This window comes from Mesorhizobium argentiipisi (SeqCode) (genome assembly GCF_037179585.1).
GTDB lineage: Bacteria > Pseudomonadota > Alphaproteobacteria > Rhizobiales > Rhizobiaceae > Mesorhizobium > Mesorhizobium argentiipisi.
Window position 1 is genome coordinate 1 of record NZ_JAPYKO010000005.1, and the last position, 56,500, is coordinate 56,500.

Annotated in this window: 50 protein-coding genes and 11 pseudogenes (1 of these 61 cut by a window edge); 16 read left to right on the plus strand and 45 right to left on the minus strand. The window is 58.6% G+C overall.

The annotated features are described in order from the left end of the window. Positions 1-206: 206 nt before the first annotated feature. Positions 207-965, minus strand: a pseudogene (locus tag O7A05_RS09775) (enoyl-CoA hydratase/isomerase family protein). Between the two features lie 91 nt (positions 966-1,056). Next, positions 1,057-1,680: pseudogene (locus tag O7A05_RS09780) on the minus strand (Tn3 family transposase); the annotation flags it as partial. A 106-nt stretch (positions 1,681-1,786) separates the two neighbouring features. On the opposite strand from O7A05_RS09780, the gene O7A05_RS09785 reads away from it, so the two are divergent. Both O7A05_RS09785 and wrbA read left to right on the plus strand, forming a co-directional pair. After that, positions 1,787-2,482: a fumarylacetoacetate hydrolase family protein gene (locus O7A05_RS09785; protein WP_337092810.1), complete on the plus strand. Its 696-nt coding sequence runs from the start codon at positions 1,787-1,789 to the stop codon at positions 2,480-2,482. Between the two features lie 74 nt (positions 2,483-2,556). Further along, positions 2,557-3,163, plus strand: a pseudogene (gene wrbA, locus O7A05_RS09790) (NAD(P)H:quinone oxidoreductase). 318 nt (positions 3,164-3,481) lie between these two features. Here the strand turns inward: wrbA and O7A05_RS09795 are convergent. The 5 genes from O7A05_RS09795 to O7A05_RS09815 form a co-directional block, all read right to left on the minus strand. Further along, on the minus strand, positions 3,482-4,276 hold the full coding sequence (locus O7A05_RS09795) for an enoyl-CoA hydratase/isomerase family protein (protein ID WP_337092812.1): 795 nt from the start codon (positions 4,274-4,276) through the stop codon (positions 3,482-3,484). Positions 4,277-4,391: 115 nt separating this feature from the next. Next, the gene (locus O7A05_RS09800) at positions 4,392-6,044 is read right to left on the minus strand and encodes an FAD-dependent oxidoreductase (protein ID WP_337092813.1); all 1,653 of its coding nucleotides are present in this window, start codon (positions 6,042-6,044) and stop codon (positions 4,392-4,394) included. Between the two features lie 76 nt (positions 6,045-6,120). Then, a complete protein-coding gene (locus O7A05_RS09805; RefSeq protein WP_337092814.1) occupies positions 6,121-6,891 on the minus strand; it encodes an alpha/beta fold hydrolase in 771 nt (256 codons plus the stop codon). Between the two features lie 50 nt (positions 6,892-6,941). Beyond that, positions 6,942-8,138 (minus strand): CaiB/BaiF CoA transferase family protein, encoded by a 1,197-nt coding sequence (locus O7A05_RS09810; protein ID WP_337092815.1) that lies wholly within the window; start codon positions 8,136-8,138, stop codon positions 6,942-6,944. A 42-nt stretch (positions 8,139-8,180) separates the two neighbouring features. Further along, a complete protein-coding gene (locus O7A05_RS09815) occupies positions 8,181-9,158 on the minus strand; it encodes a cupin domain-containing protein (RefSeq protein WP_337092816.1) in 978 nt (325 codons plus the stop codon). 334 nt (positions 9,159-9,492) lie between these two features. Here O7A05_RS09815 and O7A05_RS09820 point away from each other — a divergent pair, with 334 nt between their 5' ends. Then, positions 9,493-9,834: a hypothetical protein gene (locus tag O7A05_RS09820; protein ID WP_337092817.1), complete on the plus strand. Its 342-nt coding sequence runs from the start codon at positions 9,493-9,495 to the stop codon at positions 9,832-9,834. Between the two features lie 214 nt (positions 9,835-10,048). Here the strand turns inward: O7A05_RS09820 and O7A05_RS09825 are convergent, their stop codons facing one another. Continuing rightward, entirely contained in the window at positions 10,049-11,668 is a 1,620-nt protein-coding gene (locus O7A05_RS09825) for a GMC family oxidoreductase (protein ID WP_337092818.1), read from the minus strand. Positions 11,669-11,859: 191 nt separating this feature from the next. Between O7A05_RS09825 and O7A05_RS09830 the strand changes: the two genes are divergently transcribed. After that, positions 11,860-12,210 carry a hypothetical protein gene (locus tag O7A05_RS09830; protein ID WP_337092819.1) on the plus strand — a complete coding sequence of 117 codons (351 nt, stop codon included), beginning with the start codon at positions 11,860-11,862 and terminating at the stop codon, positions 12,208-12,210. A gap of 574 nt (positions 12,211-12,784) precedes the next feature. On the opposite strand, the gene pobA is transcribed toward O7A05_RS09830, so the two are convergent. From pobA to pcaD, 6 genes are read right to left on the minus strand one after another with little or no spacing between them, the layout of a single operon-like run. Then, positions 12,785-13,957 (minus strand): 4-hydroxybenzoate 3-monooxygenase, encoded by a 1,173-nt coding sequence (gene pobA, locus O7A05_RS09835; protein WP_337092820.1) that lies wholly within the window; start codon positions 13,955-13,957, stop codon positions 12,785-12,787. Next, entirely contained in the window at positions 13,957-15,009 is a 1,053-nt protein-coding gene (locus O7A05_RS09840) for a 3-carboxy-cis,cis-muconate cycloisomerase (RefSeq protein WP_337092822.1), read from the minus strand. The genes pobA and O7A05_RS09840 overlap by 1 nt, the downstream gene beginning before the upstream one ends. Before the next feature lie 9 nt (positions 15,010-15,018). Next, positions 15,019-15,633: a protocatechuate 3,4-dioxygenase subunit alpha gene (pcaG, locus tag O7A05_RS09845; protein WP_337092823.1), complete on the minus strand. Its 615-nt coding sequence runs from the start codon at positions 15,631-15,633 to the stop codon at positions 15,019-15,021. Next, positions 15,633-16,388 (minus strand): protocatechuate 3,4-dioxygenase subunit beta, encoded by a 756-nt coding sequence (gene pcaH, locus O7A05_RS09850; protein ID WP_337093079.1) that lies wholly within the window; start codon positions 16,386-16,388, stop codon positions 15,633-15,635. Before pcaH ends, pcaG begins: the two co-directional genes overlap by 1 nt. Next, positions 16,378-16,791 carry a 4-carboxymuconolactone decarboxylase gene (pcaC, locus tag O7A05_RS09855; protein ID WP_337092824.1) on the minus strand — a complete coding sequence of 138 codons (414 nt, stop codon included), beginning with the start codon at positions 16,789-16,791 and terminating at the stop codon, positions 16,378-16,380. Before pcaC ends, pcaH begins: the two co-directional genes overlap by 11 nt. Continuing rightward, positions 16,784-17,593, minus strand: coding sequence for a 3-oxoadipate enol-lactonase (gene pcaD, locus O7A05_RS09860; protein ID WP_337092825.1), 810 nt, complete (start codon positions 17,591-17,593; stop codon positions 16,784-16,786). Before pcaD ends, pcaC begins: the two co-directional genes overlap by 8 nt. 302 nt (positions 17,594-17,895) lie before the next feature. Between pcaD and O7A05_RS09865 the strand changes: the two genes are divergently transcribed. Beyond that, positions 17,896-18,906 carry a helix-turn-helix domain-containing protein gene (locus tag O7A05_RS09865; protein WP_337092826.1) on the plus strand — a complete coding sequence of 337 codons (1,011 nt, stop codon included), beginning with the start codon at positions 17,896-17,898 and terminating at the stop codon, positions 18,904-18,906. A 238-nt stretch (positions 18,907-19,144) separates the two neighbouring features. Here O7A05_RS09865 and O7A05_RS09870 read toward each other — a convergent pair. From O7A05_RS09870 to O7A05_RS34380, 12 genes and pseudogenes are all read right to left on the minus strand, one after another. Then, positions 19,145-20,083: pseudogene (locus O7A05_RS09870) on the minus strand (electron transfer flavoprotein subunit alpha/FixB family protein). A 23-nt stretch (positions 20,084-20,106) separates the two neighbouring features. Further along, positions 20,107-20,856: an electron transfer flavoprotein subunit beta/FixA family protein gene (locus tag O7A05_RS09875; protein ID WP_337092827.1), complete on the minus strand. Its 750-nt coding sequence runs from the start codon at positions 20,854-20,856 to the stop codon at positions 20,107-20,109. A 79-nt stretch (positions 20,857-20,935) separates the two neighbouring features. Next, on the minus strand, positions 20,936-21,745 hold the full coding sequence (locus tag O7A05_RS09880) for an aspartate dehydrogenase (protein ID WP_337092828.1): 810 nt from the start codon (positions 21,743-21,745) through the stop codon (positions 20,936-20,938). Between the two features lie 18 nt (positions 21,746-21,763). Beyond that, positions 21,764-23,269, minus strand: a complete 1,506-nt coding sequence (locus O7A05_RS09885) for an aldehyde dehydrogenase family protein (RefSeq protein ID WP_337092830.1) — start codon at positions 23,267-23,269, stop codon at positions 21,764-21,766. Between the two features lie 108 nt (positions 23,270-23,377). Next, the gene (locus tag O7A05_RS09890) at positions 23,378-24,442 is read right to left on the minus strand and encodes an ABC transporter ATP-binding protein (RefSeq protein ID WP_337092831.1); all 1,065 of its coding nucleotides are present in this window, start codon (positions 24,440-24,442) and stop codon (positions 23,378-23,380) included. An 11-nt stretch (positions 24,443-24,453) separates the two neighbouring features. Continuing rightward, the gene (locus O7A05_RS09895; RefSeq protein ID WP_337092832.1) at positions 24,454-25,296 is read right to left on the minus strand and encodes a carbohydrate ABC transporter permease; all 843 of its coding nucleotides are present in this window, start codon (positions 25,294-25,296) and stop codon (positions 24,454-24,456) included. 9 nt (positions 25,297-25,305) lie between these two features. After that, on the minus strand, positions 25,306-26,241 hold the full coding sequence (locus O7A05_RS09900) for a carbohydrate ABC transporter permease (RefSeq protein ID WP_337093080.1): 936 nt from the start codon (positions 26,239-26,241) through the stop codon (positions 25,306-25,308). 71 nt (positions 26,242-26,312) lie between these two features. Continuing rightward, on the minus strand, positions 26,313-27,614 hold the full coding sequence (locus O7A05_RS09905; RefSeq protein ID WP_337092833.1) for an ABC transporter substrate-binding protein: 1,302 nt from the start codon (positions 27,612-27,614) through the stop codon (positions 26,313-26,315). A 720-nt stretch (positions 27,615-28,334) separates the two neighbouring features. Further along, positions 28,335-29,657: an NAD(P)/FAD-dependent oxidoreductase gene (locus tag O7A05_RS09910; protein ID WP_337092834.1), complete on the minus strand. Its 1,323-nt coding sequence runs from the start codon at positions 29,655-29,657 to the stop codon at positions 28,335-28,337. Between the two features lie 112 nt (positions 29,658-29,769). Further along, complete coding sequence (locus tag O7A05_RS09915) at positions 29,770-30,264, minus strand: hypothetical protein (protein ID WP_337092836.1); 495 nt, start codon at positions 30,262-30,264, stop codon at positions 29,770-29,772. A gap of 2 nt (positions 30,265-30,266) precedes the next feature. Further along, positions 30,267-31,883 carry a GMC family oxidoreductase gene (locus O7A05_RS09920; protein ID WP_337092837.1) on the minus strand — a complete coding sequence of 539 codons (1,617 nt, stop codon included), beginning with the start codon at positions 31,881-31,883 and terminating at the stop codon, positions 30,267-30,269. Between the two features lie 291 nt (positions 31,884-32,174). Continuing rightward, entirely contained in the window at positions 32,175-32,390 is a 216-nt protein-coding gene (locus tag O7A05_RS34380) for a 2Fe-2S iron-sulfur cluster-binding protein (protein ID WP_415926990.1), read from the minus strand. Between the two features lie 240 nt (positions 32,391-32,630). Here O7A05_RS34380 and O7A05_RS34385 point away from each other — a divergent pair, with 240 nt between their 5' ends. Continuing rightward, positions 32,631-32,795, plus strand: coding sequence for a helix-turn-helix domain-containing protein (locus O7A05_RS34385; protein ID WP_415926987.1), 165 nt, complete (start codon positions 32,631-32,633; stop codon positions 32,793-32,795). Here O7A05_RS34385 and O7A05_RS09930 read toward each other — a convergent pair. Then, positions 32,788-33,279 (minus strand): annotated as a pseudogene (locus O7A05_RS09930) (transposase); the annotation flags it as partial. The gene O7A05_RS34385 and the pseudogene O7A05_RS09930 sit on opposite strands and share 8 nt — an antisense overlap. 12 nt (positions 33,280-33,291) lie before the next feature. Here O7A05_RS09930 and O7A05_RS09935 point away from each other — a divergent pair. Then, a pseudogene (locus O7A05_RS09935) lies at positions 33,292-33,871 on the plus strand (ATP-binding cassette domain-containing protein); the annotation flags it as partial. Positions 33,872-34,051: 180 nt separating this feature from the next. On the opposite strand, the gene pcaF reads toward O7A05_RS09935, so the two are convergent. From pcaF to O7A05_RS09950, 3 genes are read right to left on the minus strand one after another with little or no spacing between them, the layout of a single operon-like run. Then, a complete protein-coding gene (pcaF, locus tag O7A05_RS09940; protein ID WP_337092840.1) occupies positions 34,052-35,257 on the minus strand; it encodes a 3-oxoadipyl-CoA thiolase in 1,206 nt (401 codons plus the stop codon). After that, entirely contained in the window at positions 35,258-36,055 is a 798-nt protein-coding gene (locus O7A05_RS09945) for a CoA-transferase subunit beta (RefSeq protein ID WP_337092841.1), read from the minus strand. Then, positions 36,052-36,909: a CoA transferase subunit A gene (locus O7A05_RS09950; protein ID WP_337092843.1), complete on the minus strand. Its 858-nt coding sequence runs from the start codon at positions 36,907-36,909 to the stop codon at positions 36,052-36,054. Before O7A05_RS09950 ends, O7A05_RS09945 begins: the two co-directional genes overlap by 4 nt. Positions 36,910-37,027: 118 nt before the next feature. Between O7A05_RS09950 and O7A05_RS09955 the strand changes: the two genes are divergently transcribed. Next, on the plus strand, positions 37,028-37,798 hold the full coding sequence (locus tag O7A05_RS09955; RefSeq protein WP_337092844.1) for an IclR family transcriptional regulator domain-containing protein: 771 nt from the start codon (positions 37,028-37,030) through the stop codon (positions 37,796-37,798). Between the two features lie 39 nt (positions 37,799-37,837). On the opposite strand, the gene O7A05_RS09960 is transcribed toward O7A05_RS09955, so the two are convergent. From O7A05_RS09960 to O7A05_RS09975, 4 genes are all read right to left on the minus strand, one after another. Further along, positions 37,838-38,221, minus strand: coding sequence for an RbsD/FucU family protein (locus tag O7A05_RS09960; RefSeq protein ID WP_337092845.1), 384 nt, complete (start codon positions 38,219-38,221; stop codon positions 37,838-37,840). 2 nt (positions 38,222-38,223) lie between these two features. Beyond that, entirely contained in the window at positions 38,224-38,433 is a 210-nt protein-coding gene (locus O7A05_RS09965; RefSeq protein ID WP_337092846.1) for a hydantoinase/oxoprolinase family protein, read from the minus strand. A gap of 82 nt (positions 38,434-38,515) precedes the next feature. Then, on the minus strand, positions 38,516-39,601 hold the full coding sequence (locus O7A05_RS09970) for an NAD(P)H-dependent amine dehydrogenase family protein (protein ID WP_337092847.1): 1,086 nt from the start codon (positions 39,599-39,601) through the stop codon (positions 38,516-38,518). Positions 39,602-39,850: 249 nt separating this feature from the next. Beyond that, positions 39,851-40,912 (minus strand): IS630 family transposase, encoded by a 1,062-nt coding sequence (locus O7A05_RS09975; protein WP_337092848.1) that lies wholly within the window; start codon positions 40,910-40,912, stop codon positions 39,851-39,853. Between the two features lie 150 nt (positions 40,913-41,062). Between O7A05_RS09975 and O7A05_RS09980 the strand changes: the two genes are divergently transcribed. The 5 genes and pseudogenes from O7A05_RS09980 (at position 41,063) to O7A05_RS09995 (ending at position 43,508) form a co-directional block, all read left to right on the plus strand. After that, the gene (locus O7A05_RS09980; RefSeq protein WP_337092850.1) at positions 41,063-42,166 is read left to right on the plus strand and encodes an IS5 family transposase; all 1,104 of its coding nucleotides are present in this window, start codon (positions 41,063-41,065) and stop codon (positions 42,164-42,166) included. Next, positions 42,163-42,507, plus strand: a complete 345-nt coding sequence (locus O7A05_RS09985; protein WP_337092852.1) for a hypothetical protein — start codon at positions 42,163-42,165, stop codon at positions 42,505-42,507. Before O7A05_RS09980 ends, O7A05_RS09985 begins: the two co-directional genes overlap by 4 nt. Before the next feature lie 92 nt (positions 42,508-42,599). After that, positions 42,600-42,665, plus strand: a pseudogene (locus tag O7A05_RS34390) (hypothetical protein); the annotation flags it as partial. Between the two features lie 113 nt (positions 42,666-42,778). Next, positions 42,779-43,102 (plus strand): annotated as a pseudogene (locus O7A05_RS34395) (alanine racemase); the annotation flags it as partial. Positions 43,103-43,154: 52 nt separating this feature from the next. Next, entirely contained in the window at positions 43,155-43,508 is a 354-nt protein-coding gene (locus tag O7A05_RS09995; protein WP_337092855.1) for an Ldh family oxidoreductase, read from the plus strand. A gap of 394 nt (positions 43,509-43,902) precedes the next feature. Here the strand turns inward: O7A05_RS09995 and O7A05_RS10000 are convergent. Further along, a pseudogene (locus O7A05_RS10000) lies at positions 43,903-44,057 on the minus strand (transposase); the annotation flags it as partial. Positions 44,058-44,251: 194 nt separating this feature from the next. Here O7A05_RS10000 and O7A05_RS10005 point away from each other — a divergent pair. Further along, positions 44,252-44,510, plus strand: a pseudogene (locus tag O7A05_RS10005) (integrase core domain-containing protein); the annotation flags it as partial. Between the two features lie 24 nt (positions 44,511-44,534). On the opposite strand, the pseudogene O7A05_RS10010 reads toward O7A05_RS10005, so the two are convergent. The 4 genes and pseudogenes from O7A05_RS10010 to O7A05_RS10025 form a co-directional block, all read right to left on the minus strand. Continuing rightward, positions 44,535-45,602: pseudogene (locus tag O7A05_RS10010) on the minus strand (aldehyde dehydrogenase family protein); the annotation flags it as partial. After that, entirely contained in the window at positions 45,512-46,756 is a 1,245-nt protein-coding gene (locus O7A05_RS10015) for a DegT/DnrJ/EryC1/StrS family aminotransferase (RefSeq protein ID WP_337092856.1), read from the minus strand. The gene O7A05_RS10015 and the pseudogene O7A05_RS10010, both read right to left, overlap by 91 nt. A gap of 45 nt (positions 46,757-46,801) precedes the next feature. After that, complete coding sequence (locus O7A05_RS10020) at positions 46,802-47,617, minus strand: shikimate dehydrogenase family protein (protein ID WP_337092857.1); 816 nt, start codon at positions 47,615-47,617, stop codon at positions 46,802-46,804. A gap of 7 nt (positions 47,618-47,624) precedes the next feature. Then, the gene (locus tag O7A05_RS10025; protein WP_337092858.1) at positions 47,625-48,548 is read right to left on the minus strand and encodes a dihydrodipicolinate synthase family protein; all 924 of its coding nucleotides are present in this window, start codon (positions 48,546-48,548) and stop codon (positions 47,625-47,627) included. Between the two features lie 112 nt (positions 48,549-48,660). On the opposite strand from O7A05_RS10025, the gene O7A05_RS10030 reads away from it, so the two are divergent. Beyond that, entirely contained in the window at positions 48,661-50,193 is a 1,533-nt protein-coding gene (locus tag O7A05_RS10030) for a UxaA family hydrolase (protein WP_337092859.1), read from the plus strand. A gap of 17 nt (positions 50,194-50,210) precedes the next feature. Beyond that, positions 50,211-51,182: a GntR family transcriptional regulator gene (locus tag O7A05_RS10035; RefSeq protein WP_337092860.1), complete on the plus strand. Its 972-nt coding sequence runs from the start codon at positions 50,211-50,213 to the stop codon at positions 51,180-51,182. Positions 51,183-51,416: 234 nt separating this feature from the next. Here O7A05_RS10035 and O7A05_RS10040 read toward each other — a convergent pair whose 3' ends face one another. The 6 genes in view from O7A05_RS10040 to O7A05_RS10065 are tightly spaced (at most 45 nt apart) and all read right to left on the minus strand, a layout consistent with a single transcriptional unit that may run on beyond the window. Further along, complete coding sequence (locus O7A05_RS10040) at positions 51,417-53,063, minus strand: GMC family oxidoreductase (protein WP_337092861.1); 1,647 nt, start codon at positions 53,061-53,063, stop codon at positions 51,417-51,419. 36 nt (positions 53,064-53,099) lie between these two features. Then, positions 53,100-53,885: an SDR family oxidoreductase gene (locus O7A05_RS10045; protein ID WP_337092862.1), complete on the minus strand. Its 786-nt coding sequence runs from the start codon at positions 53,883-53,885 to the stop codon at positions 53,100-53,102. Positions 53,886-53,902: 17 nt separating this feature from the next. Further along, complete coding sequence (locus O7A05_RS10050) at positions 53,903-54,844, minus strand: dihydrodipicolinate synthase family protein (protein WP_337092863.1); 942 nt, start codon at positions 54,842-54,844, stop codon at positions 53,903-53,905. Further along, on the minus strand, positions 54,841-55,785 hold the full coding sequence (locus O7A05_RS10055; RefSeq protein WP_337092865.1) for a glutamate cyclase domain-containing protein: 945 nt from the start codon (positions 55,783-55,785) through the stop codon (positions 54,841-54,843). The genes O7A05_RS10050 and O7A05_RS10055 overlap by 4 nt, the downstream gene beginning before the upstream one ends. Positions 55,786-55,830: 45 nt before the next feature. Further along, a complete protein-coding gene (locus O7A05_RS10060) occupies positions 55,831-56,322 on the minus strand; it encodes a RidA family protein (protein WP_337092866.1) in 492 nt (163 codons plus the stop codon). Next, a protein-coding gene (locus O7A05_RS10065; protein WP_337092868.1) for a putative hydro-lyase crosses the window boundary here: on the minus strand, positions 56,322-56,500 show its 3' end. 631 nt of this gene lie beyond the right edge of the window; the window shows 179 of its 810 coding nt (coding positions 632-810); its start codon lies beyond the right edge, outside the window; it ends in the stop codon at positions 56,322-56,324. Before O7A05_RS10065 ends, O7A05_RS10060 begins: the two co-directional genes overlap by 1 nt.

Here is a 56,500-nt window from a genome sequence, read left to right on the forward strand (position 1 = left end):
AGGAGTTCGTCAACCGCAAACCGGTCGTCATCAGCAAAGGATCTTCAAGACCGTTGGCCTTGAACATGAGGCTCTGGCTTAGCCTGACGGAGAGTGAAGCATCGTAGGTACTTCATTCTCCCAGGCTTCGTTGGATACTCACGGCCCGACAGTTTTGGCGTGGGAGGTTGCGCCGAGTGGTGCCATCGGCACGCAGGACCGGACTTTTAGCGCGCCTTGAAAACAGCTGGTCGCTTTTCGGTGAAAGCGCGCATGCCCTCTTTGGAGTCTTCGGTCATCGTAAGGCGGCCGATCGCATCGCGCTCGAATGCGAGACCGTTTTCGGAGGTCGCGCCGACGGCGTTGCGGACGCAGGCCTTAATGGATCGCATCGCAGGCGGCGTTAGTCCCGCGATCATACCAGCGATCTCGATTGCTCGGGCAACCGTGGTCGCTGGCTCGCACACCTCCACGACGAACCCGTACTGCATCGCGCGCTCGGCTCCGATCGGTTCTCCTATCATGAGCATGTAAGACGCGAGGTTGGGTGGGAGCTTGCGCGGCAGACGCTGTGTGCCGCCATCGCCTGCCATGCCCCCAATCTTGATCTCCGGCTGGCCGAACTGCGCATCCGAGCTAGCGATGATGAAGTCGCAAACCATGGCAAGTTCGCAGCCAGCACCGAACGCAATGCCGTTGACTGCCGCGATCAGCGGCTTTTCAAACTGCTCGAGGGCTCACCAGGCGGCAACGCGGGCGGGGCTGTTGGCAACGGCGGACTGACCGAACGCCACCATTTCCTTTATGTCGGCGCCTGCCACGAAGCATCCCTCGGTTCCAGTGAGGACAACGCGTCGCACGGAATCATTCGTCTCAAGGTCCACCAATAGCCGGCCGAGTTCCACGACCATCGAACTGTGCAATGCGTTTTTCTTTTCCGGCCGGTTGAACCGTATAAGAGCAACATGTTCTGATGGACGCTCCAAAATGACCCTGTCAGAATAGTTTTCCGTCGAGTTCGGGGTCAGAACAAGAGCTGTTCAAAATCTTGCGCTAAGAGCGAACGGATCGTGAACCCTATGCTGCTCGGCGGATTGGGGTCGGAAGTCTTAGCGATCGGAATCCTTCAGGCATTTGATGTTCTGCGTCCCAGGTATAGATGCCGGTCAGGTTGATGTGCTCCCAACTCAACGGCGAGATGTGCTTCAGCAGATGATCCGGAATCTCGCGACGTGCACTGCGCAAATGGGCAACCGCCCGCTCTATGTAAACTGTATTCCAATGCACGATCGCGCTGACGACGAGGTTCAAGCCCGATGCGCGAAACGCCTGGCTTTCGAACGACCGATCGCGGATTTCGCCCCGCTCATGGAAGAAGACGGCACGCTTGAGCTTGTGTGCCGCCTCGCCTTTATTAAGGCCGGCTTGGCAGCGCCGGCGCAATGCCGGACTTGAGTACCATTCGATCATGAAGAGGGACCGCTCGATGCGACCGAGTTCGCGCAGCGCCCTGGCGAGTTGGCTCTCCTTTGGCGATGCCGAGAGCTTCTTCAGGATGGTCGACGGCACGACGGATCGCGTCGTGATCGACGCTGCCAGGTGGAGCAGATCGTCCCAGTGGTCGAGAATGAGCGTGGTGTTGATCGGTCCTCCGACGTGGTTCGACAGTGCTGGGTATGCGTCGCCCTTCTCGAACTTGTGAGGTCATCGATGTAACGGACGCTTACGATCGCAGCCCGCTTGGCCCGTCCCTGCGGGTGACTGGATCGCAAACCAGCTGACGGACACATCAAGACTGCGCAATGCGGTGTCGAAGAGTTCCACTCGCCACGCGCTGCGCGACACAAGGCTGGACGCGCCGGTCGCAAACCCCGGGAAGATCATCGGGGCGCCGATTAATTACAAAGCCCACATCGAAGAGGCGAACGCAGACAGCCAGATCAACAACGGAACGACTTATACCAATATTGACGCGTTCGGGCTGTTCCTCAAAGCGGGCAGTTCCCTGATCGGGCCCTCGGACAGATTCACGCCGAGATTCGGCGACCGGCGCACCGACCATGAAGTAGAGCTGGCCGTCGTTATCGGGAAGGAAGCGCGGTCCATCCGGAAGGAAGATGCCTTAAGCCATGTCCTCGGCTTCACCGTGGGATTGGATATGACCATCCGCGGCAAGGAATTCCCGACGTTTCGGAAGTCGCCTGACACTCATTGCGTGCTTGGCCCGTGGCTGGTGACGCCCGATGAAATCCCGTCTGCCGACGCACTCGACCCCCGACTGTCCGTCAACGGGATCGAGAGACAGAGGTCCAACACCAGGTTTCTAATCTACGGCGTTGCACGTCTGATCGAATACGCGTCGAGCTTCTACACCCTCCATCCTGGCGACGTGATCATGACGGGCACTCCCGAAGGGGTCGGGCCGGTGTTTCCCGGTGACAGGATCGACGCGCGCATAGCTTCGATAGGCGATCTTTCGATCGAAGTGGGAATGCCGCGCTGAAGCAAGCCGCTGTGGATCTTCAACAACACCCTCATTGGCCTCCCCTGCGAGGCGATAACTCACCGGAGTAGATAATGGCAAAAGTTCTCGTTCTATATCACTCGGCCTATGGCCATATCGAAACCATGGCCAAAGCCGTTGTCGAAGGCGCGCGGGACGCTGGCGCGGAAGTGACGGTCAAGCGCGTTCCGGAACTGGTGCCGGACGAAGTGGCGCGGGCGTCCTTTTTCAAGATGGATCAGGAAGCCCCCATCACGGATCCCAACGAACTGGATCAGTATGACGCCATCATCGTCGGCGCCGGCACTTGTTTCTTGTTTCGGAACCGTGGCTTCGCAGATGCGCAATTTCTGGGACGAGACCGGCGGTCTTTGGGCATCGGGCAAGCTTTTGGGCAAGGTCGGTTCGGTCTTCACCGCAACCGCCACGCAGCACGGCGGCCAGGAGTCCACGCTGCTGGGCGTCATCCCTACTCTGCTTCACCACGGCATGGTCGTGGTGGGGCTACCTTACTTCTTCGAAGGACAGCTCGGTTTGGGTGAAATCCTTGGCGGCTCGCCCTACGGCGCATCGACGATCACTGGCACGGATGGCTCGCGTCAGCCCTCCGCGATCGAACTGGACGGAGCCCGCTACCAGGGAAGCCATGTCGCAAAGATTGCAGCCAAGCAGTTAGCGTGAACCATCAAGCGGGAGGCGGCCATGACGAGGGCCGTCTCAAGCAGATGTGCGTCTCATTGCATTGGCTGGGACGCTCACCGAACCGAGGCAGTCGATGTCACCACTGCTCGTCCGAACTGTCGTCTTGCCGCTGCTTCTCGGCTTAGCGGGAGGTATTGCTCATTTCCTGACGCGCACGAACTGGGCGAGCGGCTGGTTGCGGCGATCCTCGTGGACGCGGTCTACATTCTGCTTGAAGGCCCCGCCTCACCTGACGAAGAACCGGCCAGTTCCGGCTGTGCGGGCTATTGGTCGATCTCAAGTGCGCGCTCGATAAGCTCAGGTCCCTGTAAAGTCCGGCGGGCGCTTCTCCGTGAACGCAAGCATGCCCTCCTTGGAGTCGTCCGTCATGGTCAGACGGGCGATGGCGCTTTGCTCGAACGCAAGGCCGTTTTCGGCCGTGGCGCCGACTGCAGTTCGAATGCAGGCCTTCGTTGCACGCACTGCGGCAGGGGCACGCTGCGCGATCGTCGCCGCAATTTGCACGGCGCGAGAAACGGTGTCGGCCACAGTGCACACTTCTACCGCAAATCCGAATTGAAGGGCCCGCTCGGCATTGATGGGCTCACCCGTCAGGAGCATGTAGGACGCCAGATTGGGCGACAGCTTGCGCGGAAGTCGCTGGGTTCCTCCGTCTCCTGCCATCCCGCCGATCTTGATTTCGGGCTGCCCGAATTCTGCGTTGGCGCCGGCCACGATGAAATCGCACACCATTGCAAGCTCGCATCCGGCACCGAACGCAATGCCGTTCACCGCCGCGATAAGAGGCTTGCCGAAGAACTCGATCGCCCGCCAGGCGGCTACCCTGGCCGGACTGTTCGCCACCGCCATAGGCCCGAACGCCACCATTTCCTTGATATCCGCGCCGGCCGCGAAGCTTGAATCCGAACCGGTGATGACGACACAACGGACGGCGCTGTCGGTTTCCAGTTGTGTAAGTAGGCGACCCAACTCAACGATCATGGAACTGTGCAGCGCATTCTTTTTTTCGGGCCGGTCGAACCTTATCAAGGCGACGTACTCGGCCGGGCGCTCCAGTATCACCTTGGCAGAATGACTGTCCGCTAACGTCATGAATTCTCCAGTTCTTCCGAGCACGATTGTTTAGGGCGTTGATGAATTCCTGTAATGCCGGGGGCATTCAGGGCAATAAAAGGTCCGAAGGCTGGGCGAGGTACTATTGTGTGCATCAGCGGTTGCTTTGGAGGATAGTTTGGCCGCAGATGAAGCCCCATGTCATGTAAGGGCCGATGGTGGTACCGACCTGGCTCGGCGTCCGCGCTCCGGTCGGGCTGGCCATCACGTTGCCGGCGCAGTAAAGCCCTGGGATGACGGTGCCGTCGGCGCGGAGCGCCTGACCCCGGGCATTTGTGCGCACTCCGCCCTTGGTACCGAGCAAGGAGGGTCTGAACCGGTAGGCGACGTAAGGCGGAGTATCGATCTCTTCCATCAGCCCCAAGTTCGCCGCAAGCTTTCTTTCGTAGGTATTCGAAGTCCCGCGCTCGAAATCGAGATCCCGTCGGGTGCGCGCGAAACCGTTGAAACGCTCCACCGTGTCCTTCAGGTTCTGAACGGGCAGTCCGGTCCGCTCAGCCAATTCCTCTATCGACGACGCTTTGAGAAGCCAATCACGTTTGTACCGGCGGTACCACCGGATCAACGGCGTCCGTTTAACCATCGGCCAGTGGCTGATCACCCATGCAGGCTGGTGGATTAGCTCTCCCGCTTCGTTTCTGTCCATGATGCGATCGTACACCCAAAACTCGTACTCGCTCGCAAAACGACGCCCGTATCTGTCCACGATGATAGCGTCAGGTTCCGCGTGTATTCTCAAGGGAAGTCCGTGTAGCTCGCCCTCATAGTTGACGGGGGGCTGAATGACGATATTGCCCTGATCCATGTGGGCGAAAGTTGCACCGACAGCCTGCGCCATTTTGTGTCCGTCACCTTCATTGCTGCTCGGCGAGCTTTTGAAGTCTACCTCGCTGGGAAAGTAGGTGGCCAGCATCTGCGGATCCCATTCGAAGCCGCCTGTCGCGAGTACTACCGCGCTACGCGCCTCAAAGGTGTGAAGCGCACCGTACCGCTCCACCTGAACGCCCGTCACCCCGCCGGCGTCATCGGTTTTGAGCTTCGTCGCGCGGGTGGACAGTTCTATCAGGCAGCCTTGGTCCAGGCAGCCTTTGAGCAGGCCGATGATCAAGCCGTTTCCCTGGGCCATTGAGTCCGACAACCATCGTCGAAACAGCAGGGGCAGCGATTGAAGTATACCGAGGATCGGATGGCGGTCCAGCTTCGCATCCACGGTTTCCTGGAAGGTGAGCCTCTGCGGCAAGGTGGAACGCCTTACGCGGCTGCGCCACCAACCGAGAATCGCTTTGCTAAGGGGTTCAACCGCCAGAATTCGGCTCGATTTTGCGCCTTCGCACTCCTCGAAAGGGTCCGGTATCTGGGTTAGGCTGAACCTCAGCGGACTGTGGGCCTCGACCAGCTTGAGCATCTGCGGGCCGTTTTCGATCTGGCTTTTCCACAGATCGTCTTCCGTTTCCTGCCATCCTTTGGGAGAGGCGGCCCGCATATAGGCGAGAGCCTCGGCGAAGCTGTCCGACAGACCGGCCCGTTCGGCATAGTGATTGACGGGAAGCCAGGTCATTCCCCCAGACATGGCGCTCGTTCCGCCGAGCATATCCGTCTTCTCGATGATACGAACGGTCTTTCCTGCAACAGCCACGGTCAACGCTGCCGTAAGGGCGGCAGCGCCGGAGCCGACCACGATCACGTCGGTGACGTTACTTTCCGGCGGGACAGGGTCCGCAAAATAGACGTTCGTCAGGCCATACATGCACGCTCCTTGCCGGTTGCTAGCTCCAACACGCTGTGGGACCGGCCTTGCCGCGCCTCACACGATGGTGCGAGCGCTATCGATCTGTGGATCGAAGGAAGCCTTCCAGTATTTCCCAGTATCTTTGCGGGCGCGTGTTGGGAAAAAAATGACCGCCGTTCATTATCTCCAACCTGGCGCCTTTGATGAGAGCCGCGATCTCGCGGGATTGATATTCGGCAGCGAGCATGTCGTCCGACGCACCGATCACCAGACTGGGCAGTTCGACACTGCGTAATTCTTCTCGCCGATCGAACTTGTAGGGTGCCCTCATCCGAGCGGACAACACCTCATCCGCCATGCTTTGGGTGATATTCTGGATACGACCCATAAGATCGTAATGCGGATCGAGGACGTCGCCACCGGGCATTGCAAGGATCGCAGAAAGATGGCCGCAAGTCACCGTGCCGGCCGCGTCAAGCACACGTTGCCGCAGGTCGTTTATGAATTCCATATACCTGTCGAAAGCGCAGAACGTCCCGCTGAAGACCGCAGCGTCAAAAAACTCGGGATGATCGAGCACCAGGCACTGGGCGATAACACCGCCCATCGAGTGTCCGACTACGGTGACCCTGCTGGCTTCCGCCTCGGCGAGAATGTCGATGGCATCTCCGACGATTTCGTGGAGGGTGTGTACGCCTTCCCGCGCGCGATTGGCGCCGCAGCCTCGCTGGTCGAAGCTCAGGACCGTGAAGCGTTCTGCCAGTTTGGGCCGATGGGCGTTCCAAAAGTTTGCATGCCCGCCGAGGCCGGTCACAAGCAAGATCGTCCGAGCGCCGGTTCCTTCACGATTGTAAGCCAGTACCATTGTTCGATCTCACCGTGTCGTTGGGACTTCTGACCTGATCGCTGCGCGAATCAGGCCCGTTGGGCATCGATCACCTTCTTTTCGATCAGCTGGCCGATCTGATCCTGGGAATAGCCGTACTCAGCCAAAATCTCTTCGGAGTGCTGTCCCAACAACGGCGGCGGCTTCAACGCGATTTGTGGAAATTCCGAGGACTTGATTGCATTACCCACAGTGCGAATAGTGCCGTGTTTGGGATGGTCGAGCTCTATGAGGATATTGTTTTCCTTCACTTGAGGATGCTTAAGCGTCTCGCCAAGCGGGAGAACCGGACAGCACAGAATATCCACCCTGTCGAGCCGGGTCAGGCACTCTTCTGTCGTGAATTTACTGAACCCCTCGCTTATGCGCCGTCTGTATTCGGTTCTGTTCGCCATCTGCTGTGCCAGCGTAGCGAATTCGGGATCGGTCGTGATGTCCGGTATTTCCAAGGCCTGGCAAATATCAGAAACCGGATTGGGCCTAAGCACCGCTATGACTGCAACAAACCCGTCGGATGCGGCGAAAATGTCCATGGGATCTTGCTCGAGCGGATTGAAGTCATGGCCCGTGCGAAGCTTCTGCGTGACCTCCTGCTGCTGCATGACCAGAAATACGTTGAGCAGGTTGATCTCGATTTTCTGCCCCCGACCCGCTCGTTCACGATGAAGGAGTGCCAGAAGAACGCTTTGGACGAGGATCATTCCAGCGGAGAAGTCCGCCGCCGAAACAGGAAACAGCTGCGGCTTTCCGCTTGGATCCTTATTGTCGTGCGCGACGCCGGCGAGAGCCTGGGCCACGAAGTCCATCCCGCCCTTCTGCGACAGAGGACCGGTGGTGCCAAACCCCGAGCCCTCGACGTAGATGATCCGATCGTTGTCCCTACGGATATCCTCATAACCCAATCCAAGACGCTCGATGACACCCGGCCGGAAATTATGGACGAAGACGTCGGATTCTCTGGCGATCTTCCGGAGGATCTCCCTACCCTCCTCAGTCTTCATGTCGAGTGCCAAACTTCTCTTGTTTCGGTTCATCGCCATGAAGTTGGAGCTCTCGTCGTCCTTGTTCGGGCGATGACGGTCGATCGCCCGACTGATGTCCCCCAGACCGGGTTTCTCAATCTTGATGATATCGGCGCCAAAATCGCCAAGCACTTGGGTGCCACACGGCCCAAACATGATCTGGGACAGATCACAGATGCGAATGCCGTCTAATGGAAGCGCCATGGAGTTATCCCTTTTAAGACTGCAGATGACGATGCTCGGAACTCAGACGCCGGGGATGATAAACCCGTACTTGTCTACGAGAAGCTTTTCTGTCGTTGGGTTGCGAGGGATGGTCGTTGGCCTTTCCTTGCCGGGAAGTTTACGCACCCCCGTCTCCCTTAAGGCCCCCTCAACACTTGGGGGCAGAAAGACCCCGCCATATTTCAGCGGTTCCGTACCGTTGTTGACGAAGTGGTGCATCAGGGTCGGGGGCAAAACGATCAAATCGCCCTCGGCGATCGGGTATGCGACATCGCCCAAAATTGCGAGGCCCTTACCGTGGGTAACGATCACGATCTCCTCGGACATCACGTGACCGTGGTGCCGAACGTTGGCACCAGGCTCCAGGAGCTGCGATGCCGCGCAGAAATAGGTCAGAGGCAAAGCAGGCGCAGCAATCATGATGCTGACGTAACCCAGGCTGGGTGCGGCCTGCCAATACTCTTCCCCCTCATCGTCCTGCACGATGATAAAATGACCGTCAAAGTCGCCGTCCGCCGCGTCGCCATCATCCACGCCCAACATAACTGCCGACTCCTTCGATGCCTCGGCGCCATTTCCACCCACCGGGAAGAGATCAAAACGAGAGTCCGGGCCGGGGGGGAAGGAGATCACGGAGAAGCGAAGCGGCTCTTCGCCCTCCTGCTCCACTTTCACGGCGACGCCGCGGCCCCAGAACATGAATGTGCCCTTGGAGACCGCGTGCTGCTTGCCGCCGCAGAACACCCGACCCTTCCCGGAAAAACAGATGACCAACCGCTCGTTCAGTTCATAGGCCCGCGAGCGGAGGTGCCCGCCTTTCGGCAAATCCACACCCACGACGGCGAAGTGAGTGTATTTGTGACTAATTGGCGATACCTTTACCAGCGCCGAGCCGCCGTCTTCGGAGCCGAGGCCCACCGGCGTCCCCTCGTTTGCCGCTACGAGCACTGCTTCAAGTGGCGCCTTCGTGCTGACCTTAAACGGAACCGTATTCTGCATGGTGCTCCACTTGTCCTAGATGGTGCTTTAAAGTCTTGCCAAAACGACTTAACCGACCAGTCTCGTCGGACGTCGCCGAGTTTCATGTTTCCCCAACAACGGTGCTTTCGTTACGCCTGGAAGACAGAAAACAACGTTCAAAAAAGCCGAACTTTTCCGCGCGCAACGCTGCAGATGCTGTGAGTTACTTTCCGCCTGATGCCGCAAATGCAGGCCAAGAACACCATTTAACTCGGGTGGGTACAATGGTAAAATCCAATAAATAGCTGGACTTTTTGCTCAATGCGGCAGGCAATGGTCAGAGGCAGGAATCTGACCACCGAGATCGAGATGCATGGCGCATGTCGACTGGTATTATCAAAGGGTCGCTCCCCTGAAGCGGGGCGTCGATCATGTGACGGGGGACGACATCGCGGCCGCCGACGTCGGGCGGATGACCGTGTTCAATCACGTCCCCCGCAAGGAGGACATGTCTCCGATCGCGACGCAGTGGGCCGCGAAATCCCGCGCTAACCGCAGCGCGATCTCCGCATCGCTTATCGCGGAACGGAGCCCCTTCGTCGAGTTTTCAGCTCAGAGCCAACGCTTCGTTGAACCGCTGGTCCGATCTCATTCGTCGGTCTTGACCGGCGGATCGCCAGCCGTCTTATGCGAGCGGGAACTTTGCTTCGCATGAGGGCGCACTGTGCCATCGGAGAGTTGATCGGCCGCGTCCAACAGACCGGGAGGGTTGCTTTGCAGCGCAGGGGAGAGCTCGGATTTAAGCAGGGTATCGGCGAAAATCCTAAGCGTACGAAATTTCCTCCGGAGAAAAAGGGCGGCGCGCGAACCAGCTTCGGTGCTGACACCGACGCCGCTCCCCTTTGACGATGGACTGGCTGTTTTTCATTTTAATTGGCTGCCAACAAAGTCTGAGCGAGTTTCTCGGCATTGCGGAGCGCCAGCGCCGCGATGGTGCTGGTGGGGTTTGCCGCGCCCCCGGTGACGAAGATGCTTCCGTCCGAGATAGTCAGGTTCGGGACGTCGTGCGCCCTGCCGTATTCATCCACAACGGAAGTTTTGGGGTCGCTTCCCATCCTGGCGGTCCCGAGAAGATGACCGGGCTCTCCTTGCAGGTCATTTATCTCGATGGTTTTCTTAGCCCCGGCGGCCCTGTGGATCTCGGACAGACGAGCGACGGTAAAGTCACGTATCTTCAGCGTGTTCTCGCTATATCGATAGCTTATTTTAGGCGCCGGAATGCCGTCACTATCGCGAAGAGTAGGGTCGAGGGTGACTCGGTTACTTTCCTCGGGAAGATCATCTATGTTCGCCGCCCAGAAAATCGCGTTTCTCGCGTCACGGATAACTTGATGGAAACTCGGGCCCCACAAATCCTCGAAAGGCAGAAGTCTGTGCGGGTCCACGCCGTTGAACAGCAATCCCGGCGTGGGGCAGGCATGCATCTTGCTGCCGCGCACGAAACCCCGCGAGCGATCCGTTTCATAGAATTGCATGGAACTGGCCGCGGAACCCGCCGGCCCGCGCCAGGATTCGAGTTCTTCGTCGTAGTATCCAATGACGGCGCAGTTCGGGTGCAGCATAAGGTTCTTGCCGACGAGACTTGATGAATTGGCCAATCCTTGGGGATGACGTTCGCTTGCGGACAGCAGGAGCAGCCTCGGGGTGCCGATGCCGTTGGCGCAGACGACGACCTGTTTGGCCTTTGTATGGCGTTCTTCACCCTTGGAAATCCAGGTGGCGCCGGTCGCCGCACCGCTCGCGTCGGTGGTGATCTTGGACACGCGTGCGCCGGTGACCAATTTGGCACCGGCCTTGATGGCACTGGGCCAGTAAGCCAGATCAAAGGATGCCTTAGCTCCCTCGGGGCAGCCTTGGGTGCAGGTTCCCCAACGGGCACAGGCGGCAAGGGAGCCGATCTTTTGACTGGGGATCGCGTTTGCATGGGGCCACCAGTGCCACTGCAGTGCATTCATCGCTTCGGCAGCCCTCCTGCCGAACTTTCCCAGAGGCAGCGGCGGCATCTTGGGAGCGTAGCCCTCAGGGTAGGCGGGATCACCCTCCAGTCCGGATACCCCGATGAAGTCGTCCACCTTGTCATGGAAAGGAGAGAGGGTTTCGTAGCTTATCGGCCAGTCGCTCGCTACCCCGTCCAACGTGCGCACGCGAAAGTCGGAAGGGGCGAGGCGTGCCCAAAGGGCGCTGAAATGAATGGTGGACCCGCCTACGGCGCTGTACATTGAAGGGGCGAGGTCGGTGTCGGACACCTCCAGCGGGTAGTCCGCAGGATTACGGCGGCGGTTGGGCTCGGCCTGCCAGTGGCCACGCGCCACCAGCTCCCACATATCGAAGTTTGCCGGATAGTCCGACGGAAGTGCGTAGTCGCCCTGCTCAAGGCATATGACCTTGAAGCCCGCGCCGGCCACCGCATGCGCGGTGATGGCACCGGAAGGCCCGGCGCCGATGATCAGCACGTCATAGGTATCGTCGTCAGCACTTGTCACGTTCATGGTTGCCTCGCCTGTGCATTTTGAAATTTGCTTACGTCCCGCGCGGCGCGTTCGGCCACGGGTATGACTGCGTGTCGTGAAAGTCGGCTCCCGCTAAGGCGACGGCGCCTCGACCCTGATAAGGCGCTCGGCGTTTTGGCATATCAAGTCCGCGAAACCTGTGCAGCGGGGCGGCACGCGAAGACCCCGTTATGGCTGCCCCGCTCTCACATTTGAAGGCGCTGCGCGCAACGACCGCGATGTCAACGTCCTCGGCCTTGCCCGAGGACAAACGCGGAAGCGGACCACCGTCGGCGAATGAAAATCTCGCGCCGAGGCTCTCCCAGGGTGCTGTGAACCGGCCGTTGATGAAATGTCCGTATAAGCGTGGCGGGTTCAATGAGCTTGGTGAATTCACGAAGGATTCCTCCCGCAAAAATACTGTTTTAGTCGGTGATGAACCGGACGAATTCCTGAGGCGCGGTCACGCCGACTTCCTGGCCGACGTGGTGGCTAGAACGATCCGTCACCATGATGCAATGGCAGCACCAGAGGCGAGATAAACGTGTGAGCTGGCCGAGGAGCCCGATGAGCTCGACGACAGTTCTGGTCGAGAACGATTTGCGGAGCGCTGGCGCGCCCAGGTGCCGAGAGCGTCTCTTCAGAGGCTGCATTTCAGTGCGCGTCTCAAGCAAAAAAACGATCGCGACACTGTATCTCCGAAAAAGTGTGCGACGACAGATCCTGTGTCGCGACATGCTCACCATCCATTGCCGGCAACAATGGTAAAATCCAGCTAAGGCTTGGACAATGTGCTTAAGAGCCTCCATGCCCGGCCCGACGCGGAGCGTGGGTGCCGGTGGAGATGGTGTCGCCGGATGCCGCGACATGAATTGGCTGAGATGGGGTCCAGATGTCTAGGAGCCAGCGGGTGGAAGCGCGCGAAAATCGATCGGGCTCGGGTGACACGTTGTCCAGCCGCATCAGGAAGCCTGATATACGTCTGCAGTTGTAACCAACGTTCCCGATCCAACCGCTCTATAGCAATTGGGCGGATCCAAATACGTCCACATGTCAGCACCCGAAGCGCAGGAAGCCTCCATTTGCAGGCCGGCCTTACCTGAATATCGGCACACCCTAGTAAGGTAGCCCGACATAATTCTCGGCGAGCGCGGTCGACGCCGCTTGAGAATGCACGAGGTAGTCGAGCTCGGCTTCCTGGATGCGCTGGCCAAAGTCGCCGGTATCAGGAAAGCGGTGCAGCATCGTCGTCATCCACCAGGAAAAGCGCACCGCCTTCCACACCCGCCCCAGCGCCTTGCCAGAATAGGCGTCGATACCGGCACGTGATTTCTCGACATAGAAATCGAGCAGGCCTGAAAACAGATAGCGCACATCGCTAGCGGCGAGATTGAGACCCTTGGCGCCGGTCGGCGGCACGATGTGCGCGGCGTCGCCGACCAGGAACAGCCGGCCGAAGCGTAGCGGTTCGGCAACGAAGGAGCGCAGCGACGCGATCGATTTCTCGAAGGATGGTCCTGTGGTGACCGCAGCCGCCGTCTGCGGCGGCAAGCGGCGACGCAATTCGTCCCAGAAGCGATCGTCAGACCACGCCTCAACCTGATCATCGAGCGGACATTGCACATAGTAGCGGCTGCGGTGGGTCGACCGCATCGAGCACAACGCAAAGCCGCGCTCGTGATTGGCGTAGACCAGTTCGTGGTCGGCCGGCGGCACTTCGGCCAATACGCCCAACCAGCCGAACGGATATTGCCGCTCAAAAGTCTTCAGTGCGCCTTCGGGCACCGACTTGCGGCTGACGCCATGATAGCCATCGCAGCCGGCGATGAAATCGCAGTCGATGCGATGGGTGACGCCGCCCTTGTCGTAAGTGGCGAAAGGTGCGTCACCGTCGAAATCATGGAGCGCGACGTTCGCCGCACCATAGACGGTGACGGGCCCAGCCGCGTCGCGTTTGTCCATCAGATCATGCGTCACTTCGGTCTGGCCATAGACAGTGACGCGCTTGCCGCCAGTCAATGCCGCGAGATCAATGCGGTGCAGGCGGCCATCGAAAGCGAGCGAGATGCCGGCATGCGGCAGCCCTTCGGCGCGCAGCCTTGTGGCAGCACCTGCCTGCTCGAGTAGTTCGACAGTGCCTTGCTCGAGCACACCTGCGCGCACACGGGAAAGCACATGCTCGCGGCTCGAACGCTCGAGGATGACGGTTTCGACGCCGATGCCGGCCAGCAGCTGTCCGAGCAACAGGCCGGACGGTCCCGAACCGACGATGACGACTTGTGTACGCATCACTGTCCCAGGTCTTTGATTTGCGCGGCCAGTTCGGCGGCCAGCCTGAGCGCGGCGGCCGTCGCCACGACCATTTGCGGCAGCAGCAGCCATTCCAGCGTCCAGGCCGCGCCCGAGCGCTCCTGCTCATGCACCAGCGCCTGATGCATGCCGGAAAGCTGCGTGGCGTTGAAGCGGGCGAGCGCCACCAGCGCTTCGGCCTTCACCGGGTTCTGCTTGTGCGGCATGGCCGACGAGCCGCCGCCGCCGGAAAGCTCGATCCCGGCGCCGTCTTGCGCCATCAGCGCAACGTCCTGTCCGAATTTGCCGAGGCCGCCGGTCACCAGCGACAGCCAGCCGGTAAAATCCGCAAGGGCGTCGCGCTGGCTCTGCCATTGCGGCGCATCGGCAAGGCCGAGTTTTGCGGCAAGTGCGGCACGCACCGCCGGCCCCTTGCCGCCAAGCTTTTCCAGCGTGCCGGCGGCACCACCGAACTGAACCACAAGCAGACGTGCGGACTGGTCCGACAATCTTTGCTGATGTCGCAGCAGCGGCGCCAGCCATGCGGCTACGCGATCCAACACTCGAATAGGGATCGCCGGCCGCATCCGCGTCATTCCGTTCAGCGCCCTGCCCCCGAAACGCTCATCGAGCGCCGAAAGGCGCACGATGTTTTCGGTCAGCAGCAGACCGAGATGCTCGACCAAAAACTTCAGCCGCAACACCAGCGCCGTATCGATGACATCCTGGCTGGTGGCGCCCAAATGAACAGAAGCGCCATGCGGTTCACCGACCGCCGCCCGGATCTGGCGCACCAACTCGGGAACCATGACGCCGTCCTTCGCCACGCCGTCACGAAGCAAGCCCGTGTCGGGCCTGAACGAGAACAGTGCCGCAACGATCGCTGCGGCGGCATCCCTGCCGATAATGCCGTTTTCGGCATCCGCTTCCGCCAGTGCCCGCTCGAACGCCAGCATCGCGGCGATCTCCGCCTCGACGGAAAAATGCCTAGCGGTCTCCTCGTCGCCGAGAAGGCTGGAAAGCAGCGGATGATCGAAAGGCGATACGGTCATGTGGTTAGGTCAGCTGTCGAAGAAGACCGTCTCCTTGTCGCCCTGGAGATGGACGTCGAAGACGTAGATGTTGCCCTGGCGCTCGGCAATCAGCGTCGGCACGCGGACGCGATGCTCGATGCGCGCCAGGATCGGATCTTGCGCATTGGCTTGCGCCTCATCGGAAAAATACAGCCGCGTCTGCAGGCCGATGTTGATGCCGCGGGCTACGATCCACAGGCTGATATGCGGCGCCATCCACCGCCCGTCATTGCACAGGACGCGTCCCGGCTTGATCGTCTCGAAGCTGCACAGGCCGGTCTCCATGTCGCTCGGCTGACGGCCCCAGCCCTGAAAATCGGGATCGGCATCGCCGTGCAATTCGGCCGGCGAATTGTAGAAACCATTCGCATCCGCTTGCCAGATTTCGATCAGCGCGTCCCTCAGCGGGGTGCCGGTGCCGTCCAGCACGCGGATCCTGAGGCCGATGCGCTCCCCCTTGGTCTTGTCGTTTACCAGTGTCGCGCCGAGGTCGGTCGGATAGACGCCGTCTATGCCGCCGAAATTGGGTGTCAGACCGATATGCACGTAGGGCCCGGCGGTCTGCGACGGGCTCTCCTTCAGCCGGGTGAGCGACTGCGCCATCAATTGCCCTCCGGCCGGTTTTCGAACAGCGAGGCGCGGCGTCCACGCAGCACGATGTCGAACTTGTAGGCGCGCGCGTCGAACGGGATCGTCGCCTGCATGTCGAGCGCGGCGATCAGCGTCTCGACGGCCGCCTTGTCGCGGATGCCATGCACGATCGGGCAGCGCCAGATCAGCGGGTCGCCTTCGAAATACATCTGCGTGATCAGCCGCTGCGCGAAGCCATGGCCGAACACCGAGAAATGGATGTGCGATGGGCGCCAGTCATTCGGCCCGTTCGGCCAGGGATAGGGACCGGGCTTGACGGTGCGAAAGGCGTAGCTGCCATCGGCGTCGGTGATGGTGCGGCCGCAGCCGCCGAAATTCGGATCGAGCGGCGCCAGATAGCCGTCCTTCTTGTGGCGGTAGCGGCCGCCTGCATTGGCCTGCCAGAATTCGAGTAGCGCCCCCGATACACCCTGGCCGCGCTCGTCCAGCACCCGCCCATAGACGATGATGCGCTCGCCGATGGCGCTCTCGCCAGGCCTGGCGAAATTGTGGATCAGGTCGGCATCGAGTTCGCCCAGAATGGCATGGCCAAAAACCGGACCGGTGATTTCCGACGCCGTGTCGTCGAAGGCCAGCAGCGCCTTCTGCGGCGAGCGCAGCACGGACGTCTTGTAGTCGGGCGTCAGCGCAGCCGGATGCCAGCTGCGGTCACGCTGGAAGAAGGCCCCGGTCTCGGGCCCGCGGTTCGAACCGGAGTTAGCGGGCATGGACATTCTGGCTTTCGTCCATCTCCGAAAATACCCCCTTGGCGATCTTGAAGGCGCGGTTGGCCGCCGGTACGCCGGCATAGATCGCGACATGCAGGAACGCTTCGCAGATATCGTCGCGCGAAGCACCGGTGTTGGCCGTGGCGCGCACATGCATGGCGACCTCTTCGTCATGGCCGAGTGCTGCAAGCAGGGCCAGCGTCACGATCGAGCGCTCGCGCCGGGTGAAGCCCGGCCGCGCCCAAACGGTTCCCCAAGCCGCCTCGGTGATCAGGTTCTGGAAAGGCCGGTCGAAATCGGTGGCGGCATTCGCGGCCCGGTCGACATGGCGGTCACCGAGCACGGACCGGCGGACTGCGAGGCCACTGCGATATCTGGCTGAGTTGCCGGGGACTTCATCCATGGGTTTCTGCTCCAGGGGCAAGCGATGCGACAAAATCGCGGATCAAGGCGGTCAGTGCTTCAGGCTGTTCGACGCAGGGAATGTGTCCGGCTTCGCGGATGATCTCGAAGCGCGCACCAGGGATCATCTCGGCCAACGAGCGAACAAGATCGGGAGGCGTGGAGCCATCCTGGTCGCCAACGACGCAGAGCGTCGGTATGGCGATGCGGCGTGCCGCGTGGGAGAAATCAGCGTCGCGGACCGCCATGCATGTTTTGACATAGCCAGGCAGCGCCTGCCTGGTCAGCATGTTGCGGTATCCAGCAAGGTCGGCAGCGCGCGCGTCATGGAAATTCGGCGTGAACCACACTTTCATTACGCCGTCTGCGATCGCCTCGATGCCGTCGCGCTCGACGGCCGAAATCCGCGTGTTCCAGCTCTCGGGCGTGCCGATCTTGTGTGCCGTGTCGCACAAGATCAAGCCTTCGACCATGTCAGGGTGCCTGATATAAAACCCTTGCGCGATCAGACCGCCGACCGACAGGCCGCACAGCACGACCTTGCCCAGCCCGAAATGATCTATGAGGTGCGAGAGATCATCGACATGATCGTCGATCGACCTGATGTCGCCGCTATCGGAGAGCCCGTGGCCACGCTTGTCGTAGACCAGCAGCGGCATTTCCCCGTCCAGGTTCGACAGGATCTGGTCCCATATCCGGAAGTCGGTGCCGAGCGAATTGATGAACACGATCGGGCCCGCGTTGCCAGCCGCCTTGATGTGGCGATGGTGCAGCGTGATGCCGCCGATGGTGTCAAATGGCATGATTTCGGTCCTCCTTCCCACATTGCACAAACGCGAGGCCTGTTTCCGACCGGTTTCCCCAAGCGGCCCTCCGTCTTCGGCCACCCTGGATACTCGGTGGAGCCCGCAGGACATGCTTCACGGATGTATTGAAGCATCGACAATCGTCAACTAAAGGTTGCGTAAAACGCAGCCATTCAATCCATGCCTGAGTTGAAGAAATCACTTTCGCTCAAAGCGGGCAATGGTAATATCCAACATCATGTTGGACATTCTCCTCATTCCCGCAATGCTGGAGTTTGAGATTTGAGAGGTGATCCGCGATGCAGAAAACAACGAAGCCGCGTGTAAATGACTCAAGCCGCGCGCCAGCCTATTCTCTCTACGGCGAGAGCCCTGAGTTTGGTCGATCAATATTCTCAAATGCAGAGTCGATTCTCGTTAGAAGTAACAATCTAATGTCAAATATCGACTTGCATGTGCATGTCGATTTGTATCAGTTCGTCTATATTTCGGAGGGGCGATCGACGCTTATATATCAAGACGGACAGCATCATTTTGGAAGCAATAGTCTTGTTATGATACCGCCGAACATTGAGCATGGTTTCGACTCCTACGTCGATACGAAAACATTTGGTCACGTAATAACGATTAGCACTGCTTATTTTGATAGAATAGCTCAGAAGGGCTTTTTAGCCAGTGACCTGGCAAAACATATAACCATTATCGAACAGATCGAAAGAGATCGAGATCCAGAAGTCTTGACAGCAATAGAACGTGTTATATATGAGCACAGCACGGAAACCTATCCCTATATCATAGCACGAGAAGCAGCAATACTTTCTTTCATAGTCGAATTTCTAAGGATTGTTGCTGAAAGAAATGTGCTTCAGTTCGGCGTTAAGACGGGCGACACTGTCGACATGACAGGAAAGAGTAAAATTGAAATATTATCCCAACTTATCGACCGGTATTATAAAACCCATAAGAATGTGCAATTTTACGCTGACCGAATGAACATGTCGTTTTCAAATCTTAATAAGATCTCCGTTCAGGCAACTGGTAAAACGGTACACTCAAATATAAAGGTGCGCAGTTTGGAGCAAGCTCGTTCGTATTTGGCGAATACAAACTTGAGCGTAAAGGAAATATCCTTTACGCTCGGGTATGATGATGCGGCTTACTTCACTCGATTTTTCACTACGAACACGGGCCTATCGCCAATCGCGTTTCGTCGGCTGGCAACCAAAGGCCCGATCGCCGAACAAGCCCTGCCCATCGATCAGATTCAAGCGTCGAGGGGGGGGCAGATACCACCCGAAGCCGAATCTTGACGTTTCAAGGTGGTGAGCGGTGCTGGGCAGCCGAGGTCAGCGTTCGATGGATGACAGGGGCTTCAGCTTGCCAAGCAGCCGCTCCTGGACCGGACGCGAATGTCAGGCGGCGCGGCAGACCTATTCTACGGCGAGCGAGCGATCGAGACTTTCACGTAGATGCGAGGCTCGTATCCATCCCTCTTTCCAGACTTTTGCTAAGCAGTCATGCGTGTCTTGAAAGAAGTCCAGCACGTTTCTATAGAAGCCCTTTTTCCAGCTCCGGTAGGGCCTCGAAGAGGTCAGCCACGAGACCGTAGTCGGCGACCTGGAAGATCGGGGCTTCCTCATCCTTATTGATGGCGACGATGACCTTCGAATCCTTCATGCCGGCGAGGTGCTGGATGGCACCCGAGATGCCACAGGCGATGTAGAGTTCCGGGGCGACGACCTTGCCGGTCTGGCCGACCTGCCAGTCGTTCGGCGCGTAGCCCGCATCCACCGCGGCGCGCGAAGCGCCGACGGCGGCACCGAGCTTGTCGGCGACGGGAAGCATGACTTCCCGGAACTTTTCCGCGGTGCCGAGTGCACGGCCGCCGGAAATAATGATTTTGGCGGAGGTCAGTTCAGGTCGGTCCGATGTTGACAGTTCATCCTTGACGAATGCCGAGAGAGAAGAAGAAAGAGCTGCCGTTGAGATTTTCTCAACGGCAGCAAGGGGGCCTTAGGAGGCGGTGGGGGCAAATGAAGAGGTACGCACGGTTATGATCCTTTTGGCGTCGGCTACCTGCACCGTCTGGATGGCATTGCCGGCATAGATCGGACGCTTGAAAGTATCGGCCGAAACGACTTCGATAATCTCTGAGATCTGCGGGACGTCGAGCAGACCGGCCACGCGCGGAAGTACATTCTTCCCGACGGAGGTGGCGGCCGAGATGATGGTATCGTAAGTGCCGGAGAGCGAGACGATGAGGACTGCCAAGGGCTCCGCGAGATTGTTGGCAAGATCGTCGCTCTCAGCAAGCAGTACCTTCGAAACGCCGGATAGTTTTGCAGCTGCATCGGCGGCAGCCTTGGCGCCCTTGCCGGCAACCAGCACATGCACATCGCCGCCGATCTTGGAAGCCGCTGTCAGCGCCTTTGCGGTCAGGTCGGACAGGGTGGCGTTGTCGTGATCCGCCAGAAGAAGAATGCGCATGATGAGATCTCGTTTTCCGGACCTTAGAGGACGCCGGCTTCGTTTTTAAGCTTGTCGATGAGCTCGGCAACCGACTTGACCTTTATTCCGGTTTTGCGGCCACCCGGCTCCTCGGTCTTCAGAACCTTGAGGCGGGCTGCAGTGTCGATGCCGAAATCGGCTGGCGACTTCTTGTCGAGCAGCTTCTTCTTGGCCTTCATAATGTTGGGCAGCGAGGCGTAGCGTGGTTCGTTCAAGCGCAGGTCAGTCGTGACAACCGCCGGCATCTTGATGTCGATCGGCTGCAGGCCACCATCGACTTCCCGGGTCACGGTTGCCTTGCCATCGCCGATCCCGATCTTCGAGGCGAAGGTCGCCTGGGCCCAACCGAGAAGGGCGGCCAGCATCTGGCCAGTCTGGTTCGAGTCGTCGTCGATCGCCTGCTTGCCGACAATGATCAGGCCAGGGTTTTCGGCATCGGCGATACCCTTGAGAATCTTGGCAACCGCCAGCGGCTCGACCTGGTCCTCAGTCTCGACCAGGATTGCCCGGTCGGCGCCCATGGCGAGCGCGGTGCGCAGTGTCTCCTCGGCTTTGGCCGGGCCGATCGACACGACGACCACTTCGTCAGCCTTGCCGGCTTCCTTCAGACGAAGCGCTTCTTCGACCGAAATCTCGTCGAACGGGTTCATCGACATCTTCACGTTGGTCAGATCGACGCCCGAGCCATCCGGCTTGACGCGGATCTTTACGTTGTAATCAACTACCCGTTTGACGGGAACCAATATCTTCATGGAGTTCCTTCAATACTTTCTTATGCACGAAACGTTTCTGTCCGATGGCGTACTCAACCGACAAGGACAAGCCGAGCCGTTAAACATCGATCGCTCTAAAGTGCCGAACAATGGCTTCTTCGATGCTTAAAGCCGCCAACAAGGATGTTTTTGGGTTATCTGGCAAAGGCTTGTTTTGAAGCTCAATCGAGAAACTGCCAAAAGCACCTGTCGCCACTACTCGATGGAGGTTCGTAGTCGCATTAGGGTCTGCAATTAATACGACGCTGGTTGCATCGAAGCCGATGCCAGCGAGGGCGATCGCAGCGGTCACATTAGCGTTTTTGGGATAAAGTCGTGCAGCCTGCTCTGCATTGCCTTTAAATATTACTGTCGGCTGGCTAAGAGACGCCAAGTCAACTGCATCCGCTGCCGGTGTACCCGTCCAGGCGTTGGGTGGTTTGGTTCCGGTATATGCGACGGAGCTTAGTCCCGCGCTTCTTGCCGATCTCAGGACATCAAGCCCCCCAATGGCACCTGATACTGCAGTTAGGCGACTACCTCCCTTTGTCGCGGCGGCTTCAAGGCTGTCAAGCAGTGTCTTGTCACTCAGACTGCCCACGGAAACGATGATCGTGTCGATTCCTTTTTGCAACAATGCGGGGACGAAGTCACGGACAGCGTCGTGACTTGCGCATTCAACAACGAGTGAGGGATGCCAATCGATCAGTTCCGCAACGTCATTGAAGAGCCTCACGCCGCCCAGTTCGCTCGGCGCCGGGGCGAACTCCATAGGGACCAACGTCGCTGCTACTCCAAAATGATCTCCAGACCTACGAAACGACGCCTGCAAGCTGCGTACCATCGCTCCAAAACCAATAACGGCGATGCGCCTTCTATCGTTACGCAAAACAGATCCTCCGAAGAATTACGCGATGGTGTGGGCAAGGATTGGTAGACGGGGGCCCAACTTCACGTAGGTCTGCTTGGTCTCCATGTATTCATGAAGCGCGTCCAGGCCGTTCTCACGGCCGAAACCGCTTTGCTTGACGCCACCTTGCGGCAGCTGCACGGCCCCCTCCAGATAGGTGTTGGCAAAAACGGTCCCTGATTTCAGCTTCCGCGTGGTCAGAAGAACCTTGTCGATGTCCTTGCTCCACACGCCGTTTGCCAACCCATATTCTGTGAGATTAGCAAGGCTAATTGCCTCTTCCAGGCTTTTGAATCTTGTGACGCATAGAACCGGTCCAAATATCTCCTCTCGGAAAACTCGCATGTCTGCCGTGACTTCTGTCAGGATGGTCGGACTAATGAAATAGCCGTCATCGTACTCCTGACCGCGAAGACGCTGTCCGCCACAAATCACGACAGCCCCTTCCTTTTGGCCTTCTGCAATATAAGCAAGGACTTTGTGCATGTGGCTTTCGTGAATAAGCGCACTCATGTCGGCCTGCTCATCCGTGGGATGGCCGACATTGATCAGCTTGGCACGCTCCGCAAGTTTCGACACGAAGTCATCGGCAATGCTGTCCTCAATGATCAAGCGCGCTCCGGCTGCGCAGACCTCGCCCTGATTGAAGACAAAACCAAAAAGGATGCCATCCAGTGCGGCGTCGAGATCCGCATCGGCAAACACGATGTTCGCACCTTTTCCTCCAAGCTCCAACGCAACGCGTTTTACGCTCTCGCCACATTTTGCGCCGATCCGTCGTCCGACGGCAGTGGATCCGGTGAACGAGATCATCGAAACATCCGGGTGGCCGGTGAGAGCTTCACCCACGATCGCACCGTTGCCTGTCACAACGTTGATAACACCCGGAGGAATACCGGCTTTCGTCGCCAGCTTCGCGATTTCCAGGGCGGTGCTGGAGGTCAGTTCCGATGGCTTGATAACCACAGTGCAGCCGGCAGCGAGCGCGTAGGGAAGTTTCTGGAAAAGGCAGACCAGCGGAAAGTTCCACGGTACGATCATTCCAACGACCCCGGACGGTTCTTTCGTGACGAGACCAAGTACTCCAGGACCCAACTGCGTATGCGCTTCACCTTTCGCCGTGACGGCAAGCGAGGCCGCAAAACGGGTCATTTCAACAACCATTGCAAGCTCATGGACGGACATCTTTATTGCTTTAGATGCCTCTTCCGCCTCCAGCCGGACGAGATGGTCCGCATCGTCAGCGATCAAGTCGGCAAATTTATTGAGCAACTTAGCGCGGGCGGAACCGGTGAGATCCGCCCAGTCCTCGCGATGGAATGCTCTCACCGCTGCCGAGACGGCGTCATCAACATCTTTCGGCGTGCCGTCCGAAAAGCGTGCAAGCAGTGATCCATTCACCGGTGAATGCCGGTCGATCAAGTTTTGTGAGGGATCAAACAGCACGCCGTCGATAAAATGGCCGTAAATACGGGGCGAAAGATGGGATTGGGTCTGCAGCAAGATGGGCCTCCATCGGAAATCAATTCCAGTAAGTCATCGTCAAAAGTCGAAATGCCGGCTGTCTCAACAACCTGCCTGAATGCATCCCGCCGAGAACAGAAAGTGCTTCTAATTGGCTACAACACGCACGAATTCGGGCGGGGCGTACACGCCAACCACATCACCCACCTGCCGATCGCATCGATCTGTGACCGCAATGAAACGGGTTTCTCCCGCCGTCAGATATACGTTGGTGGTCTGACCCAATGGTTCGACAAAATCCACGACCGCACGCGCAGAGCCGGTAGAACCTGGTTGGACAAGCTTCAAATGTTCAGGTCGGATGCCGGCGCTGAACTGACCTGTTGAATCTAGTCTACCCGCGATCAAAGACTGCTCGTCATCGGGAATAGAGTCTACAAATTCTTGTATCTGACAGGTCGGACGACCCGGCTTCTTCAGAGATGCAGGAAAAAGGTTCATAGGTGGCGATCCCATAAAGTCCGCCACAAAGCGTGTCAGAGGCCTGTCATAGATTTCTAGCGGTGATCCGACCTGTACCATGTCGCCTCTCCGCATAACCGCTATGCGATCGGCCATGGACATAGCCTCGATCTGGTCGTGGGTTACATAGATAGTCGTGATCCCGAGGTCGGAGACAAGCTTCTTGATCTCCGTCCTCATGACTGCGCGAAGCTTAGCGTCAAGATTCGAAAGTGGCTCATCCATCAGGAAGACCTTGGGATTTCTAACCAGAGCTCGAGCAAGCGAAACGCGCTGCCGTTGACCACCGGAAAGCTGAAAGGGCTTGCGGCTAAGGTAATCGGCAATCCCGAGCCTACCGGCTGTTTCCTCGACCTTTCTGCGGCGATCGGCCTGTGGCACCTTACGAATCTTCAACGGAAACGCGATGTTCTCGAAAACCGTCATGTTCGGGTATAGCCCATAGTCTTGGAATGCCATCGCGATGTCGCGATGTCGGGGCTCTGCAAAGGTCACGTCTTTGCCATTAATATGAATGGAGCCGGATGTAGGCAATTCTAGCCCTGCGACCATTCGCAGTGTGGTCGTTTTCCCGCAGCCTGACTCGCCCAGCATGACGAAAAACTCACCATCGGCAATATCAACCGACACCCCATTGACGACGGTAACGACGCCGAACCGCTTTTGCACGTTCCTGATCTGAATGCCCACGATAACCTCCTTTAGCCCCTTACCGCGCCTAGCGTCAGGCCGCGAACGAGATAGCGTTGCATCAGCAGAACAAGCACGACGACAGGCAGTGACATGATGACCCCCGCCGCTGAGGCCATGCCCCACGCAATGGATTTTGCGTTTAAAGTATTTGCCGCTATGACCGGCAGCGTTTTGGCCGCATTCGATGTCAGCATCGACGCCAAGAGAAACTCGTTCCAGGCAAACATGAAAACGATGACCATGGTCGCGGCCAGCCCCGGTAACAGCAGGGGCAACATCACTCGCCAAAAAGCTTCAAGCCTTGAACAACCGTCGATCAACGCGGCTTCTTCGATTGACTGCGGAATGTCCTGAATGAAGACGCGCATGACCCAAACCACAAAAGGGAGACCGGAAAGGGCATATGCGGCGATAAGCAACCAGTAAGTATCGAACACACCAAGCCAGCGAGCCAGGATGAACATCGGAACAACGCTAACGATCGGCGGCAACATGCGGATTGATAAAACTTCGAACGCGATCAACTGTTTGTTTCTTATATCGAATCGTGCCAGCGCATAGGCGGCAAGCGTTCCGCAGACCATTGCCAGACATGTGGACAAACCTACTATGACTGCGCTGTTGATGAACATTTTCACTATGCCAAGTTCTTCGACCAGCTTGACATAGTTTTGCAGACTCGGAGCGAAAACCCATACCGGCGGGTACGCTGTAATACTCTGGTCGCTTTTCAAAGAGGCAGTGACCATCCAAAAAATCGGGAAAGCAAAAAAAGCAGTGGCAAGAAGCGCCAGCATGTAGACAAGGATCATCTTGGAGAAGCGGCCAATAGGGGCTCGATGTACGGACATTGACAACTCCTACCGGCCTTCTTTTTCGGAAATGATACGTGTGAAACCGGAGAGCTTCGTAAAGATCAAAATAATGACAGTGAGGATCACGAGGGTGATCCACGACAACGCGGAGCCGTAGCCAAGATCAAAAACTCGGAAGTTTACTCTCTGCAGATAAACGCTAACGAGGTCGGTTGCGAAATCGGGACCTCCTCGAGTCATAATGAATGCAGCGTCATATGTCCGGAAAGCATCCACGATGCGCAGGAGGGTTGCGATAACGATGACCGGTCTGAGGAGCGGCAAGGTTATTGAGAAAAATACCCTTATGGCACCCGCCCCGTCGATCGCGGCAGCCTCAAACGGACTCTTTGGCAACGAAGAAATGCCGGCAAAGACGATAAGAAACATAAAGGGCGTCCATTGCCAAATATCCACGAGCACAATTGACAGGAGCGCGGTGTTTGATGAGGAAGTCCATAGCTGCGGCTGCAAGCCAATGACGGTTAGAATGTAGTTGAGCACTCCGAGATCCGGCATCATCATGACACGCCACACAATCCCAACCGCGATTGGCGTAATCAACATCGGAATCAATATAATCGTGCGTAACAAGAAAAATCCGGGATAACGCATATTGAAGAGCAGGGACAACAGCACAGCGAGTATCAGTGACGACGTCACACTCAGTGTGACGAAAACAAAAGTGAGCCCCAGGGCATGCCAATATTGCAGATCGAAAAATGCCTTGGCGTAGTTTCCCAGGCCTACGAAGCGAGCAACGCCGCCGTGCGAGGGGTTGTAGTCCGTCAGTGAAATGTAAAGCGAATACACCATCGGGAAAAAACCGACGACGTTCATCAGAACGAAAGCCGGAGTGAGAAGCAACAAGCCGGCGCGGCGCTCCCCTGCCCTCTGCGCCTTATCGCCACCCACTTCTGCCGTCGAAATTGAATCCGTCATGCTCACGACGATTCCCCGTACACGAGAGGAATGACCTCCAGGGGCCATTCCTCTATACATTTTGTGCGAACTTAGCGGATAACACCCTGGACGCGAACTTCGGCGTCCTTCATCGCTTGTTCAGGGGTCTTTCTGCTGAGGACGGCGGCTAAAATTTCTTCGTATAAAACGCGCTGCACTTCAACCGCGTTCGGAGCTCGATAAGGGGTCAACGCGATCGTAGTGGTCCCTCGCTTCTTGAAATCCTCGTACACATTCAGAGACGGAATTTTTGCCCGCACTGCCGGATTTTCAAGTTGCGACTTCAGCACAAGATTTGTCTCGCCGTTCTCCAGAAAGAGCCTGTAGCCCTCGCCCTTCAGCATCCAATCCAGGAATTTGTAGGCCTCGCCCGGATTCGTCGAAAATGCACTGACAGCCAGTGAAAGGCCGCCGGTCATTTGCTGCTGGTATTTCTCACTTGGAACGGCTGCATATCCAATTTTGCCCTTCAATGGGCCGTTCTCCATGCCAGCGAACACATCCGACCAGCTGATGAACATCGCGGCTTTTCCCTGCGAGAAAAGCGAGACGCCATCAGGATAATCGAGACCTTCGGCACCTTTCGGCGCAAACGGGAGCACTTCCTTAATTCGCTCGATGGCCCTTGCACCCTGGCCCTCCGAATTGAACACCGGCCGGAGCTCGCTGTCCAGCACGCCATCGTCGTCCGGACCCAGCTTTGTCATGCTCATCAGACGGGTCGCCCAGTCCCCCGACATGTGAGCGTCCTGGCCGCCGAGCAGCAAGATATTGCCAGCAACTTCATCGGTGTGAAGCGCCTCAGCGCATTTTCGATAATCGTCCCAGTTCGTGGGCACCGAAAGGCCCTTGGCCTCGAACAAATCCTTTCTATAGACGAAGATCGGAGTCGAAAGCGTCATCGGTATGCCGAAATTTTTGCCGTCATACTGCAGATATTTCAAAGACGCCGGGGCGACATTTTCGTACTTCAAGGGCGGAAGTGATGGATCATCAGCTTTGATATCATCAACCGCTTTCACCCACTTATTAACAAGAAACTGATGAGAAAACATATTATCCAAGACTAAGAGATCGTAGGTCGAGGAACCTTGCGACATCTCAACCAGCAGCTTTTCATAGTGCTCATTTTGAGGAATTTCTTCGGCTGTGATTTCCGCATCGGTATAAACCTTCGGGATTACCTTTGCCAAGACATCGCAAAAAAGCAGATTCGTATTCAGAATGTTGAGGCTTTTGCCACTAGCGGCACGCGCTCCAGACGAACTGAGATTATAGGCGGCGAACAGCGCAGCAGCAGCCTTCAAGGCCGTTCGGCGGCTCATTTCCCAATGATTGATACCGTTAGACATGTATGCCTCCACCATTGTTCCCGTATGGTTTATGACTGTCGTGACATTCCTGTGCGAGCCAGGTGGCGCCGTCTTCTGCGGCTACCATCCGAAATGCAGCACCGCTATCGCGGCTATATTCCGTTGCTCCATGTGTACTGGCCGTCCCGGAAGCTTGGGTCACCGCAGCCTGATCAAGGTAACCATGCAACCTGCTATCAGACAATGGTAAAATCCAACAAAACATTGGACTAAGTGCTTCTGTCGCGTCAACCACAGGTCGACCCCCGAATCTTCTTACCCAAACGGCAGATGGTCTCGGAGGAAGCTAACATGCCGGGTTCCTGCGGCATTCCGTCGGCTCAGCGGGAGCCGAAATTACAGCCAGATCGTGTCGGCGATGATCTCGGCAGGAAAGACGATGGGGCTTGTAGCTGACAGCGGGCGTATGCATGCTGCGCGTCTGGTGGCGAAAATCCTGGAGCTTGGTTTGTGTCCCGAGCTGCCGCAGTGAGCTAACCAGGCCTGCTGTGCTTCCCCGGGCCTTTCGATTTTCAGAGAGGACGCGCTGCCATTCCTCGTCACTGCATTCGGCGACCGGCCAATATGTGACGATGCCAGTGCTGTTAACAAGAATGCCGATCCGCCCGTAGTCACTGCTCAATTCAGCCGGCACAACGTGATTTCAACGTTCAACGGCGGGTTCTAAGGCGTCTCCTCGAGCGAAGACCAGGCGAGATCCTACGATAGACCTAAGCGGTCTTGTGCCTGAAACCATGGGAAAATGTAACGCGCGGCGCAGGATTTGATGGGCCAGTAAGCAATATCTCGCCTACGCTCCACAAGTGCCACCGGTACGTCCTCCAACGCTGCTTTCCCAGCTGCGAACTCACCCAGAAGCCGACCGAGGTTTTGAGCTAGATTGAGACCGCGGGTCGAAAACCCGACGAGCGAGAACACGTTGGCTCCAAGCCGCAAGACATGGGGGAGGTGTGATTCAGACATCGCGCAAAACCCTTCCCAGTAGGCCTCCAGGGCGACGTCTTGCTCCGATAACTGCGGGTAGAGGAGTTTCAGTCGGGTGCGAGCGTGACTTTCACCGTAGCGTCTGCTGTTGCCAAGTGCGAACACAGCCCCTCCCGTGATTAACCGGCCCTCGGCATCTAGCCTGCCGAATCCGCCAGACTTACGGCGATCTGAAAAGCACATCTGGGTTTTCAAGATAGATGCCCGAAGCTCTTTGCGCAGCGGCTTGGTTGCAACCTGATAAAGATTAACAGGGATTGCAGAGCGCTGTACTTCTTTAAAGACATCCTCAGTGTAGCCGCCGGTGGCGATAAGGATGATGCTCGCTTTCACCCGTAGTTCGCCGCAAACCGCGACCGGCAGGGTAGTCGTTTGTTCGATCCTTTGCATTGGCGTATTCTCAAAAATACGAACACCCGCCTTCACCGCTACCCGTGCAAGCCCCAGCGCCAAGCCGTAGGGGTTGACAGAGCCGCCGGTCGGGTTCGACCAGCCACCGACGTAGCCAACGGCGCCAAGGAGGTCGTGGGTATCAGCAGCGGAGTGCCACTCGACCGGCGCTCCGAAAGCCTTCCATTCTTCATAGGCGCGCCGAACCTTTGGCAGTGAGTGTTGTGAGTGCGCCGGCTGCATCCAGCCATTTTGCGCAGACGAGCAGTTGATTTGAAATTCAGCCGCTTGCCGGAAAACCATGTCCGAGCCTGCTACGACCAGTTCGCAAAGAGCCTGCGCTTTCTTCGCACCGAGGATCGACGCAACGTCTGAAGGTGTCATCGTCCCCGGGAAATGTGGGATGCTATTGCCGCCGTTTCTTCCGGATGCACCCGCGCCCACAGTTCGCGCATCGACAAGAACAACGCTGGCACCATGGCGTGCTGCATGGATTGCGGCGTTCAGACCACAAAACCCACCTCCAATCACCAAAACGTCGGCAATTTGGTCTTCTTCCAATGTGGGGAAGCGGATGATCGGCTCGGCGAGGGTCTTGCTCCAAATAACCGATTGCATCGACGGATCGATTAGGCCCGCAATGGACATCAGAAGATCCTCTAGCCATTCAAGATGGTGCAGTGCTCTTCAACAATGACGTGATGAACTGGGTTCTATGAGGCGCTCGATACGGCGCGGGCCCATGTCCTACTTTTTCGCCTCAATCGACGCGAACGAAGATTGGCCCCCGTTCGATCACTGGGTCTAGAATACCGGTTGAGAGTTCGTCTGCGGCATCGAAAAGACCAGGAGGGTTTCGATGTGGTGCGGGGTATTGCAGTTCGGCTTTCATCTCATCGGAATATAAATAAGCACCTGCGAGCAACGTGGAGAGGAGATAAAAGGTCTCGTTGTCCTGCGCCTCCAATTCACGAAGCCGGTCCCACATCTGTTCCGAAGGGATCGCCGACAGCTCGCCGAGGATTGCCGTCAGTGTGGCGAAGTGTTTGTCGAGGATTGCCGCCGCGCGGGTAACGAGACTTTCGAACTTTGCGAGGCCGCTACCGGACGGATTTCCGTTGGCGGCCGGTATCAAAGTGTCGGCAACAACCCGCAGCGTTTGCATTTCCCTGTCGGTGAAGTTGCGAGGAGGAGCCTGCCGGGGCATGGAAACGGAAAGGCGCTCATTTGTGTGGGCTTGCTGAACAGTAACCATCGTCAATTTGCCTCGTTTAAAGTCGCGATAAGCTGTTTTGCGTTGCGTAGCGCGAGCGCCGCAATCGTGCTGGTCGGGTTCGCGGCGCCGCCGGTCACGAATATGCTCCCGTCGGAGATGACCAGATTGGGGACGTCATGAGCTCGGCCATATTCGTCAACCACGGAGGTCTTGGCATCTTGACCCATCCTGCCGGTTCCGAGCAGGTGCCCGGGCTCGCCTTTCAAGTCAACGATCTCAACAAGCTTCTTTGCCCCTGCCACCTTATGAATTTCAACAAGCTTCCCCATGACGTAGCTGCGCATCTTCAACGTATTTTCGCTGTACCGATAGCTGATTTTTGGTGCGGGAATACCATCACCATCGCAAAGATCGGGATCCAGGGTAACCCGATTGCTTTCTTCTGGCAGGTCGTCGATATTTGCCCCCCAGAAGATCGCGTTCCGTGCATCCCGAATGACGTGATGGAAGTTCGCACCCCAAAGCGCATCGAATGGCAAAAGCCTGTGGGGGTCGATACCATTGAACAGCAGCCCAGGCGTTGGACAGGCATGCAATTTCGGACCACGCACGAAGCCGCGAGAACGATCAGTTTCAAAGAACTGCATTGAACTGATGACGGACCCGACAGGACCGCGCCAGGATTCCAGATCCTCGTCATAGTAGCCGATAACGGTACAATTCGGGTGCAGCATCAGGTTTTTGCCCACCAGTCCGGATGAATTGGCCAGCCCATGAGGATGCTGCTCGCTCGCCGAAAGCAGAAGCAGCCTTGGCGTGCCGATGCCATTGGCGCAAACAACGACCTGTTTGGCCCGGGTGTGATACTGCGTTCCCTTGCTGATCCACGCAGCACCCGTCGCAGCACCGCTCTCATTTGTCGTAATCCTGGAAACACGAGCACCGGTGACCAACTTAGCGTCAGCTTTGATGGCCGCGGGCCAATATGCCATGTCGAACGACGCTTTGGCACCTTCGGGACACCCTTGTATGCAGGTGCCCCAACGCGCGCATGCTGCAAGCGAGCCAATCTTTTGGCTGGGGATCGCATTTGCGTGTGGCCACCAATGCCAGCCCAACTCGTTCATTGCCTCTGCGGCTTTCAAGCCAAGCTTGCCGAGGGGCATCGGGGGCAACTTAGGCGAAAGTCCTTCGGGATAAGCCGTGTCGCCTTCCACGCCGGACACACCGATAAAATCGTCGACCTCGTCGTAGAATGGAGCAAGCTTGTCATAGCTAATCGGCCAATCGTCGGCGACGCCATCAAGAGTACGAACGCGAAAATCCGACGGTGCAAGCCGAGACCAGAGAGCGCTATAGTGGATGGTGGAACCGCCAACCGCATTGTACATCGATGGCGCAAGATCGGTATCGGAGACGTTCAAAGGATAGTCAGCCGGATTTCCCCGGCGATTTGGTTCAGCCTGCCAATGACCCCGGGCAACGAGTTCCCACATGTCGTGGTTGGCGGCATAATCCGACGAAAGCGCGTAGTCTCCCTGCTCCAGACAAATGACCCTGAAACCTGCCATAGCGAGTGTATGTGCGGTTATCGCCCCCGACGGCCCAGAGCCGATAATTACCGCATCATAAACATCTTCTTCCAGAGCCGCGTCCATTGTCCTACCCATATGGTGTCCTCTTGCCACTTCCCGGTCCCCGCTTCCAGCGACCATGGCATTGAGGAGAGCGAAACTGGACTGAGCGTCGTCGCTCAAGCGTTTCGAAGTTCTAATGACGAGTGGACGGTAGCGACAGTCGATCATCGGAGACAATAGAAAAATCTAATTAATCCTTGGACATTTCTGCATTGGCCAGGCCATGGGCCTGCGGAGGCAGCGACCTGACCGGCCCGATCACTTTCGATTAAGAGGCGACGTCGTCTAAACCAGCCTCAACCGATGCAGTGACTATTTCTCCCTTGTCAGCGATAGCCGATATCGATCACGGTGAGACCGGTGGTCAATCGCGAGACGCAACTGCACATGTATTGGTTTTCGTGTTTTTCTCGATCGCTGAAGACAGTGGTCGACCGTTGTTCCCTCCTCCAGTTGAAGAATTTTGACCGCGCAAAGCCCGCATTCGCCACGTTGACAGTCGTAGATCATCTCGATCCCTGCGCTCATCAGCGCATCGAGCAAGGACTGGTCCGGCCGAGCCTGTACGGAACATGGTTTATCGACGATGGAGAGATCAACGAATTCGACAAAGTGAAGCAGTTATATTACCTTATCGACAAGTACTATAAGACTCACAAAGATGTTCAATTTTATGCTGATCGCCTTAAAGTTTCCGCATCAAATCTAAACAAAATCTCGGTTTCATCAACTGGAAAGAGCGTGTACGCAAACGTAAAGTAGAGGATTATGGAGCAATCACGGTCCTACCTGTCAAATACAAATCTAAGCGTTAAAGAAATATCCTACCGGCTTGGCTACGATGACTCCGCCTATTTTACCCGGTTTTTTACGACCAATGCTGGCGTTTCTCCAACCGAGTTCCGACGCCTGTCTGCTCGATCCTCTACATAGCCATGACTGCCGAGGTGCAGAGAGTCCGTTTTGAAATTCTCGAATGAGCGTTTCGGCGGATGAGATTGCCGCCCACTGCGACAAGGATCATGGCTTGCGAGACTTCGATGCGTTGCTCGTAGTCGCGCACGAGGCACGCCATCTTGTCATCCAGCCGTAGGTCCGCTCGACGAGCCGGCGGCACCCACGATCGCCTGAGCGCCGGCACTGTCGGAGATATCGGCGGTGGTAAGGTTGACCATCAGGAGCCGCCCATCCGTATCGGTAGCAATGTGTCGCTTACGGTCGACAATCTTCTTGCCGGCGTCGTAACACCTTGTTTAGCTTGCGGAGCTTTGACCGACTGGCTGTCGATCACGCCAGCCGTGGGACTGGCCTCGCGCCCGGCTCGCACGCGATCCAGCATCAGCGCCACATCGTGGATAGTCTGGAACAGAAAGCGCCGCGCAAAGTCGCGGAACCAGCCGTAGTCGAGATGGATGGGGCAGCGATCGCCTTCAAGAGCCCTAGGCAAGCGAGCGAGAAGGGTATCGCAACGGTGCACCAGTTTGGTGGAACGTTTCCACTGATGAGCATCGGTCGATCCTTCTTCGTAGGTGTCGAACCCACTAGACGTTTCGGTCCATTCAAGGTCTACGATCGGAAGACGGCAAACGAGATCGCAGTGCGAGCCGTCAGAGAGTTCGGGATCACTCGAATCGATGATGGCGACCGCCTGGTAGGGGGACTGTCTGGGGGGGACGCCAGTCCTTAGCGATCGCTCGCGCGGTCCACTTCGGTGCGCGTGTTCTCATACTGGACGAACCCACGGCCGCACTTGGGGTGAAGGAAGCTGCCCACGTGCTGCGGATTGTGCTCCAGGCCAGAAAGCGTGGCCTTGCGGTTATCTTCATCACCCACAACGTGGTTCATGCGCTAACGGTAGGGGACCACTTTGCCGTCCTGATCCGAGGTGCGAAGGCCGCAGACTTCCGTCGAGGCGAGAAGTCACGTGAAGAAATCACCGATCTCATGGCAGGGGGGAAGCGATGGCCGAGCTCGAAGCCGAAATCGAAAGTCATATGCAAATCCAATAGCAGTTCAAAGCCAGACATATACAACAGTTGCCCCTGCGCTGGTTTGTCAATCGGTTTGTGGGAAAATGGAGACTGTAATGGCAGAGGAGGCCGAGCTCGACTATCTCGTGCATTCGCAAGCGGCATCGACGGCGCTGGCCGAGAACTATGTCGGCCTTCCCTACTGACCGGCGGGAACTGTCAAACCCGTTCAAGGGCGATGGCTATCCCCTGGCCAACGCCGATGCACATAGTGGCCAAGGCATAGTTGCGGCCGCGCTCGCGAAGCTCGAGTGCCGCCGTGCCGGTGATGCGGGCGCCCGACATGCCGAGCGGATGGCCAAGCGCGATGGCGCCGCCATTCGGATTGACGTGCTCCGCGTCCTCGGCGATGCCGAGTTGGCGGAGCACGGCGATGCCTTGGGAGGCGAAGGCTTCGTTGAGTTCGATCACGTCGAACTGCTTCGGCGTCAGGCCGAGGCGCGCGCATAGTTTTCGCGTCGCCGGCGCAGGGCCGATGCCCATGATGCGCGGCGCGACGCCGGCGGCGGCACCGCCGAGGATGCGAGCGATCGGCTCCAGGCCGTATTTCTTCGCAGCGGCTTCCGAGGCGATGATGAGGGCTGCAGCGCCGTCATTGACGCCGGACGCATTGCCGGCCGTCACCGTGCCACCTTGCCGGAACGGCGTCGGTAGCTTGGCCAGCGCTTCGATCGTCGTGCCCGTGCGCGGGTGTTCATCCTTCGACACAAGCAGAGGATCGCCCTTGCGCTGTGGGATCGTCACCGAAGTGATCTCCTTCGCCAGCCGGCCATTGGCCTGAGCGGCCACAGCCTTGTCCTGGCTGCGCACGGCGAAGGCGTCCTGGTGGGCGCGCGACACCGAAAAATCCTCGGCGACGTTCTCACCGGTCTCGGGCATGGAATCGACGCCATATTGCTTCTTCATCAGCGGATTGATGAAGCGCCAACCGATGGTGGTGTCGTAAATCTCGGCATTGCGCGAAAAGGCCGTATCGGCTTTCGGCATGACGAAGGGCGCCCGGCTCATCGATTCCACGCCGCCGGCAATCATCAACTCGGCGTCACCGGCCTTGATGGCGCGCGCCGCTATCGTGACGGCATCCATGCCGGAGCCGCAGAGGCGGTTGACGGTCGAGCCGGAAATGTCCTGGGGCAGGCCGGCTAGCAGCAGCGCCATGCGCGCCACGTTGCGGTTGTCCTCACCGGCCTGGTTGGCGCAGCCATAGACGACGTCGTCGACATCAGCCCAGTCGACACCGGAATTCCGTTCGACCAGGGCTTTCAGGGGTATCGCGCCGAGGTCGTCGGCACGCACAGATGACAGCGCGCCGCCGAAGCGGCCGATCGGGGTGCGGATGTAGTCGCAGATATAGGCCTCGGCCATCTATGCAGCCTTCCCTTTGGCGGTTCCCTCATGCGCTGCCTTGGTGCGGGCCTGCAGGTCGCGCAAAGTCTTCAATTCGAGTTCCGTCGGCGCCGGCGTCTCGTCAAGTGCCGCTGCGAACTTGACCGTCCAGCCACAGGTCGCCTGCACCTGTTCACGGCTGACGCCGGGATGCAGCGACACGACAGTGAACTCCTTGGTCACCGGGTCCGGCTTCCAGATGGCGAGGTCGGTGACCAAAAGCGTCGGGCCCGCGGTCTCGATGCCGAGGCGCTTGCGATGATCGCCGCCTTCGCCATGGCCGAATGAGGTGAAGAAGTCGATTGTCTCGACCATGCCGCGTTTAGACTGCGCCATGGTGATGTAGATCTTTCTCGACGAGGTGGCGATCTCTGGCGCGCCGCCGCCGCCCGGTAGCCTGGTCTTCGGATGGGCATAGTCACCGATCGCCGTCGTGTTGATGTTGCCGAACTTGTCCAGTTGGGCCGCACCGAGGAAGCCGATCGAGATGCGGCCGCCCTGCAGCCAGTAGCGGAACATCTCCGGCACCGCGACGGTGGTGACGGCGGTTTCACAGAGTTCGCCATCGCCGATCGACAGCGGCAGCACGTCGGGCGCGGTGCCGATGGTGCCGCTCTCGTAGATCAGCGTGATGTCGGGTGCGTGCGTAAGCCGCGCGACGTTGCAGGCGGCCGACGGCGCGCCGATGCCGACGAAGCAGACATCGTCGTTCTTCAGCGCCCGGCTGGCGGCAATCGTCATCATCTCGTTGGGGGTGAAACCCAGACTGCCGCTCATGCCGCTTTCCTCAGATGCTCGACGCGGGCGGCAAAGTCATCCGCCGTGCTTTCGAGGACGTTTGCCTGCATCCACGCCTGGAAGCGCTCGCGGTCCGCGGCGATCTCATCCCATTCGAGATAGGCGGCGTTGTCGCGGACATAGTAGCCATGCGCGTAGGACGGATGCGAACCGCCTGGAACGACCGATATGGCGGCAATCGTCCAGTTTGGCAACACGGTGAGGTTCGGGTGAAGATCGTCGAAGCTGTCGACCACTTCCTCGACCGTCACCACGGCGCGCTTTGCCGCTAGGGCAGCTTCCTTCTGGATGCCGATGATGCCTTCGATCAGCACATTACCTTTGCGGTCGGCCTTCTGCGCATGGATAAAGGTGACGTCGGGGCGGATGGCCGGAACGGCAGCGAGCACTTCGCCGGTGAAGGGGCAGGTGACCGATCTGATGTTCTGATTGACCGAAGCAAGACCTGCGCCGCGATAGCCACGGAAGACAGCGCAAGGCAAGCCAGCCGCACCGGCTTCATAGGCATTGGCCATGCCGGCGTGGCTATGTTCCTCGACCTCTATGGCCCGCGGAAAGCCGTTCTCGATAGCGTCGCGGGCGCGCCTGAGCAGCCCGACACCGGGATTGCCGACATAGGAGAAGATGATTTTCCTGGCCATGCCCATGCCGATCATCTGGTCGTAGATCAGGTCGGGCGTCATGCGGATCAGCGTCAGATCGCGGAAGCCCTGGCGGATGGCTTCATGCGCCGCGGCCGTCGGGATCAGATGGGTAAAGCCCTCGAAGGCAACTGTGTCGCCATCATGCAGGTTCTCGGCCACAGCCTGTTTGAGCGGCAGAAACTTGACCATCGCAGGAACTCCGGACTCAAAAAGTTCGTATTGCGAACATATGTTTACTATGAGATACTTTTATGTCGGATGGCCGCATCGAGTCAATCCCGATGCGGCAGTTGTTTGCGGAGGCCAGATGGAAGAAGAAAGCGTTTCGCGTGACCATGTCGGCTCGCTCGAACGCGGGCTGGTGGTCATGGAGATACTGGCCCGGCATCCCGCTGGCATGACGCTGACCGAAATGGCTGAAGGGGCGGGGTTGACCCGCGCTGGCGCCCGCCGGTTCCTGCTGACTCTGACCGCCACAGGCTATGCGACGCAGTCCGGCCGGCTTTTTTCCCTGTCGCCACGCCTCTTGACTGTTGCCCGGACATGGCTTGGCGGCGCTTCGCTGTGGACGTTCGCTGCGCCCATCATGCGCGAGGTGGCGGGGCGGTTCGACGAAGCCTGCAACGCGGCCGTACTGTCAGGCGAGGACGTCGTCTACGTTGCCCGCATTCCTGGCCGCCGCATCCTTAGCGTGTCGCTTGATGTCGGTACAAGGTTGCCGGCCTACTGCACGTCCATGGGGCGCGTCCTGCTAGCCGGCATGGCGCCGGATGCACTGGATGCCTTCCTCGATCAGGCAAGGATCGAGCGCAGGACACCGAAGACGATCGTCAAGCGGGGCTTGCTGGCCAAGTCCATTTACAAGGCAGAAGCCGACGGCTTTGCCATTGTCGACGAAGAGCTGGAGCTTGGCCTGCGCTCGATCGCCGTGCCGATCGGCGACCTCACCGGGCGCACCGTGGCGGCGATCAACGTCTCCACCCAGTCGGCACGGTTTTCGGTCACGGAGATGCAGCGCGAGATATTGCCTGTGCTGCTCAAGGCAAAGCAGCGTGTCGAGGAGTTTTTCTTCGTCTGACTCGCTGAGCCTCTTCCGCCTGCCCTACTCGCCGTTATTCTAATTCCCCCCAAGGTTCACCGTGCCCGTTCGAATGATGACATTGCTGTAGAACAACGTTTCGCCGGTTGCTATCACTGCAAAGGCTTTCTTTGCTCGCTCATAGAACGCAAACCTCTCGATACGCTTCAGCGCGACCTTTCTGCCGTGAAAGGCGTCGAGTTCCTTCTGGATGGGGGTGTGTGCGGGCATGATTGTGTCGGGTTCATCGATCACTTCCATGCCGACCACCGGATCGGGTTCGGAATCGTCGACATTCATAACGGAGAGGACTACCTTAAGCATGCGCTGCAGATCTACCGCCTCCATACGGATCAGCCGCACTGCGAGAGTTTGAGCGGGGAAACTGCCATCGGCGATGACGATCTCGTCGCCATGACCCAAGCTCAATCTCTCCTGCCACAAAGACGTTCGACCCGCTCCGCCAAGCGCTTGACGCCGGCGCGCGCGCCATCGACGTCGAGCGCGACTGTGCCACCCAGAAAGTTGTCGGGATTGATGCGGCCAAGCACGAGGTTTGCGTCCGTCACCGTCGACTCGGTTCCTCCCCGGCCATAGCAAATGGGACCGGGCCGCGATCGGGCGCAACGTGGCAAGCGTCCATTTGAGAACCCTTTAGAAGCGAAGGCGACGCTCGGCAGGATGGCAGAGATTTGTGGTTAACCCGGCCGATTCCCGCTACTTTGCAGTCACTCCCTCAATCAGTAGTGGCCTGGACCTATACATCGGTGGACCAAAGTTATCTGTGGTCACAAAGCCCGGTTTGGCCGCGATTACATCCGGCAAGCGATTGACAACGATCGAACAGACCATCTCTTTCGTCATTGCGTTCGGGATGTCGATCTTAATATTCGGTTCGCCTTGCAACTCCCAAAAGTTCTGATCACTTTCGCCAGGCAGGTATATTTTGCCAACACCTTCCGTTTCGAATGTGATCCCTTCTGCTGTTTCCGTAGTGGTTCGCGCGCTCATTCCAATGGCATTGCCCGGGGTGATTTCCCGACCAAGCGTCTTTGAAAAGACGGGTTCAAAATGAAAGACTGGAATACACCGCTGGATTTGGCTCGTGATGGAGAGCCCCATTTTTGAGCACAGCCAGCCATTCGCGTTCCACGTAGGAACCGGGTTGAAAAGGCCTGCCATGATCAATCGGGTGCGCTCCTCGTTTGAAACCTTATCAACCGCTGCAATTTCTTTTTCGAATGCTTCTGGAGCTAATCCGACCCCGTGATGCTCCGCCAAAGCAATACCGAAGTCGTCAGCGTTGTAGGTTGACGTTCCAGCGATTCGAACAATTCTGTTTGCCCCGCCCGCAACAGTCGTGACAAGGTGGGCCCAACATAGCTCGGGAAAGCCAGAGCCTGTAATAGTGCAGTTTCCTTTCTTCGCCGCCTCGTCGATCTCCTGCGCAAGTGTCGGTGACGAGTTCCAGGGGTAAAGCGCCTCGTCGCAAAGCGTTACGACATTCACCCCATACCTCGCGCACAACAACAGAATGTCTTTCACGTCTCGCAATAGACTGCGGGTAGCGACAATGCAGATATCCGGTCGGTTAGTCTTAAGGAATTCCTCTATGCCATCGGAAGACCTCACGGCCAATCCAAGATCTCCCTTCCCGATCCGCGTGCCGATATCCACTCCAATATTGCGCGCATTTCGGTCGAATACGGCGACTAATTCGGCTTCTTTGTCGATGACATATCGCATCAAGTACGTTGCCATCCTTCCGCTGCCAAACTGAAGAACACGAATTTTTCTTGGCACCTTGATTCTCCGACGTAGCCCGTGAAATGGGGCAACTTAGTCTTCTCCGCACCAATAATGTATATTGGATAAAATTAATCAAGGGACTTGATCGGAGGCGTTTAATATCCCCCGATCGCCTTGGCCGGGCTTACGGCGCTCGCCCGCGGACCTGCCTTTTGCGGGGATTGCAGTGGCTGATAAACTTTTGAGCAGCTCAAAAAAGACAGAATTCCCATTGAGTTAAATAATGTAAACGTTTTACCTGGTCTACCCGATAAGCCGAAACTGTTCGCGTCGAACGATGTGGAAGTTGTCGTTGACGGTGTCTCGGATGGATTTCCAGTTTTTGGGCAGGGTGGATTTGAAGAAGCGCATGATGGCTTCGGCGAAGGTTCGGAAATTGTCATAGTAGCGGTTGTGGGTGACGTGCTCGTGCATGACCTTCCACAACCGCTCGACGGCGTTGAGGTTGGGAGCGTAGGCGGGCAGGAAATGCAGCCTGATGCGGCGCCCCGGCCTGGCCAGCCAGTCCCTGACGGCCTCGCCGCGGTGCACCGGCGCCCGGTCGAGCACGACGTGGATCAGGCGCTTGTCTGGATTGTGCCGCTTCAGCCTGGCCAGCAGATCGATGGTGGTCTGCGTCGACATCTTCAGGGTCTCGACCAGTTGCAGGTCGAAGGTCTCCAGATTGAGCGCGCCCATCAGGTTCATGCGCTCGCGGCCCTTGCCCTTGCGGACGGCGGGACGGTCGCCGCGCCGCACCCAGCCATGCGCCGGCCGGCTCTGGTACTCGGGATGCACGGCATCGCTGAAATAGACGACCTCGTCGGGCAGCAGCCCATTGAGCAGTTTCTCGTAGGCGGCCACGAAGGCTTCCTGCGCCGCCGCGTCGGCCTTGGCCGGCAAGCCCTTGGGCTTGCGGTAATCGAAGCCCAATCGGTGCAGCAGCTTGATCGTTCCGGGTTTGGAATAGACGATCCCGTGACACTTCTCGATATGCGCCATCACCGCCGCCGTGCTCGCAAAGAGCCGGCCCGACAACGTCTCGACCAGTTCCGCTTTCTGGCTGGGCGACAGCTTGCTTCGGCTGCCTTTCCAGCCGAAGCGCCGCAACGCCTGCGTTCCGCCGCTGGCAAAGGCCGCGTGCCAGCCGCGCACCGTGTCGTCGTCCAGATAAAGCGCCCGCGCGACGTCCTCGCAGCTCCAGCCGTCGTCGAGCAGCAGGATGGCGTTGGCGCGACGCGCAACACCATGCTTCTCGCTTGGCCGACGCACCACCGCCTGCAGATACGACCGCCCTTCCGCGCCAAGAAAACCACCTGCAATCATGCCGACAGAAGAATCCTCCAGCAAAACAACGTCAACCGACTTCTTCGCATTATCAGAGAGTCGCGGTATTACTAGCAGGCTGTTGAAAAAGGGCTCGCGACAGTCTCAGGTTCGTGATTCACTCTGACCACGAAGAAGTGGGAGTGAATCGTGCGGGGCGGCGACGATCGAACTGGCGAACTGTTTAGCTACGTGGACCTTGAGGCGCGGGTTCGGCGCAATCATCCGTTGCGCCGTATTCGGGCGATTGTGAATGAGGCGCTTTCGACGTTGGAGCGGGAGTTTGCGGCGCTGTACTCGCCGATCGGGCGGCCGTCGATCCCGCCGGAGAAGCTGCTGCGGGCGATGCTTTTGCAGGCGTTCTATTCGATCCGCTCGGAGCGGCTGTTGATGGAGCGGCTGGAATACGACCTTCTGTTCCGCTGGTTTGTGGGCATCGGCGTCGACGATGCGGCCTGGGATCATTCGGTGTTCTCCAAGAACCGTGACCGGCTGCTGGAGGGCGACATCGCTGCAAAGTTCCTGGCGGCGGTGCTGGCGCAACCCAGGGTGAAGAAGCTTCTGTCGACGGATCACTTCTCGGTCGACGGTACGCTGATCGAGGCCTGGGCGTCGATGAAGAGCGTCAAGCCGAAGGACGGCCCAAGCGGTGGTCATGGCGAGCCGCCGGCAGACGCCGGCGGACGCAATGCGGAAGCGGACTTCCACGGCGAGAGGCGATCGAACGAGACGCACGCCTCGACCACCGACCCCGACGCAAGGCTCTACCGCAAAGGGCGGGGCAAGGAGGCGAAGCTGTGCTTCATGGGGCATGGGCTGATGGAGAACCGCCACGGCCTGCTGGTCGATGCCTGCCTGACGCTGGCCGACGGACATGCCGAGCGGGTGGCGGCATTGCACATGGTCGAGCCCCGTGCCGACCGGCCGCAGGCGATCACGCTCGGCGCCGACAAGGCCTACGATGCGGAGGACTTCGTCAACGAACTGCGTTCGATGAAGGTGACGCCGCATGTGGCGCAAAACACCAGCGGCCGTAGTTCGGCCATCGACGGGCGCACCACCCGGCATAGCGGCTATGCTGTCAGTCAGCGTATTCGCAAGCGCATTGAAGAGGCGTTCGGATGGATCAAGACGGTCGCCGGCCAGGGCCAAACCAAGTTCCGCGGCCGCGGCCGCGTCGGATGGGGCTTCACCTTCGCTGCCGCCGCCTACAACCTGGTGCGGTTGCCGAAGCTGCTGGCGGTGCCGACATGATCGCACCTGCCGGCTGTCAACTGATCGGCCGCTGGCGGATCATCGAAGCTGACCTGTGGGATCGCGGCTATCTCGACCTCGGCGGACCCGCCACGATCACCATTGGGGCCGACAACCACGGTGAGATCGCCTTTGGCGCCCTGCAAGCCGGCCTCGATCTCGGGTACGGGCCCTCAATGGTCTTCTTCACATGGGCTGGCTTCGATGAGATGGACGAAGTCACCGGCGACGGTTCCGCAGAATTGCTCGACGACGGCTCGATCGACATAACCTTCGCCTATCACAACGGCGACGAGGCTATCCTCAAGGCCAAACGTGATCCTTCTTCAACAGCCTGCTAGATGACTATGCAGGAACGGGCGCGCCGATCATGAACGGAAGTCGTCCCTTACCCTCCGCAGCAGGACTTCACAGGCAGATCAACCAGGCCGAGATGGTCGTCGATCTTGAAGCGGTGCGAGAAAACTACAGGCGCTTGAGCGCCACTGCGGGAGAAGCCGATTGCGCGGCCGTGATGAAGGGCGACGCGTATGGGCATGGCATGATCGCGTGCCGCTCGCGCTGTGGCAGGCGGGCGCCAAGACCTTTTTTGTTGCAACTGCCAATGATGGCGTGGCGCTTCGGGCTGTCCTCGAGGGGGCAACGATCTGTGTGCTGGGTGGCTTTCTGCCTGAGGAAACGGAGGCATTCGTCGATTCGAACCTCCTGCCCGTCCTTAACAGCCGCAACCAGATCGAGGAATGGCACAAGGCAGCGTGCCGGTTGGGGCGCCCCCTTGCCTCGATAATCCATTTCGACACCGGCATGAACCGGCTTGGGCTGCTTGCGGACGATGCCGCATGTGGACAAGTGCTGCTTTTTGACCAGGCGACAGCAGCAATGGCTCATGGCGAGGTGGGGGTCGCGGCGCGCGAAAACAAGCTCCTTCCGGAGGGGATTGGCTTGGACGCCTCAGGGCTGCCAACCCGCAGCCCGCAGGCGATACTGGATGATGGAGCGCTGCTGCCTTTCGGGTGGGCACAAGGGCTCGCCCATCGCCACGATGATCGACATCCTTGCCGGAGCGTTGACCGGCAGCAACTTCTCCCATCAGGTGGACTGCTCGGCCCATCCCCGCGCGGAATCGGCTCATACCGGCCAGACCATTATCCTGATCGACCCGACCAAGGGAAATGGCTCACTGAGGATGTTCACGCAGCGGATCGAGGATTTGGTCGCAGCGATGGCCGACGCCGGACAGACGCGCCTTCCAGGCGAACGTCGACTTGCCGCCCGCAAGTTGGCAGCCGAGCGCGGCATCGCCATCGCGGCCGCGAGGTGGCAGCAACTCATGAGCCTGTGAGCACACGCCAGGGCTGATCCTCTGACGCTGGAGCCCATCACCGATGGCTGTTTCTTAGCGGGTCATCCAGACCAGAAGATACATGGCGCCGCTGTCGCGTCAGCCACCCAGAACCAGCCTCACAGGCGGGATCGCCTCGGTCCCGCTGTCCTCGCTTTTTCTTGCAGAGGTCGATTTGGCCGGCCGCCAGCATGGCTAACGCGTAACATTCGCCGTCGCAGCGGGTGAATTTGACCGACGACGCGAGGCGAGCAAAGCCCCTGCCCGGACGGCGTGCAAAGGGTTCGGGAGAATTCGTGGCATATCGCATCGGGCAAATGCTGGACGCCGCTGGTTTTCAAAACGGTCTCACCATGGGTGGGATGACACACCGATTTCCTGCCATATCGCGCGCAGCGGCAAGCCTGGCAGCTAGGTGCAGCCGCCGCCCGGCCGCGGCCAGCAGCATCACGCCGCCATCCGAGGTGATGCGTCCGCCGTCAAACGCAGCTGTGATCTTCTTGCGTCCAACGGCTAGAAATGAGAACGGCAGCAACGTACGTCGGTCATGGCGGGTGTGGCTCGCAAGATGTCGGCGACAGGAATGGCTCCGCCAGCCTCTCAGACGGGTCGTCGTGCATAAGACGGGCTAGAGGCTTGATTTTTGGTGTGCGGCAACACGAGTTGTCGCGATCAGAGTTTGATGAATGTCGACTTCACCTCGGTGAACTCGAGCAACCCGTCGATGCCGTTTCCCGACCGATGAGACCAAAGCGATGGCTCGCGACATCGGGCTGGAGCCGAGGACGACGCCGGTCCAGAGCCCGCAGTCGAACGGAATGGCCGAGGCCTTCGTGAAGACCATGAAGCGCGACTACGTTCGCGTCTCGCCGCTGCCGGACGCCAGAACCGTGATGCAAAGCCTGCCCGTCTGGATCGAGCATTACAACAGCCTTCACCCGCACAAGGGCGCTCCGCTACCGTTCACCCCGCGAGTTCATCGCGGATCAAACCCGAACCTGATCGTGTCCAATCATTCGGGGGCAACAACACTGGACCGATATGCGTGCCCGGCTTCATCGCGTTGTCGACAACGATCGTCTCCAGCCGCTGCTTGAGCGCCGCAACGAATTTGTCGTGAATGCCTTCGGTTACGATCAGCCGAGACGAAGCGGTACAGCGTTGCCCGGTTGAGAAGAAGGCTGAGTTCGCGGCCGCTTCCACGGCGATAGAGAGGTCAGCATCGTCGAGGACGACCATCGGGTTCTTGCCACCCATTTCGAGCTGGTACTTGCGATTGTGCTGGACTGACGAAAGGGCGGCCCGCTTGCCCGTGCCGACCGAGCCTGTGAAGGTGATCCCGGCAAGGCTGGGGCTATCGAGCATGGTCTGGCCGACAATTGAGCCCTTGCCCATGACGAGGTTCAGAACGCCCTTGGGCAGGCCGGCACGATGGAGGATGTCGACGATTGCCCAGGCGCAGCCAGGAACGAGATCTGCTGGCTTGAACACGATTATGTTGCCATAGCAAAGCGCCGGGGCAATCTTCCAAGCCGGAATGGCGATGGGAAAATTCCAGGGCGTAATGATACCGATCACGCCGAGTGGCTCGCGGGTTATTTCGACGTTGACATTCGCCCGCACAGAAGGATCAACTTCGCCGGCGAGACGAAGGGCCTCACCTGCGAAGAATTCGAATATCTGGGACGCTCGGACCGTCTCGCCGATCGCCTCGGGAAGCGTCTTGCCCTCCTCGCGCGCCAGCAATGCCCCGAGTTCATCCTTTCGCGCCATGATCTCGCCGCCGGCCTTTTTCAGAATGGCATGGAGTTCCAGGATGCCCGAACACGACCACGCTGGAAATGCGGCCCTGGCAGCCGCTATTGCATCGGCGACATCCGCCGCCGATGCGCGCGCATAACGCCCGACCACGTGACTGTTATCGGACGGGTTGATGTTGTCGGAAGCCTCCGAGCCGGTCCACTCGTCAGCGATGAGGTCGCTGCCCTTTATGCCGCGACGCTCTATTTGGAATAGGCAGCGACAACTTTGCTGATGGCGGCAGCGATCTGCTGGAGGTGCCTCTCTTCCATGCGGTCGGACCACCACATGCATACGGTCTCGCGGCAGGCCAATTCCGCTTCGGGGCAAAGGGTCGACGAATAGTCGATCTTGCGGGCGCCTTCGAGCGTGAAGGGCAGACCTGACTGCCCGAACGTTTTGTGTTCCCGGACAACCGGATATTTGTAGAGAGGGATCTGTCCAGGGTACCCGATGAAGCCGTCAATCCCTTCAGCCACAAGGGCCTTCATGATGTCGGTCACCGGAACGACGAATTTCGTCGGGTCCAGGCGGAAGCAATAGAAGAAATAGACGCCAACAGTATCGGACATCGGGAGAACCGGGGTCACGGCGGCGTTGCCGAGAAGCTCGGTAAGGCGGTCGGCAGAGGAAATGCGGTTGGCGACGAATTGCTCGAGCTTCTTCAGCTGCTCAAGGCCGACAGCGGCCTGCAATTCAGTCATGTGATAGTTTGGCGCCAGAAACAGATGGTCGCGACCACCGCGCTCACGCGGCCAGCCCTTGTCAGTGCAATGGCGGAGGCCTCTGCCAAACCGTCCGTCCTCATTGCTGATTACCATGCCGCCGTCGCCAGTCGTCATATGCTTGCTCTGCTGGAAGCTGAAGCAGGCAATGTCTCCGATCGTGCCGCACAGACGACCCTTGTAGTAGGCAAGGTGCGCCTGGGCGCAGTCCTCGATAACGAAGAGATTGTGCTTCTTGGCGATCGCCATGATGGCATCCATGTCGGCGGCGTGACCGTAAACATGCGTGACTATGATCGCGCGTGTGCGTTGCGTGATGTTCCTCTCGATCGACGCAGGAGAAATGTTCTGCGTGAAGTGATCAACGTCGGCGAATACCGGGATTGCAAGCTGCGCAATCACCGGAATAACGGTTCCGGCATCAGTAACGGGGGACAAGATGATTTCATCGCCTGGCTCAGGGTTCAGATAGGTGACGGCGGCATGGAGCGCCGCCGTGCCATTGGCGACCGCGACAGCGTGCTTGACGCCATATTTTTCGGCAAACGCTCTTTCAAACTCCCCGGTCTTGGGGCCAGTCAGAAACGACAGCCTTCCGGATGTGATGACTTCCGTCAGCGCATTGATTTCTTCCTGGCCCATGGTGCGACCGGAAGCATCGCGAAAGCTCGGCAGGACACCGTCGATCACACGGGGGCCGCCATTGATTGCTAGGTTGTTCATGCTAGTGCCTCCTTGATCAGGATGAATATTGGCAATGGTTGACAGCTAAAGGCCGAGGAAGTCCGCCATCAGCTGTAGTTGGTGGTCGAGCATATGGCGGCCGAGATGGATCTTGCAGCCGACTGTCTGCGCGAACGCCAGGAGCGGCGTGATCTCCGGCTCCATGATGACCTCGGCGACGACCATGTCCGCCGTAAGCCCAGTTTCGTCGATCGGGAGCGGATCAGCTGGCCGCATGCCGAGAGTGGTGCCGTTGACGACAATGTCGTGCCCCCTGGGATCGATGGTACCGATCGCGACGTCGACGGCCGGAAACATCTCCTGGAGCTTTGCGCGGATAGCAACGAGCTTGTCGCGAGATCGGTTGTTGAGCGTAAGGCGCGCGACCTTGGCTTCGCCCAACGCGAAAGCAATCGCACTCGCCGCGCCTCCGGCGCCCGACAGATGCACGCTCCTACCTTCAAGCTCGATGCCCTGATGGTAAAGACCTCGGATGAAGCCGATACCATCAAGCTGCGCGCCTACTATGCGTCCATCCGGCTCCCGCCGGATCACGTTAGCCGCTCCGACCGCACGAGCCTGAGGCGTCACCTCATCACAGAAGGCGAGGATTGCCTGCTTATGGGGAACCGTAACGATCGAACCGTTGAACGTCAGTATCGACCTGAACGCATTTACGACCGATCCAAGGCCATCCGGCGGGACATTGAAAGGCACCATGACCGCGTCCTTCGCGCGCTCTCTGGCAATGCGATTGATACCTGGAGGAGCCTTAACGTGATCGGTTGGATGCGCGAGAATTCCCAGGACACGAGTCTTCCCAGCGATCTCAAACGGTGCTGCATCTAGCGCGGTCGACATCTCCAGCTCACTTGCCCCAGGAAAGCGCGACGGGGTTGAGATCTCTGGTAAGCTCAAGCAATCCCTCTCGCGTAGCCGGATGAATCTGCTCGAGAGGGTGGCGGACGTGATCGGACTTGATAACTCCACCTTCCATCATCACGGTCTTTGCGGCACGCAGTCCGCACTGACGATTCTCGTAATTGATGAGCGGCAGGATTCGTGCATATGCAGCTGACGCATCCTGCCGTGAGCCTGCCTTGTGATGTTCGATGACAGGTCGGATGAGGTCGGGAATCATCGCGCTCGACATTGCGCCGGTTGCGCCTGCGTCGAGGTCGGCCATTAACGTGATCGCCTCCTCGCCATCGAACGGTCCTTCGATCGCATCGCCGCCGACTTCAATCAGCTGTCGAAGCTTCGCAGCGGTGTTCGCGACCTCGATCTTGAAATAGCGCACTAGAGGGAGGCTCGCGGCAATTCGCGCCATAAGCTCTACGGAGAGCGTGACGCCGCTGAGGGGGGCATCCTGAATCATGACAGGGATATCGCCTGCAGCTGCGACGCGGGCAAAGTGCTCATAGATGGACGCTTCGCCCAGCCGGATACCCGCGCCATGATAGGGGGGCATCAGCATGATTAGTCCGGCCCCGTGCCGCGCCGCGTGCGCGGCTCGATGAGTCGCAATTTCGGTGCTGAAATGACTGCATGTCACCATCACCGGGACACGGCCGGCCACATGGGAAAGGGAAAGTTCCGTGAGCAGCCGCCGCTCCTCATCCGACAGAAGGAACTGCTCGGAGTAATTTGCAAGAATGCAGATGCCGTCGACCCCCTGGTCGATCATGCAATCGAGAACACGGCGCTGGCCATCGACATCGATTTCCCCGGTTGAGGTAAAGGGGGTCGGCGCCACGGGAAATAGACCCGAGTACGGGCGTTTTCGTGCCATGGGGTTCCTCCTCTCACACGAACGTAAATTGGCTTCGCAAGTCAGCTCTTGACTTTCCGACGGCTATCACGAATGATTATTGCAGGCAATAGCCATTTAGGGAATTTCGCAAATGTCCGAGCTGACACAAGAAGGACCGCCGGCAATCCGGCTTCACCCCAAGGACAACGTGGTTGTCGCCACGCGAAAGGTCCCGTCCGGCGAGCACATCGGCGAAGTTCGAACTGTCGATGAGATCATGGGCGGTCACAAGATCGCGGTTCGCGACATCAAACAGGGAGAACCAGTACTCAAGTACGGCCAAATCGTTGGCAGAACGAGCCGCGACATCCGTGCAGGGGAGCATATACACCTCCACAACCTTGCGATGCTGGACAGCTCCGTGGCTCACGAGTTCGCGGCCGACGGCGGGCCGACACCTCTGTTGCCAGAGTCGGAGCGGCGCACCTTCGAGGGCTTCCTGCGCCCAGGCGGCCTTGTCGGCACGCGCAACTACATTGGGATTATCACGACTGTGAACTGCTCTGCGACTGTCTCGCGCGCAGTAGCAGACCACTATCGCATGGAGGGCTTTGGGCCATATTCGAACATCGATGGCGTTGTTGCCTTAACCCATGGAACTGGATGCGCAATTCCAACAAACACGGAAGGCTATCTGTATCTTAGGCGTGTCTTGAGCGGATATGCCAAAAACCCAAATTTCGCAGCCATCCTGATGATCGGCTTGGGATGCGAAACCAATCAAATCGGTCACCTCGTCAAGGCTTTCGAGCTTGAGGAGGGGCCTCGATTGAGAGCCATGACGATCCAGAAACTTGGCGGCACGCGCAAGACGATCGACGAGGCAATTCGCATCATCGATGAGCTTTTACCGGAGGTCGATAGTGCCAAGCGCACGACCCAACCTTTGTCCGGGCTCAAAGTTGCCCTGCAATGCGGCGGCTCGGACGGCTACTCCGGGATAACTGCCAATCCGGCTCTCGGCTATGCCGCGGACTTGATCGTCAAGCATGGAGGGACGGCTGTGCTGAGCGAAACCCCCGAAATCTACGGCGCCGAGCACCTGCTGACCAGGCGAGCGGCGACGCCGATCATCGCAGAGAAGCTTATGGCGCGCATCAACTGGTGGCGTGACTATACCGACAAGAACGGAGCCGAACTGAACAACAACCCCTCGCATGGCAACAAGGAAGGCGGGCTGACAACCATTCTTGAGAAGTCGCTCGGGGCCGTAGCCAAAGGAGGTAGCATGCCTCTCATGGAGGTTTACGAATACGCCGAACCGATAACGGCGAGCGGTTTCGTCTTTATGGACACGCCCGGCTATGATCCGGTCGCCGTGACCGGGCAAGTCGCCGGTGGCTGCAACATCATCGTCTTCACCACAGGTCGCGGGTCGGTGTCCGGGTTTAAGCCCGCGCCATGCATCAAAGTCGCCACTAACAGCGAAATGTATCACCGCATGAGCGAGGACATGGACATCAATTGCGGGGGAATCATCGATGGTAGCGACAGCATAGAGGCGGCTGGAACCCGCATATTCGAGAAAATTCTTGCAATCGCCTCGGGAGAACACTCGCTGAGCGAGGGCTACAATTATGGTGACAACGAATTCGTTCCTTGGCAGATTGGCGCCGTGACCTGAGTCTGACATAGGAACACATGACGCCCCGCATCCTTGCCTACGAAACAATCGCCGACATCTTGAGAAGGGCGATCGAGGGAAAGCGTCTACCTGAGGGCACAGTTCTTCTCGAAGGGCCGATTGCGGCTATCTTCGATTCGAGTCGGTCTCCTGTGAAACAGGCGCTTGCGACGCTCGAAAGTGAAGGTCGGGTGAGAAGGTTCGAAGGGCGCGGTTTCCTGTCGGGCAAAGGCGGGGGCCCGCTCAGGCTGAAGATTACGCCCGAATTGCTTGCCTTGGATAGGGAACCAAGCCCCAACCCCAAGACATTCGCCTGGCAAGGCTTCTACTACGACTTCGAGCGCACGATCATCCTGCGAGCCGTCTTCGGCAGTGCGCGCATTAACGAGCTTGCTCTCGCCAGACATTACAACGTTGGACGAACGGTTGCCGGGGACATACTCAACCACGCGTCCAATTCGGGCATAGTCGTCCAGGATGAGAAATCGCGCTGGCGGATCAATCCGCTTGATGAGGCCCGCTTTCACGACCTCTACGAACTGCGGATCCTGCTTGAGCCCGCGGCGCTCAGGACGGCGATGAAGCGCATTCCGCGGGACGTCCTGGACATCATGCAGAAACGCCTCGCCGACACTACCGCAAGCTTTCCCAATATCGAGCCAGCCGCGCTCGATGCGATCGAAGAGGATCTCCATGTCGGCGTTTTGCAATACAGTGCCAACGGTGAGATCGTCGAGGCGCTGAAGCGCACTCGATGCGTGCTTGTCGCGGGTAAGCACATCCAGCGTGCCGTAAGAGGCACCAAGCCCGTCGATGCCTTCATGAACGAGCATCTCGACATCATGAATGCCATAGCTTCGGGCGACGAAAATACCGCCACCAATAGTCTGGTCGAGCACCTAGTCACATCCAGTCGCAAAGCGAAAGAGAGGCTGCGGGCCTATCTTGAATTGGGCGACGTTTCGCCCATCCCCTATCTCCTTGAATGAGTGCGGAGAGCTTTTCAGGCCTAAGCCGGACGCAACAGCGAGGTCAATGTCGCCTGCCTTGCCACGAGCATTGTCGCGAAGACCTGGCCCGTGGCCGGGTTGTCGATCTCAATCACCTCCCCTTCAAGCCTTCTCACCAAGAGCCGTCGATATAGTTCTGCCAATGTCTTTTCATGTAATTCGTTATCTTGAGTGGACGGCACGCGTGGATTGACGCGTAGCTTCGGTGAAACGCTAGCTCGCGACAGTAGCGGGCCGTGGGTCAGAAATTGCGGGCGACAGCCGTCGTCCGAGGATGGCATCCGCGCCCCGCTCGCCGATCATGATCGAGGCCGCATTTGTGTTGCCGCTTATGATCGCCGGCATGACAGATGCATCGATCACGCGAAGGCCCTCGAGGCCATGCATTTTCAAGTCCTGGTCGACCACAGCCATTTTGTCGCTTCCCATTTTACAGGTACCGACCGGGTGGAAGTCCGTCTTGGCCACCTCGCGCACGTATTTGCCGATCTCTTTGTCTGTGCGAATGTCGGGGCCAGGTGATTCCTCGGATTGGAAGACGGAACTAAAAGCGCGCGTATGTAACAACTCACGCGCGGCCTTGATGCCGTCGATGTTCCTCCTTAGGTCGGGTTCCTCCGAGAGGAACTTGGGATCAATGAGAGGCTCGTCGCGGAAGTCACCGGATGCTAGCGCCACCTCGCCGCGGCTCTGAGGCCTTAGGTTGGCCGCCGCCAGGGTTATGCCGTGACCGACGATCTCTTTGTGCATCGACAGTCCCGCTGGAATGAAATGCATCTGCGTGTCCGGCCACAAGTCGTTTCCGGTCGTGCTCATGAACAGCCCGCCCTCCACGACACAGCTTGTGATCGCGCCCGTGCCGAACATGAGGAACTCGATCCCATGCCGGATGGCGCGCAGGCCCTTGTCCTGCCCTGAGTAGCTGATCGGCTTGTTCAATCGCATTCCTGTGAAGGCGCTAAGATGATCCTGGAGGTTCTTCCCAACGCCCGGGAGATCGTGAACAGGCTTCAGGCCGTGTCTTGCGATCTCATCAGCGGGGCCAATCCCAGACAGAAGCAGGATCTTGGGCGTGTTGATAGCGCCCCCGCTCACCACGACTTCGCGCCGCGCCCGTACCACTTGTGGCTCACGTGAGCCGGGTACCGCGTACTCGACTGCAATTGCGCGTCCATTTTCGACGAGCACGCGCGTGACGCGCACTCCGGTCATGACCTTCAGATTGGGACGGCTTTCGGCCGGATAGATGAAGGCATGTGCGGCGCTGCAACGCCTGACATTCCGTTGCGTAACCTGAAGAAAACCAACGCCTGCCTGGCGCGTGCCGTTGAAATCGTGGTTGAAGCGATAGCCCAATTCCTGGCCTGCTCGCAGGAACATGCGCGTCAAGTCGCAGGGGGATCGCTGGTCCGAGACTCCGAGGGGGCCGCCCACGCCATGGAATTCGTCATCGAGACGCTCATTGTCCTCTGACTTGCGGAAGTAGGACAGCACATCGGCGTAGCTCCAGCGATCGTTGCCGAGTTCCGCCCAGTTGTCATAGTCGTTGCGATTGCCCCTGATGTAGACCATTGAGTTGACGGAACTCCCCCCGCCTAGAAGCTTGCCCTGCGGGGTCGGGATACGTCGGTTCTGCAAGTGCTTCTGCGGAACCGTCATCCATTCGTAGCGGTTTTTTTCTCCCTGTAGCTTGGCGTAGCCGGCTGGCCACCGCACTAAAGCCGAGTTATTGCGCCTACCGTACTCGAGCATGCAAACGCTGATTGACGCGTCTTCGCTCAGCCGCGAGGCCACGACGCATCCTGCCGAACCGCCCCCCACGACAATGTAGTCAACTTCGGAAGCAAGACGACTAGCCACCCTGTAACTCCCTTGCGCATTTAGATCTCGACGACATCATATGCTGGCTATCAATCCGCCATCCACGCGCAGCACGCTGCCAGTGATGTAGGAGGCGCGCTCGCTTGCCAGGAAACTGACAACATCGGCGTATTCGGCTGGGCGGCCGTAGCGTCCCAGCGGGATGCTACTAGTGCTTTCCAACCTAACGTCCTCAACCGAACGTCCCTCACGCTTGGCCTTGGCTTCGTCCAGGAAGAGGATGCGGTCCGTCGCTATGCGTCCGGGCAAGATGATGTTAGCCGTGATGCCTTTGCCGCCTACCTCACGAGCGAGCGTCTTCGACCACCCGACCAAGGCAATACGCAGGGCGTTCGACAGCCCGAGATTGGGGATCGGCGCCACGACGCCCGAGGACGTGCTCGTGATTACCCTTCCCCATTTCCGCTCCATCATCCCCGGCAGAACACAATCGGTTATCCCGATCACCGACAACACCATGCTTTGGAAGTTCTTAGTCCAAGAGGCCGCGTCCTGCCCTGCGACGGGCGTTGGCGGCGGCCCGCCAGTGTTGTTGATCACAATATCAATGCCGCCGAGCTTGTCTTCGATAGCTGAGATGTTGGTTTGCAGTCTGGACAGGTCCCCGATATCCCACAGGACGGGTACTCCGGTGCCGCCCACCGCCGCGATCGCGGCGGTGGCTTTGTCAAGCGTCTCAGTGTTTATGTCCGCGAGCGCTACCTTGACGCCCGCACGGGCGAGCTCGAGCGCGATTGCACTGCCCAGCCCACCGCCGGCGCCGGTTACCAGCGCGACACGGCCGGAAATGCCCAAGTCCATTTTCTCAACTCCGTTCTTTATGCCGACCGGAAGGATGCCCGCGGATCGACGCGGGACACCCTTTTCAGGACGTAGTCGACTTCCTGGCGCGCTTTCTCGGACAAAGCCGATCCGGGCTTTCTTTGAGCGTCGCAGGCAATGATCCCGCGCTTTGCCAGGACGTACTTCCTCACGGCCAATCCAACGCCCTGCTGCTGCTCGTAGCGCAGCAGAGGAAGGTGGGCATCGAACAAATCGTGCGCGGCATCGCGCTCACCCTCCATTTGCAACCGCACCACGTCAGCAAGCATTTCGGGAAACGCGTAGCCGGTCATCGCACCGTCCGCTCCACGCTCCATTTCGAAATCCAGGAAAAGACCGCCATTGCCAGTCAGAATGGAAACCCGGCGCATCGAACCTTCAGCTTCGTAGGCCCGCAACGTCGATATCTTTTCCAGGCCCGGCCAATCCTCGTGTTTCAGCATTACGCACGAAGGTTGGGCTTGCACGATCTGCCGTATGACCTTTGGGGCCATTTGAACGCTGAGCGTCAGCGGATAGTCCTGGATTACGAACGGTATATCCGTCCCGATCGCCTCAATCGCCTGGTGGTAGTAGCCGATGATCTGATCGTCGGTTCGAAGCGACGGCAGCGGCGCGATCATGACCCCTGCTGCACCCGCATCCATAGCCTTGCGCGTCAACAATCGCATCGCAGCGAAACCGGGCGCCGAAACGCCGACGACTACCGGGAGCGAGCCAAACCCCTTCGTAAAGCGCTGAACGATATCCAATGACTCGTCCGGTTCGAGCTTCGGGGCCTCGCCCAGGATGCCCAGGACCGTTACACCCGTTGCGCCCGCCGCAAGATAAGCGTCGATGAGCTTATCGATGGACGCGACGTCCACGCGACCATCCGGATGGAAAGGCGTAGGTGCAATCGGAAATACGCCCGATGAATTCTTGGTCAGCGTTGTCACTGCCGTACTCCAAAATGTTCCGGCTGGGTTGCCAGAGACCGGATTTGCTCCACGATTTCGGCATGTCGCTCCAGCGGAATACGATCGACGCTCATGAGGGGCCTGCCGGGTTGGTCAACTCGACTGTCATCGACCGCCTGTCCCAACTGAACTGCCGCGAGCAGAAAATGATGCTCGTGCCGGCCGTCAAAGTGCTTCAGGAGCGCTTCGGAGCTATTCGGCAACAACTTCGCCACACTGGCAAGAAGTCCATAGGCGCCCCAGTTCGAAACGCCCGCGACAATGAGGAAATCGCTCGGCGTCTGAGCCGCGATGACGTGTCCATTTGGAATATCGGAGGCGACGATGTCTTGGGGAAGCGAGCCCATGCCGATCTCATTCCCGCCATCCCCAATGCCGATCGTGACCCAAGGCCTCTCCCAAGTCGAATCCTCGAAGAGAAGGTGCAACGGCGCTGTCTCGCGAGACATGTCCCACCCATGCTCACGGTGCGGTTTTCCGTCGGGGCCAGGCGCAACGCGCTCGATCGCGATCAGGTGCGTGAGCGGGACTTCCTGCTCGGCAAGGCGTTTGCGCAATCGTAAGACAGCCTTCTCGTCGATACCCACGATTTCGAGGTTTACCGCCAAGGGAAGCGCATCCACCACGGCCCAAACCGCCTTGGCGCAGGGCGCGTCCGTGATGACGGTGACCTCAATGCCGGCCGCCTTAAGTCCGGCGGCAAGGTGCGCCATGCCAATGAGGCCATCGGTCTCTGGCGACGGAGGCTCGGCATGCTTGATGAAGAACCCTGTTACGATCCCGACGTGAGGGCGCTCCGCCTTGGCTATGGATTCTGCGGCCCGCCCCAGATTTCCCTTGGCGAAGTCCGTCAGGCGCGTGATGTTGCGCTTGACGTGTTGAGTAATAATACCCTCAATCAACTCGATCGGATCACTCATTCCATCTCTCAGGTTTCTTAGATTTTCGGTCAGAAAGCCGCCCACCTAGAACGGACGGCGAAGCGCGGCCGTCAGTTCGATTTCCACCAATCCGCTACCGGGGAGGCTGCTGACGCCCAAGGCCGAGCGCGCGTGACGGCCCGCCTCACCAAAGAGGTCGCAAGCAAGCTTGGAGGCCGCATCCATGACGGCGCCATGGCGGTCGAAGTCGGGCGTGGATTTGATGAAGCCGCGCATATAGACCAGACGCCTAACCTGTGAGAGGTCGCCGAGCTCCTGATGCAAGGCAAGCAACGCACGGCACAAGCAAAGTCGCGCTGCACTCTGTGCCTCCGCGAGATCGCTCCCGGTCGAAAGAGACCCAGTGACGATCTCCCCCGAAGAGTTTAGCCGTGGCAGTTGCCCGCTAGCGTAGGCGATATTTTCATTGACCACGACTAGGTCGTAGGCACCCTGCGACTGAATATCCGACGGAAGCGAGATCCCTCGGTCCCGAAGTCCGGCGAAGATCCAACGTGACGAATAGATCGCCAACATCAGAGCACCGCGATCTCGGCGTTGCGTACGTCCGCGATCAACATGTGCGCGGGCTTGTGCGTTATACAGAAAGGCAGCTTCGCCCCTTCGACCGCCAGCTGCGACGTCACTCCGCAAGCCCAAAACACTGGCACTTCTCCGTCATGGATCGGCACCCGGTTACCGCCAAATTCAACGA

What these genes read in the sequence shown, in the direction of transcription:
- O7A05_RS09795 (WP_337092812.1), bottom strand. Translation starts at nt 4,276, where the DNA reads ATGACGTTAGCGGACAGTCATTCTGCCAAGGTGATACTGGAGCGCCCG.
- O7A05_RS09800 (WP_337092813.1), bottom strand. Translation starts at nt 6,044, where the DNA reads ATGTATGGCCTGACGAACGTCTATTTTGCGGACCCTGTCCCGCCGGAA.
- O7A05_RS09805 (WP_337092814.1), bottom strand. Translation starts at nt 6,891, where the DNA reads ATGGTACTGGCTTACAATCGTGAAGGAACCGGCGCTCGGACGATCTTG.
- O7A05_RS09810 (WP_337092815.1), bottom strand. Translation starts at nt 8,138, where the DNA reads ATGGCGCTTCCATTAGACGGCATTCGCATCTGTGATCTGTCCCAGATC.
- O7A05_RS09815 (WP_337092816.1), bottom strand. Translation starts at nt 9,158, where the DNA reads ATGCAGAATACGGTTCCGTTTAAGGTCAGCACGAAGGCGCCACTTGAA.
- O7A05_RS09820 (WP_337092817.1), top strand. Translation starts at nt 9,493, where the DNA reads ATGGCGCATGTCGACTGGTATTATCAAAGGGTCGCTCCCCTGAAGCGG.
- O7A05_RS09825 (WP_337092818.1), bottom strand. Translation starts at nt 11,668, where the DNA reads ATGAACGTGACAAGTGCTGACGACGATACCTATGACGTGCTGATCATC.
- O7A05_RS09830 (WP_337092819.1), top strand. Translation starts at nt 11,860, where the DNA reads ATGGCTGCCCCGCTCTCACATTTGAAGGCGCTGCGCGCAACGACCGCG.
- pobA (WP_337092820.1), bottom strand. Translation starts at nt 13,957, where the DNA reads ATGCGTACACAAGTCGTCATCGTCGGTTCGGGACCGTCCGGCCTGTTG.
- O7A05_RS09840 (WP_337092822.1), bottom strand. Translation starts at nt 15,009, where the DNA reads ATGACCGTATCGCCTTTCGATCATCCGCTGCTTTCCAGCCTTCTCGGC.
- pcaG (WP_337092823.1), bottom strand. Translation starts at nt 15,633, where the DNA reads ATGGCGCAGTCGCTCACCCGGCTGAAGGAGAGCCCGTCGCAGACCGCC.
- pcaH (WP_337093079.1), bottom strand. Translation starts at nt 16,388, where the DNA reads ATGCCCGCTAACTCCGGTTCGAACCGCGGGCCCGAGACCGGGGCCTTC.
- pcaC (WP_337092824.1), bottom strand. Translation starts at nt 16,791, where the DNA reads ATGGATGAAGTCCCCGGCAACTCAGCCAGATATCGCAGTGGCCTCGCA.
- pcaD (WP_337092825.1), bottom strand. Translation starts at nt 17,593, where the DNA reads ATGCCATTTGACACCATCGGCGGCATCACGCTGCACCATCGCCACATC.
- O7A05_RS09865 (WP_337092826.1), top strand. Translation starts at nt 17,896, where the DNA reads ATGCAGAAAACAACGAAGCCGCGTGTAAATGACTCAAGCCGCGCGCCA.
- O7A05_RS09875 (WP_337092827.1), bottom strand. Translation starts at nt 20,856, where the DNA reads ATGAAGATATTGGTTCCCGTCAAACGGGTAGTTGATTACAACGTAAAG.
- O7A05_RS09895 (WP_337092832.1), bottom strand. Translation starts at nt 25,296, where the DNA reads ATGTCCGTACATCGAGCCCCTATTGGCCGCTTCTCCAAGATGATCCTT.
- O7A05_RS09900 (WP_337093080.1), bottom strand. Translation starts at nt 26,241, where the DNA reads ATGACGGATTCAATTTCGACGGCAGAAGTGGGTGGCGATAAGGCGCAG.
- O7A05_RS09905 (WP_337092833.1), bottom strand. Translation starts at nt 27,614, where the DNA reads ATGTCTAACGGTATCAATCATTGGGAAATGAGCCGCCGAACGGCCTTG.
- O7A05_RS09910 (WP_337092834.1), bottom strand. Translation starts at nt 29,657, where the DNA reads ATGTCCATTGCGGGCCTAATCGATCCGTCGATGCAATCGGTTATTTGG.
- O7A05_RS09915 (WP_337092836.1), bottom strand. Translation starts at nt 30,264, where the DNA reads ATGGTTACTGTTCAGCAAGCCCACACAAATGAGCGCCTTTCCGTTTCC.
- O7A05_RS09920 (WP_337092837.1), bottom strand. Translation starts at nt 31,883, where the DNA reads ATGGACGCGGCTCTGGAAGAAGATGTTTATGATGCGGTAATTATCGGC.
- O7A05_RS34380 (WP_415926990.1), bottom strand. Translation starts at nt 32,390, where the DNA reads ATGAGCGCAGGGATCGAGATGATCTACGACTGTCAACGTGGCGAATGC.
- O7A05_RS34385 (WP_415926987.1), top strand. Translation starts at nt 32,631, where the DNA reads ATGGAGCAATCACGGTCCTACCTGTCAAATACAAATCTAAGCGTTAAA.
- pcaF (WP_337092840.1), bottom strand. Translation starts at nt 35,257, where the DNA reads ATGGCCGAGGCCTATATCTGCGACTACATCCGCACCCCGATCGGCCGC.
- O7A05_RS09945 (WP_337092841.1), bottom strand. Translation starts at nt 36,055, where the DNA reads ATGAGCGGCAGTCTGGGTTTCACCCCCAACGAGATGATGACGATTGCC.
- O7A05_RS09950 (WP_337092843.1), bottom strand. Translation starts at nt 36,909, where the DNA reads ATGGTCAAGTTTCTGCCGCTCAAACAGGCTGTGGCCGAGAACCTGCAT.
- O7A05_RS09955 (WP_337092844.1), top strand. Translation starts at nt 37,028, where the DNA reads ATGGAAGAAGAAAGCGTTTCGCGTGACCATGTCGGCTCGCTCGAACGC.
- O7A05_RS09975 (WP_337092848.1), bottom strand. Translation starts at nt 40,912, where the DNA reads ATGATTGCAGGTGGTTTTCTTGGCGCGGAAGGGCGGTCGTATCTGCAG.
- O7A05_RS09985 (WP_337092852.1), top strand. Translation starts at nt 42,163, where the DNA reads ATGATCGCACCTGCCGGCTGTCAACTGATCGGCCGCTGGCGGATCATC.
- O7A05_RS09995 (WP_337092855.1), top strand. Translation starts at nt 43,155, where the DNA reads ATGATGGAGCGCTGCTGCCTTTCGGGTGGGCACAAGGGCTCGCCCATC.
- O7A05_RS10015 (WP_337092856.1), bottom strand. Translation starts at nt 46,756, where the DNA reads ATGAACAACCTAGCAATCAATGGCGGCCCCCGTGTGATCGACGGTGTC.
- O7A05_RS10020 (WP_337092857.1), bottom strand. Translation starts at nt 47,617, where the DNA reads ATGTCGACCGCGCTAGATGCAGCACCGTTTGAGATCGCTGGGAAGACT.
- O7A05_RS10025 (WP_337092858.1), bottom strand. Translation starts at nt 48,548, where the DNA reads ATGGCACGAAAACGCCCGTACTCGGGTCTATTTCCCGTGGCGCCGACC.
- O7A05_RS10030 (WP_337092859.1), top strand. Translation starts at nt 48,661, where the DNA reads ATGTCCGAGCTGACACAAGAAGGACCGCCGGCAATCCGGCTTCACCCC.
- O7A05_RS10035 (WP_337092860.1), top strand. Translation starts at nt 50,211, where the DNA reads ATGACGCCCCGCATCCTTGCCTACGAAACAATCGCCGACATCTTGAGA.
- O7A05_RS10045 (WP_337092862.1), bottom strand. Translation starts at nt 53,885, where the DNA reads ATGGACTTGGGCATTTCCGGCCGTGTCGCGCTGGTAACCGGCGCCGGC.
- O7A05_RS10055 (WP_337092865.1), bottom strand. Translation starts at nt 55,785, where the DNA reads ATGAGTGATCCGATCGAGTTGATTGAGGGTATTATTACTCAACACGTC.
- O7A05_RS10060 (WP_337092866.1), bottom strand. Translation starts at nt 56,322, where the DNA reads ATGTTGGCGATCTATTCGTCACGTTGGATCTTCGCCGGACTTCGGGAC.